Raw genomic sequence first — 51,275 nt, 5'->3', positions numbered from 1 at the left:
GAGTAGGACGTCGCTGGGCCATTAAAAAAAAGCCGTTGCCGGTATATCCGGCAACGGCTTTTTTTGCGTTTTCAAGAGATAAGCCCCTGATTGGCTCTCAGTAGATACACAGCTTAACTTAAAGCTTTCAGCTATAATACACATAATGATAAAAAACGTAAGGATGAAAATTATGACGCATCGAAAACCTTTAGTAGAAGCTTTAACCGCATTTCAGCAGCAACTGCCAATTTCCTTTCATGTGCCCGGCCACAAGAACGGTGAATTATCTGCACTGCCACAAGCAATCCGCACAGCGCTCTCGTATGACTTAACTGAAGTTACCGGTTTAGACGATCTTCATTATCCCGAAGAGGCTATTTATGAAGCGCAGAGCCTGCTGGCAGACACTTATGGAGCGGATGAAAGTTTTTTCCTGATAAACGGATCGACAGTCGGCAATTTAGCAATGATACATGCAGTTTGCAAAGAAGGCGATACAGTAATTGTCCAACGAAATTCACATAAGTCGATTTTTCATGCACTTGAATTAGCAAAAATACGGCCGGTTTATGTAGCGCCTGAATGGGACGAGGAATCGCTGACAGTTGCTGGGGTTGCCTTTTCAGATATTGCAGCAGCAGTGACGTCATATCCGCAGGCAAAGGCGGTGGTTCTGACATATCCTAATTATTATGGTATGGCAACAGCGGGATTAAAAGAAACTATTGCTCTTTGCCATTCCAAAGGCATAGCGGTATTAGTGGACGAAGCTCATGGTGCCCATTTTCAAATTGGTGAACCGTATCCTGCTTCAGCTTTGGCGCTCGGAGCGGATGTAGTGGTACATTCAGCGCATAAGACATTGCCGGCTATGACCATGGGGTCGTTCTTACATGTGAAAGGAAATTTGGTTAATACAGAAAAAATCAAGAAATATTTAAGAATGCTGCAATCGAGCAGCCCGTCTTATCTTATTATGGCCTCGCTGGACGATGCACGGGCATTTGTTCAAAATTATACGCAACCGGACATGCGGCATTTTGAAGGTAAAAGAGAACAGTTTTTGAAGGGGTTAAAGAGCATTCCAAAACTTGAGGTTTTTGAATCGGACGATCCTTTAAAATTGATGCTTAGAACCGAATACAACAGCGGCTTTCAGTTAAAAAAACAATTGGAAAAAGTGGGAATCCATGTAGAATTAGCAGATCCTTATCAGGTTCTGCTAATCTTGCCTTTATTGAAACAGCCGAACAGCTACCCTTTCGCAGAGGTTCGTAGCCGCATTAAAGAAGCGGTGCAAGCATTAAAGCAAGAACCTCGTGAAGCGGTTATGGTGAAAATGCCGATTCAACAGAGGATCAGCGTTCCTGAAATCTCTTTTGCTCAATTGGATATGGAAGCACGGGAATGGATTTCTTATACAAAAGCATTCGGCCGGATTTCGGCTGGCATGGTGATTCCTTATCCTCCTGGCGTACCGTTGATTGTTCCGGGTGAAAAATGGACCATGGATAAACTGGAAGGATTGATGGATTATCTGTCGACGGGAGCTCAGATTCAAGGAGAACATCGATTAGAAGAAAAATTAATCTGCGTCCTGCCTACAATAAAATAGTCATAATTTCTGAAATTTGGGTATGATATAGTATACGAAATTTTACAGGGGCGGGATGTGGAAATTATGTTGGATCAGGAAAAGTATGCAATTGTGGATATTGGCTCAAATACCATGCGGCTCGTCATTTACACACGCGATAAAAGCGGGAAACTGACAGAAAGTGAAAACGTCAAAGCAGTTGCCCGTTTGCGCAATTATTTGTCGGAAAACGGAAAGCTGGAGCCTGAAGGGATCGATGTATTGATACATACTCTTCAAGGCTTTCAGGAAGTTACAAGACATCATAAATTGAAGGAAATTAGATGTGTAGCTACTGCAGCGATTCGGCAAGCCACTAATCAAGAAGAAATTTTAGAACGTGTTGAAAAAGAAACAGATTTCTCAATGCGGATCTTATCGGAATATGAAGAAGCGAATTATGGCTTTTTGGCAGTCGTGAATTCTACACCTTTTGAAAATGGCATCACGGTGGATATTGGTGGAGGAAGCACGGAAATCACTTATTTCCAAAACCGGAAATTAATTTTTTTCTATAGTTTTCCGTTTGGTGCATTGTCTTTAAAACAGCAATTTATCAAAGGCAATCTTCCCACTTCCCAAGAACTAAAGACGCTCCGCAAGTTTTTGAAGGAACAGTTCCAAACCCTTCCATGGCTTGCTAATAAAAAGTTGCCGCTGATTGGAATAGGGGGAAGTGCACGGAATTTAGCCCAGATCCATCAGGAATACATCGGTTACCCGGTTGCGGGCATACACCAATATATGATGACTGCTAAAAACGTTAAAGGGGTGCAAAATCTGCTGTTGAGCATGGATTTTCCTGAAATCCAGCGCTTGGAAGGCCTGACAAGAGACAGGGCAGATATTATCATTCCAGCTATTGAGGTTTTTTCCTATTTGATGGATTATATCGAAACGAATACTTTTGCTTTGAGCAGAAAAGGACTAAGGGACGGCGTCTTTTATGAAGAAATGACGAAAGAATTTGAGCTTTCTATTTTCCCGAATGTTTTGGAAGAAAGTTTTTATGAATTGGCGAGTGACTTTGACATTAATTTGAATCACGCTTCTCATGTCAGCAAGAATGCCATGATGATTTTAAATGAGCTTGAAAAGTGCAAAGTTTTTGCTCTTGATTCGAAAGACGTGAAATACCTCCGTTTGGGCAGTGCTCTCTATAACCTTGGATCCTACATTGATGCGGAAGCAAGCCATCAACATACTTTTTATTTATTGGCCAACCGCACAATTGATGGATTATTGCATAAGGACCGTATGACGGTAGCGTTAATCGCCTCTTTTAAAAACCGGGAAGTTTTCAAACGGAATACTGCGCTTTATGAAGATTGGTTTACGAAAGATGAGCTGGCAAAATACAGTCTGTTTGGAGCCATTGTCAAACTTGCTTACAGTTTGAATGCAACCAAACGGAATATTATTGAAGCAATTCGAATTGAAGAGCCGACAGCAGGACAACTTGTGTTTGAAATAGAGTGCAATAGTGACTGGATGCCGGAACAATACCAAGCGGAAAAACAGAAAAAACATCTTGAAAAGCACTTGAAAAAATCCATTGACCTGCAATTCCATGAAGAATTGGCTCGGCAACCCCAATAATCGGGTAGAAAAGAGACACGAATTTGAAGACAAAGGATGGCGGAGAATGTGATTACGATGAAGAAAAACACCGTTGATCTTGATAATCCTTCTTATTACAACAATAGAGAATTGAGTTGGCTTGCTTTTAACGAAAGGGTGCTGAGAGAAGCATTAGATGAACGCAATCCTTTGCTGGAACGTTTCAAATTTTTATCGATATTCAGTTCGAACCTTGATGAATTTTTTATGGTGCGTGTAGCAGGTCTTCAAGATCAAGTGAAAGTAGGCTTTGCCAGACCGGAAAATAAAGCTGGCATGACTCCAAGACAGCAATTGAAAGAGATCGGGAACAAGACTCATCAATTGGTGGAGCTGCAGTATCAGACTTTGCGCGATGTATTGCTTCCGAAAATGAAGCATGAAGGAGTACGGATTTTCAAAATGGCGGAATTGACGGACCGGGAGCTTAAAGAAATAGAAGCTTATTTTGATGAGCAGATTTTTCCTGTCCTTACACCACTGGCAATTGATGCCTATCGGCCATTTCCCATGCTTTTGAATAGAAGCATCAACTTGGCTATCTTGCTTGAAGACCAGGATGAAGAAGCTAAAAATCAATATAAAACGGCGATTGTTCAAATGCCAGCTGTACTCGATCGTTTTGTTTATTTGGACGCCAAAGCAGGCAAGGAGCGTTTTGTTTTATTAGAAGATGTCATTAGGCATTTTATCAGCAAGCTGTTTCAAGGCTTTGCAGTGGCTTCTGTATCCGTTTTCCGCATCACCCGAAATGCCGACATGACAATTCACGAAGAAGGCGCACGCGACCTATTGAAGGAAATAGAAGAAGAGTTGAGAAAGCGGAAATGGGGGGCAGCGGTCCGTCTTGAAGTGCAAAAAGAAGGCATGGACCAGGGCATGCTGACTTACCTGACAGAGGCGCTGGAAATTACTAAAAAAGACGTTTATGAAATTGAAGGTCCGCTGGATTTAACGCTGTTCTTTAATTTTTATAAAAAAATGGCTAAAACCCATAAGAAGCTTGTGTATGAAAGCCGAATTTCCCAACGGCCTCGCGACTTGGCTTCTGATGAAGATATTTTTGATAAAGTGCTTGAACAAGACGTTTTTTTACATCATCCGTATGAATCATTTGAGCCTGTTGTGAATTTTATGTCGAAAGCGGCTGATGATCCGGATGTCTTGGCGATCAAGCAAACTCTTTATCGGGTAAGCGGTGATTCGCCAATTATCAAAGCATTAAAAAGAGCTGCTGAGAATGGCAAGCAAGTCACAGTTTTGGTGGAACTCAAAGCGCGTTTTGATGAAGAGAACAACGTCCAATGGGCAAAAGAGCTGGAGCAGGCTGGATGCCATGTGATTTATGGCATGAACCATCTGAAAACCCATAGCAAAATCACTTTGATTGTACGCAAAAGGGATGGCCAAATTGCACGTTTTGTCCATCTGGGGACAGGTAATTATAATGACCAAACAGCCAAAATCTACACGGACATGAGCCTCTTTACTTCCGTGCGGGAATTCGGGGTAGATGCGACCAACTTTTTCAATTTTTTGAGCGGCTATACCGAAAAGCCGGAATTCCATCATTTATCCGTAGCACCGTTCAGTATTCGAAAAGACTTTCTTGAATTGATCGAAGCGGAGATTAAATCCCATAAGAAATTTGGCAATGGCCGGATTATCGCTAAAATGAATTCTTTGACGGATAAAGAACTGATCAAAAAATTATACGAAGCGTCGATTGAGGGAGTGCGAATCGACTTGATTGTGCGTGGGATTTGCTGCCTCCGTCCAGGCATAAAAGGTGTCAGTGAAAATATCCGTGTCAGAAGTATTGTGGGCCGGCTTCTAGAACATAGCCGAGTTTATTATTTCTACCATAATGGAGAAGAAAAGACGTTTTTGTCGTCAGCGGATATGATGACAAGGAATATGGAAAACCGCATTGAGATTTTGTTCCCTGTTTACAGCAGCCAAATTAAAGCTCAAATTAAGCATGTGTTGGACATCGCTTTAAAAGATAATACGAAGGCGCGGGAACAAGATGCAACAGGTCAATACCGCTATGTCAAAAAGAAAGACGGGGAATCCGAAATCAATAGCCAACTCATTTTATATGATGAAGCGTATCAAGTGGCAGAAGTTGAGGAATAAGCCCGGATTGCAGCGTTTAGGAGTTGTTTGCGGCCGGGCTGCGCCCCACGTATTGATGTTCTAAGAGGTTCATTTCCTGTATAGTTAAAGGGAATTAGAACATGAGGAAATCAGGTGAGGAAAAGAATGGGTTATTTGATTACGCTGGAAGGCGGAGAAGGATCCGGGAAAACCAGCATATTAAAACGGCTGGCAGCCGCATTGGAACAACAAGGACTTTCAGTGGTCTGTACAAGAGAACCGGGTGGTATTGATATTGCAGAACAAATTCGGAAAGTCATCTTGGATAGGGACAACGTCAAAATGGATGCACGGACAGAAGCTTTGCTATATGCCGCCGCAAGAAGACAGCATTTAGTTGAAAAAGTTATTCCAGCTATAGAAGCTGGGAAAGTGGTTTTATGTGACCGTTACATAGATAGCAGTTTAGCGTATCAAGGTTATGCAAGAGGCCTGGGCATAAAAGAAATTTATGCAATCAACAAGTTTGCCATAGATGAATACATGCCGGACTTAACGCTTTATTTTGATGTAGAACCAGAAGTTGGTCTGGCCCGCATTGGGAAAGATGCTGGCAGGGAAGTGAACCGCCTGGATGTGGAATCGATGAAATTCCATGAAGCGGTGCGTGAAGGCTATCAATTGCTTGTAGGACAGTACCCAGAACGGATTCAAGTCATTGATGCGGGGAAGGGTATCGAGACGGTCTTTCAACATGCTTTCCATACGGTTTCCACTTTTATAAATTCATCCAGAATTTGAGAAACGCTGGGAAGATATGCAGTGTAAGTCTTTCTTCATGGTATACTTATATAGAAGGACTACAGAAAAGGAGTGAGTGCTGATGAAACTCGTTGTTGCAGTCGTGCAGGATCAAGATAGTAATCGCTTATCCAATGCGTTAACAAAAAATGATTTCCGGGCTACCAAACTTGCCAGTACTGGAGGGTTCTTGCGCTCAGGGAACACCACTTTTTTGATTGGTGTCGAGGATGGCCTCATACCGAAACTGATGGATTTAATCCGGGATAATTGCCGTTCACGTGAACAAATGGTTGCCCCTGTTTCACCAATGGGTGGCAATGCAGATTCTTATATTCCATATCCGGTTGAAGTGGAAGTAGGAGGCGCGACAATTTTCGTCTTGCCAATTGAGCAGTTCCATCATTTTTAAACATTTCTGGAGACGCAGAATGCGTTAAGCAATATAGGTTATACGAGATACCCGTGCTCCGACTGGAACACGGGATTTTTTACAAAGGCTGAATGAAGGTGAAAATATGCAAAAGACAATCGAACAGTTTCAGGAAATGCAGCCGGTTGTGATGAAAAGACTGCAGGGGGCTTATGCAAAAGACCGTCTGGCGCATGCTTATTTATTTGAAGGGCCAGCGGGTTCCGGATTAACGGAAGTGACTCATTTTTTTGTAAAGCTTTTGCTTTGTGAAGCCCCTGTAGAGAATGTTCCATGTGAAACATGCCACAGTTGCCACCTTTATAATACAGGCAACCATCCAAGCATTGTCTTTATTGAGCCGGATGGGCAAAACATCAAAATCGATCAGATTCGTGAATTGATTTTTAATATGAATAAAACGGGCTTTAGTACAGGCCGTAAAATATATGTAATTCAAGATGCAGACCGAATGAATAATGCATCAGCTAATGCATTATTAAAATTTTTAGAGGAACCTGAGATGAATGTAACTGCGATCTTGTTGACGGAACGTTTAAATGCCATCATGACGACAATCCGGTCACGTTGCCAGATTGTATCTTTTCAGCCATTGTCGCGACCGAAAATGATGGAGCAGCTGCTTGCCGACGGCATGACTGCCTCACTGGCAGCGACTGTCAGCATGTTGACGCAAAACATCGAAGAAGCGGTCCGTTTAAGTTCGGATGAAGCTTTTATTCAGCAACGCAAAATTGTGTTAAAATTAGTAGAGGCCGTTAACAGCAATATCCATGAGGCTCTTTTATTGCTTCAATCGGAATGGCTTCCGGTATTTAAAGAAAAAGAGGATACCGAAAGAGGGCTCGACATGTTATTATTTGCATATCGGGACATCGCTTCGGTAAAAGCGGGTCTTGAAACTGCGCGAACATATCCAGACATGGAAGAAAAATGGAAGCAGTTGGCACTTCAGCGTTCATTTTCAGTGTTGTCCAAGCAATTGCAGGCGATTTTAGAAGCCAAACAGCAATTGCCGCGCAATATGAACCGAACGCTGCTGATGGAGCAGTTAATGCTGAACCTGCAGGAGGGATAAGCAATTGTATAATGTCATTGGTGTCCGCTTTAAAAAAGCGGGTAAAATATATTATTTCGACCCAGGAGAATTTGCGATTGAAAAAGACGATTATGTCATCGTAGAAACTGCAAGGGGCATAGAATACGGCAAAGTTGTCGTGCCAGTAAAAACGGTTGAGGAAAATGATGTGGTGCTGCCATTGAAACAAGTGGTACGTGTAGCAACTGACCGGGACCGCCAGCAAGTAGAAGAAAACCGTTTGGAAGCAAGCCGTGCTTTTGAAATGGGCACTCAAAAAATCGAAGAGCATCGCTTGGAGATGAAACTGGTAGATGTCGAGTATACATTTGACCGCAATAAAGTCATTTTTTATTTCACGGCGGAAGGGCGCGTCGATTTCCGTAATCTGGTTAAAGATCTGGCTTCCATTTTCCGGACCCGCATAGAGCTTCGGCAAATTGGCGTAAGAGATGAAGCGAAAATGCTGGGCGGTATTGGTCCTTGCGGGCGTATGCTTTGTTGCTCGACATTCCTAGGCGACTTTGAGCCGGTATCGATCAAAATGGCAAAAGATCAAAATTTGTCACTTAATCCATCAAAAATTTCGGGGTTATGCGGACGGTTGATGTGCTGCCTGAAATACGAGAATGACGAGTACGAAACTGCTAAAAAAGAAATGCCGGATGTCGGTGCCCGTGTATCAACACCAGACGGGGAAGGCCGCGTTGTTGGCATGAACATTTTAGAGCGCGTGTTAAAAATTCGCTTAGCTGAGCAAGAACAGACATTAGAATACTCATTAAGTGAGATAATGGGCCAAGGAACGAGAGCGTGAGGTGGTTTTTAAGTGAAAGAGAAGAACTTTTTAGACACGGTCATGGATTTTGAGCAGCAATTGGAATCGATGCAAGAGCAATTTCGTGAATTGAAAGCGGTAGTGGCTCATACGATGGAAGAACATCATGCGCTGCAGCTCGAAAATCATCATTTGCGGGCACGTTTGGATGAACTTCATAAAGCGGTTCCGGAAACAGCAGTTGTGGATCCGGTGAAACTGAAAAAAGCGGCTATGGACATCGGAGAAGGTTACGATAATTTGGCGCGTTTATATCATGAAGGTTACCATGTTTGCCATGTGCATTTTGGCAGTTCGCGAAAAGGCGACGATTGCCTGTTTTGCTTGTCGTTTTTGAACAAGCAAAATTGAAAGAAAAGCGGAAGAGCTAGGCACTGGAGACTGCAGCCAAATCGGCTTAAAGCCTCGGGGCTTAGGCTTGCTGCTGGAAAACAATCAAAAAAGGCTCCGACACTCTTTGTGGCGGCAGCCTTTTATTATGTATAAGGAGGTGGAAAGATGTTATTGGATGACGAAAGGCTGGATTACTTATTGGCAGAAAACTTGCGGATTATCCAAAGTCCATCCGTGTTCTCGTTCTCGCTGGATGCGGTCCTCCTTGCCCGCTTTGCTTACGTGCCGTTAAAACGCGGGAAAATCGTGGATTTATGTACAGGCAATGGAGCCATTCCGTTGTTTTTAAGCGCTAGAACGGAATCTTCCATCATTGGAGTGGAACTTCAGGAGCGGCTTGTCCACATGGCCCGCAGAAGTGTGGAATACAATAGTCTGGAACAGCAAATCAGCATTATCGAAGGCGATGTAAAAGAAATCCCGGCTCAGCTTGGAATTGAAAAGTTTGATGTTGTGACGTGTAATCCTCCTTATTTCCCTGCGCATGAAATGAGTGATAAAAACCTCAGTGAACATATGGCGATTGCACGCCACGAACTCCATTTGACCCTGGACGAATCTGTACAGGCGGCCAGCAAGCTGCTGAAACAAGGCGGGAAAGCCGCGTTTGTGCACCGCTCCGGACGCCTCATCGATATCATCACCGCAATGCGGGCGAATCGGTTGGAGCCGAAAAGGGTTCGTTTGGTTTATCCCAAAGCCGGAAAAGAAGCAAACACATTGTTAATCGAAGGTATAAAAGACGGCAAGCCGGATCTGAAAATCCTGCCGCCGCTGATTGTTTACGGAGAGAATGGGGAATATACAGAAGAAGTGAGAGAATTGCTTTATGGAAGCGAATAAGCATTATTTCTATGTACTTGAATGTGCCGACGGTTCCTACTATGCCGGTTATACAAACGATCTGCAGAAACGGTTGGAAGCCCATAACACAGGAAGAGGCGCGAAATACACACGAGCCAAAGGTCCGGTCGAAATGATCCACCATGAAAGTTTTGATACAAAGCCCGCGGCAATGAAAGCGGAATATGCCTTCAAGCAATTATCGAAGCCGCAAAAAATCCGCTATATTGCTAAAGGAAAGGAAGATGGCAAATGAAGTCCCAGAAAAGTTTCATGGAGAACAAAGCGACGCTGTATTTAGTAGCCACACCGATTGGCAATTTGGAAGACATGACTGTAAGAGCCATTCGCATTTTAAAAGAAGTGGATATCATTGCAGCAGAAGATACCCGGAATACGAAAAATTTATGCAATTATTTCGATATTCAAACCAAGCTGGTCAGCTACCACGAACATAACCAGGACAGCGGGGGCTTTAAAATTTTATCTTACTTGCATGAAGGGAAGTCGGTGGCATTGGTTAGCGATGCCGGTATGCCATGTATTTCAGACCCAGGAGAAGACATTGTGCAACGTGTAGTGGAAGAAGATTTTCCGGTAGTGCCAGTTCCTGGTGCCAATGCGGCACTTAGTGCATTGATTGCTTCCGGCATTACTCCCCAGCCTTTTCTTTTTTACGGATTCCTATCACGCCATAAAAAAGAACGCCAGGCTGAACTGGAAGTGCTGAGCCAAAAAGAGGAAACCTTGATTTTTTACGAAGCACCTCATAGGTTAAAAGAAAGTTTGAAAAGCGTACAAAAAGCTTTTGGAAATGAGCGGAAAATTACGTTGGCCCGCGAAATTACAAAGAAATTCGAAGAGTTTCTACGCGGTACCATTGAAGAGGCGGTAGAGTGGGTAGAAGAGAATACTATTCGAGGAGAATTTTGCATTATAATAGAAGGAAATGCTTCTCCAGATATCGCTGAACAAGAGAAATGGTGGGAGCACTTGTCGATTTCGGCCCATGTAGAAGAACTGATGGAAAAGAAACAAATGACTTCTAAAGAAGCAATCAAAGAAGTGTCGCAGGAGCGTAATTTATCAAAACGGGATGTTTATCAGGCTTATCATGTATAAAAAAACCGGAGCGCACGAAACGCTCCGGTTTTTACCGTATAGACTTATTTTTTCAAGTTGTTTTGGATTTCTTTTACTAGCATTTCCGCGCCTTCTGGGCTTAGAATCAGTTTACCGCCAACCAGTTGCATGTTATCATCAGATACCTCTCCTGTAACAGCACAAGTCATATTAGGTAAATATTTTTTCAAAATAATTTTATCGTCGTCAACATAAATTTCCAAAGCATCTTTTTCTGCGATTCCTAAAGTACGGCGCAATTCAATTGGAATTACAACTCGGCCTAGTTCATCAACTTTACGTACAATACCTGTCGATTTCATAATAATAGTCTCCCTTCAAATTTGTCGGATGTTTTTTCGTCAAAATTCGACATTTACCACTTCCTGTCATAAATCATACCAAGTACTGGCAATTTGGTCAATATAAAACTATCGAAATTATAATAAATTTTTACATTAAATGACGAAAATATGATGTTTAAAGTAATTTCTCTCAATAATCCGCCAGACTAATGGGATATGAAAAAAACAGGTCTTTTTTTTTCAATATTTTCGCTTCTTCGCCAATGTCGAAAAACAGTCTTGGATTGAAAGATTGTACAATATTGGCGACTTCGTTAAAATAAGAACTATACAAAGAAACTGGAGGAATTTTTCGTGACTGCTAACAACAACACCTTTTACCTGACAACACCGATTTATTATCCAAGCGGAAAATTCCATATTGGAACTGCTTATACCACGGTGGCTTCGGATGCAATGGTCCGTTACAAACGTTTGCGCGGCTATGATGTTCGGTTCTTGACTGGCATGGATGAGCATGGCCAAAAAATCGAAGAGAAAGCTCAAGAAGCTGGAAAAGCACCTCAGCAATATGTGGATGAAATGGCTGACGCCGCTAAAAAAGTATGGTCCACTATGGATATTACTTATGATGATTTTATTCGAACTACTGAAGATCGCCATAAAAAAGGCGTCGAGAAGATTTTCAAAACATTTTTAGACAATGGCGATATCTATAAAGGACAATACGAAGGCTGGTATTGCACCCCGTGTGAATCGTTTTATACAGAAGGACAGTTAGTGGATGGCAATTGCCCGGATTGCGGCCGGCCGGTCCATAAAGTTAAAGAAGAGTCATACTTCTTCAATATGAAGAAATATGCAGACCGCCTGCTAGCGTATTACGAAAACCATGTCGAGTTTATTGAACCTGAATCCCGCAAAAATGAAATGATCAACAATTTCATCAAACCGGGCCTTGAAGATTTATCCGTTTCGAGAACTTCGTTTGACTGGGGAATTCCGGTTCCTGGAGACCCGAAACATGTAATCTATGTATGGGTGGATGCCTTATCAAACTATATTACATCGCTTGGCTATGGTTCAGATGATGAATCAGCTTTCAATAAATATTGGCCGGCAGATGTCCATGTAGTTGGCAAGGACATTGTCCGTTTCCATACCATTTATTGGCCGATTTTCTTGATGGCATTGGATTTGCCGTTGCCGAAGAAAGTTTTCGCCCACGGCTTTATCATGATGAAAGACGGCAAAATGTCGAAATCAAAAGGCAATGTGGTCTATCCGGAAATGCTGGTAGAGCGTTATGGACTTGATGCAACACGCTATTTCTTGCTGCGTGAGCTGCCATTCGGTTCAGATGGCGTTTTCTCGCCTGAATCGTTTGTTGAACGCACAAATTTTGATTTGGCCAACGACTTAGGAAACTTATTGAACCGCACAGTATCGATGATCAATAAATACTTTGACGGGGAAGTTCCACAAGTGACAGGGCAAGAAACAGAATTTGATGCAATGCTCGAGCAAGTAGCTAAGCATACGGTGGAAGTTTATGAACAGCATATGGAAAAAATGCAATTCAGCATTGTGCTGAGCGAAGTATGGGCATTGATTTCACGCACCAATAAATACATCGATGAAACACAGCCATGGGTGCTGGCAAAAGATGAAGCATCTGTTGGCAAACTGGCTTCGGTTATGGCTCATTTAGCTGAAAGCTTACGGATGACCGCAGTAATGCTTCAGCCATTCCTGCCGAATGCGCCGAAGCAGATCATTGAACAGCTTGGTTTGTCTGAGGAATTTTTGGCATGGGATACATTGCAGGAATTCGGAGGAATTCCGGAAGGCATTAAAGTGGTATCAAAAGGCACCCCAATTTTCCCTCGTCTTGAAGTAGAGCCGGAAGTTGCTTATATCCGCGATCAAATGCGCGGAACTGCTGCCCCGGCAGAAACAGAAGAAGTGGTGGAAGAAATTATAGAAGAAGTACCGGATGTGCCAGAGATCACAATCGATGAGTTCATGAAAGTGGACTTGCGGGTGGCGACGGTGACCGCAAGCGAAGCGGTTCCAAAAACTTCTAAACTGCTGAAACTGCAGCTGGATTTAGGGTATGAACAGCGCCAAGTGGTTTCTGGCATTGCAGAGCATTACAAACCGGAAGATTTGGTCGGGAAGAAAGTAGTGGTCGTGGCGAACCTGAAACCGGTTAAGCTGCGCGGCGAGCTTTCACAAGGCATGATTTTGGCCGGTGAGAAGAACGGCTATCTGACATTAGCGGCAGTGGATGAGAAATTGCCGAATGGCGCTCAAATTAAATAAATAAGAATAGTTAGGCAAGGTGGCTAAAGATTCATCCTTTTGCATACCGCTTCAGCCGTTTTGGGTAGAGCGAGGACACATGCTCCTGTCTCTGCCTTGCATCTGCACCTGCGCCGCTGCGCTATGCGCTTCTTCGCAAAGGCTTGGCCACACAAGTTTCGGCCATTGCCTTAGGAGTTGTTTCAATGAATATCACAGCTAAAATTAATAGTTCACTTGGAACGGTAATAAAAGTCATCCAAATGGATGGCATAACAAGATGATTTAACCTTCAAAAGACCTGTATTTTATGCAGGTCTTCTTTTATTTTTTTGGATTTTATTGGATAAAAGCATCAGAAAATGACTTGATTTGTTATATAAATAACATGTTTTGTTATACAACTGTAATATGGGTGTGAAGAAAGAAACGAAGGAAACGATTAAAATAAGGTTTAATGTGAGGAGAATGCTTGATGTTCATAGATACCCATGTGCATTTAAATGCAGATCAATATGAAGAAGATTTAAATGAAGTGATCGACAGAGCTTTAGAAAACAATGTTACAAAAATGGTTGTCATTGGGTTCGATCGGAAAACGATAGAACGTGCTATGGAGCTTGCCGAGAAACATGATTTTATATATGCCGTAGTCGGATGGCACCCGGTAGATGCCATCGATTGCACAGAAGAAGATTTGAAATGGATTGAAGAGTTGGCGGCTCATGCAAAAGTAGTAGGAATTGGTGAAACTGGCCTGGACTATTATTGGGACAAATCTCCAAAAGAAGTGCAGCAGGAAGTATTCCGCAAACAAATTCGCCTTGCTAAAAAAGTCAGGTTGCCGATTATCATCCATAATCGGGATGCCACGGCGGATGTATTGCGCATACTGAAAGAAGAAGAAGCACAAGAAGTCGGCGGCGTTATGCATTGTTTCGGGGGCAGTGTAGAAACGGCACACGAAAGCATCGCCATGAACTTCATGATTTCACTTGGCGGACCGGTCACGTTTAAAAATGCTAAGAAGCCGAAAGAAGTCGCAACTGAAATTCCTCTCGAGCATTTAATGATTGAAACCGATGCACCGTATCTTGCACCGCATCCTTACCGCGGAAAACGCAATGAACCATCTTATGTCCCTCTTGTCGCAGCAGAGATTGCCCGCTTAAAAGGCATCTCCATTGAAGAAGTTGCCCGGATTACGACACGGAACGCAGAACAGTTTTTCAAATTAACAGAGCAATCGTCAAAATAAGAAAGACCCGCTTAAGTTGACACACTGAAATCGAGTCTATATAATCACTCAAGTGAATGAGGAGGAGTTATTTTTGACAAAACAAGAAAAAAATAGCAAGTCAGTTAATTTATATAAAGGGAAATCTTTGCTTGTTGCTATTGCCACGGTGTTAATGTTTGCTGCTGTTTTGACGTTCGCTATTTATGAGGGAACAAAAAATACGGTTAAGATGACTGCTAACGGCGAAACGACAGAAGTCAAAACACATGCCGACACAGTAGGGGCGTTTTTAGAAGAACAACAGATTCAAGTGGCTCAAGATGATTACTTAAGCCAGTCTGCAGATACAGTTATTGAAGAAGATACCGCACTGGAATGGGATCAGGCAGAGCAATATAAAGTATCGGTTGATGGCAAAGAAACAGCTGCCTGGACTACAGCCAATACAGTAAAAGACATTTTAGCGAAAGCGAATGTCGAAGTTACGGAACATGATAAAGTTACGCCTGCATTAAATGAAGAAGTAGATGAGGATACAGCGATTTCTGTTGAAAAAGCATACGAGGTAACTCTTGTAGATGGCTTGGAAGAGAAAAAAGTATGGTCCACCTCGACTACGGTCGCTGACTTTTTAAAACAGAACAAAATTACGCTAGGCGAACTTGACCGGGTTGAAAACGGAATGGATGAAAAAGTTGTTCCGAATTCCAAAGTCCAAGTAGTTCGTGTAGAAAAGGTCACCGATGTAGTGGAGGATTCTGTGAAATTTGCAGCAGAAACAAAGAAAGATTCCAAGCTTTTAAAAGGGCAGGAAAAACTTGTCCAAAAAGGCCAAAATGGAGTCGTCTCTAAAACTTATGAAGTTGTGAAAGAAAACGGCAAAGAAGTAAAACGTGATCTTAAGAGCGAAAAAACGGTCAAAGAACCGACGAAACAAGTAACGGCAGTGGGAACTAAAGTGGTTGTTGCCAGCGTTTCACGCGGCACCACTCCCAAAGCTTCCGAGAAACAAGCTTCGGCAGCGACGGTTAAACAAGCTTCCGCTCCTAAAGCGGCACCTGTTCAAAAAGCAGCGCCAGCCAAAAAAGCTGAACCTTCAAGAAAAGCTTCAGCGGCATCAGCCAAGGCTGCCGCACCAACTAGCGGCAAAGAGTTCTATGTATCCGCTACAGCGTATACAGCAAGCTGTGCAGGGTGTTCAGGCATCACAGCTACAGGCATTAACTTAAAAGCCAATCCAGGCCTTAAAGTCATCGCGGTAGACCCGAATGTCATTCCGCTTGGCTCTAAAGTATATGTAGAAGGATATGGTTATGCGGTTGCCGGAGATACGGGCGGAGCAATCAAAGGAAATAAAATCGACTTGTTTATGGCAAACCAATCAGATGCTATCGCATTTGGACGCCAGCAATTGAAAGTTACAGTCCTTAACTAATACAATGAGCACTTACAGCAAGGCTTTCTTGGGAGTTCCCGGGAAAGCCTTTTACTTATGTGCCCGCCTGCGTGTAGAATAAAGAGAAACTTTACTCAAAGGGGATACTTATCTGCTTTAAGTATTGATTGGGCCAATCAGGATTTTTAAAACATATTGCCCGTTTGGAAAAGCGGAAATCGTTAAAGCGGGGAAACAAGAAGTGTGGGAAAGAGGAACAAAAGTGAAAATCAAAGAAATAATCATAGTTGAAGGAAAAGATGATACGGTAGCAGTCAAACGTGCCGTAAATGCAGACACGCTTGAGACGAACGGTTCTGCAATTTCAAAAGAAACGCTGGTGCGCATTGCTCATGCTCAGCAAAAGCGGGGAGTCATCGTTTTTACAGACCCTGATTATCCAGGACAGCGAATCCGTGCTATTATTGAAGAACATGTGCCGGGCGTAAAGCATGCCTTTTTAGCAAAAGAAAAGACCATTGCGAAAAGCGGCAAAGGCCTTGGGATTGAACATGCCAAAGACGAAGACATCCGCGAAGCATTATCAGCTGTGTATACACCTCGCCAAACAGAGGAAGCGGTTGAAATTACCATGGAGGATTTAATGGACGCGGCATTGGTTGCGCATCCTCAAGCAAAAATGCGCCGGATCCGTTTAGGAGCTCTGCTCCAAATAGGCTATACCAATGGAAAACAGCTTCAAAAAAGGCTTCATATGTTTGGGATTTCCAAAACTCAATTTATTGAAGCTGTACAAGCGTTAAACCAGGAGGAACATTCATGACTAAAGATATTGCTACACCCATACGCACTCAGGAAATCATGGCGAAACATGGCCTGGCTGTAAAGAAAAGTCTAGGCCAGAACTTCCTGATTGATCCAAATATTTTGCGGAAAATTGTTGGCAAGGCAAAGCTGACAAAACAGTCTGCCGTAATTGAAATTGGGCCAGGCATTGGAGCTTTGACAGAACATTTAGCACGCGAGGCAGGAAAAGTATTGGCGTTTGAAATTGACCAGCGTCTGTTGCCGGTATTAGAGGACACTTTATCTCCATACGATAACATTTCAATTATTCACTCAGATATCTTGAAAGCCGACGTAGAGACTGCCATTAAAGAAGAGCTGGCTGGCTACGAAGACATCATGGTGGTGGCCAATTTGCCTTATTATGTAACTACACCGATTATCATGAAGCTGCTTCTTGAAAAGCTGCCGATTCGAGGTTTAGTGGTCATGCTGCAAAAGGAAGTGGCGGAACGCATTACGGCAAAGCCTGGCACAAAAGCTTATGGATCATTGTCGATTGCCATCCAGTATTACACCGAAGCAGAAATGGCGCTGACGGTGCCAAAGACTGTCTTTATGCCACAGCCGAATGTTGATTCAGCTGTTATTCGAATGATTAAGCGGCCGGAGCCTCAAGTAAAAGTGTTGGATGAAGATTTCTTTTTCATGGTGACAAGAGGATCGTTTGTCCAGCGCCGGAAAACCATTTTGAATAATTTGCAGACAGCCATGCCGCTCGGCAAAGAAAAGAAAGAGCTGATTTTAAAAGCATTGGAAGAAGCAGAAATTGAACCTTCACGCCGAGGAGAAACGCTTTCCATAAAGGAATTCGGTGTGCTTGCTGACAAACTATACCCTTATTTCGGGTAATATATAACATTTTTATTACAATTTCGGTCTGTTTTTTGAGTGTGACTGATATTTCGAATAAAAAAATATTGACAGTAGCGGTACAACGCTGATAAAATTAGAAATTTACTTGACCGGAGGGTCAAATTCTGGTAGACTTTGTCTATAGTGAGGTGTAGACAAGATGCCCAAAACTTTGGCGGATATTAAAAAGTCGTTAGACCTGCATTTAGGAAAACGATTGATTTTAAAGGCAAATGGAGGACGTAAGAAAACGGTCGAACGCGCCGGAATCTTGCGAGAAACGTATCACTCGGTGTTCGTAATTGAACTTGATCAAGATGAGCATTCATTTGAACGCGTGTCTTACAGCTACGCAGACATTCTAACAGAAGCAGTAGAAATTATTGTACATGAAGGAACAGAAGAAGCACTTGTTGTTAAATAATGAACGGCATTTATATTGTTTTTGAAACTCACAGCCCGTTGGCTTAACGGACTGTGAGTTTTTTTGTTTATTTTCGCCATTTTCCCCGAAGCGCCCTGCGTGTGTTAAAATAGTCTTCATCAGAATATAAAAAGGAGGCAGTGGGATGCTCTACGTAAAGGCGCCTGCCAAAATCAATTTAACGTTAGATGTTTTACATAAGCGCCCGGATAACTATCATGAGATTGAAATGATCATGACGACAGTCGATTTGGCTGATCGAATCGGGTTGAAAGCAACCGAAAGCGGAATTTACATTGAATCTGCTGATCGCTTTGTTCCAAATGATTCCCGCAACTTAGCTTACCAGGCAGCTCAGTTGATGAAAGAAACATACGGCATTAAATCAGGAGTCATTATTTCATTGGACAAACAGATTCCGGTTGCAGCTGGACTGGCAGGAGGGAGCAGCGATGCTGCTGCCACTTTAAAAGGATTGAACCAATTATGGCAATTAAATTTGTCACTCGATGAACTGGCCGAACTAGGTGCGAAAATCGGTTCGGACGTATCTTTTTGTGTCTACGGCGGCACTGCACTGGCAAAAGGACGCGGGGAAATTATACAAGAGTTGCCCGTTCCGCCTAATTGCTGGGTGATTTTAGCCAAGCCGACCATTGGGGTGTCCACAGCGGAAGTTTACGGTGCGTTTGACGTGAAAAATGCACAGCATCCTAATACAGCAGAAATGATTGAAGCGCTCGCTACAGGTGATTACAATGCCATGTGCGCTAATTTAGGCAATGCATTAGAAAGTGTTACATTAAATCTCTATCCGGAAGTGGCTCAGATCAAAGATCAGATGAAGAAATTTGGAGCTGATGCGGTGTTGATGAGCGGAAGTGGCCCGACGGTCTTTGGGCTGGTCCAGCAGGAAGCTCGGATTCCACGCATCTACAATGGGTTAAGAGGGTTCTGCACAGAAGTTTATGCAGTGCGTTTGATCGGGGAACGAGAGCCACTTGCTTAAATACGTACATTTATGGTAAATTTTCTATAAATCATTCGTGTTTAGGAGAGGGTAAGATGAAGTGGAAGCGCAGTGAACGGTTAGTTGATATGACGCATTATCTTTTGGACCATCCACATAAATTAATTCCCCTTACATATTTTTCGGATCTCTATGAGTCGGCCAAGTCTTCAATCAGTGAAGATTTGGGAATCGTTAAAGAGACGTTTGAAGAAAAAGGGATTGGGTTATTAATGACCGTACCGGGTGCGGCCGGCGGCGTGAAGTATGTACCGAAACTTCACAAAGAAGAAATTAAAGGGATTATGGCTGAACTGATAGAAGTGTTAAGCCAATCGGATCGGCTTTTGCCTGGCGGATACTTGTACATGACAGACGTCCTTGGCAATCCAAGCATTATGAACCGGATCGGCAAGGTTTTTGCTACCGCTTTTGCTGATGAAAAAATTGATGTGATTATGACGGTCGCCACTAAAGGGATTCCGATCGCCCATGCCATTGCCCGCCATCTGAATGTCCCGGTCGTTATTGTCCGAAGAGACAGCAAGGTGACGGAAGGCTCGACTGTCAGCATTAATTACGTTTCAGGTTCTTCCCGGCGCATTCAAACGATGGTGCTGTCTAAGCGCAGCATGAAGAGCGGTCAGCGTGTCTTGATCACCGATGACTTTATGAAAGTCGGCGGAACGATGAATGGCATGAAAAATTTACTCGAAGAATTCGAATGCACACTGGCAGGAGTAGCCGTATTGGTAGAAGCGGAGCATTCCGACGAGCGCCTTGTTGAAAAATACTTGTCACTCGTTAAATTGCATGAAGTCAGTGAAAAAGAACGGACGATTGCGTTGGAAGAAGGAAACTACTTTACTAATGGAGGGTTTTAAAATGAAATTTGTAGCGACAGACAAAGCAGCAGCGGCCATCGGGCCTTATTCACAAGGTGTTATCTCTGGAGACCTATTTTATAGTTCAGGGCAGATTCCATTGACGCCGTCAGGAGAAATGGTTGAAGGCTCAATCGTTGATCAGGCCCATCAGGTATTCGCTAATCTTAAGGCCATTCTGGCAGAAGCAGGTTCATCTTTAGATAATGTCATTAAAACAACTGTGTTCATCAAGGACATGAACGATTTTGCAGCACTTAATGAAGTGTATGCATCTTATTTCGGCGATCATAAGCCGGCACGTTCGACCGTAGAAGTAGCCCGTTTGCCGAAAGACGCAAAAGTGGAAATCGAAGTAATTGCAAAAATCACAGCGTAAACCAAACCATCCTACGGGGTGGTTTTTTTATTGCAATCCAAGTAAGACAACTGATTTTCAACTGTTGAAATTCCGCAAAACAGCTCCGCTTTCCTGCGGGCTTGTCCCGAGTGGATTTCGGCACTTCGTCGCTACGCTGCCCCGCGGGAGTCTCCGCTGTTTGGCTCCAAATCTATGTAAAGTAGTAGACAGAGAATTGGATAGGTAAACAGCTCTCTTATAGAAAGCTTCTCCAGCGCCGGCGCATCCAGAGGCTAAGAGGGAGCCATGCCCAAAGCGGTATTAAAAGTCGATTCCTTTAATTCTTTTTATATAAAAATCATTAAGTAAATTTTCTAATAAATTATGTAATTTATGAAGGAGATTAGTCCCTGGCGGCGAATTACATATATTAGCAACATAAAAAGCATCTAAGAGGAAAGGTGGTGACACAATGGAAGTAACCGACGTAAGGCTTCGGCGTGTACAAACAGATGGCCGGATGCGGGCAATCGCTTCCATCACACTGGACAACGAGTTTGTTGTGCATGATATCCGGGTGATTGATGGCAATGAAGGATTATTCGTCGCTATGCCAAGCAAGCGTACCCCTGATGGAGAATTTAGGGACATTGCCCATCCAATCAACTCGAATACCCGTAATAAGCTTCAAGAAGCTATTTTAACTGCATATCACCAAAGCGAAAATGACCCGGTCTTTGAAGAAGCTGGAGTTTAAACGCGCCACCTCACGAGCCTTCTATTACAGATAGGGCTCTTTTTTTTGTTGCCTGTTGATAATGTCATGGTATTGTCATGCTCTGAAACCTTGAATAATCAAGGTTTTTCGGATATAGTCAATAAGGAAAAGCTAAAATATCCATTGCCATAATGAAATAGATAACAGATGACTTGATTGGAGGACCTGATTACATGACGAATACATATGCAGTAGTATTAGCCGCTGGACAAGGAACGCGAATGAAGTCAAAACTTTATAAAGTGCTTCACCCTGTTTGCGGCATGCCAATGGTTGAACACGTTACAAACAACGTGTCACAGCTGGGCGTTGAAAAAATTGTGACAATTGTCGGCCATGGCGCTGAAAAAGTCCAAGAACAGCTCGGATCAAAAAGCGAGTATGCACTTCAGGAAGAGCAATTAGGGACAGCGCATGCGGTTCAGCAAGCCGCTTCATTGATCGAAGGGTTGCCTGGAACGACATTAGTGGTTTGCGGGGATACCCCTCTGATCCGCCCGGAAACGATGGAGGCATTGCTTAGCCACCATGCAGAAACAAACGCAAAAGCGACTATTTTGACAGCTATTGCGGATAACCCTGCCGGATATGGACGAATTCTGCGCGATGAGGCTGGAAGCGTCTCAAAAATCGTCGAGCAGAAAGATGCTTCCGTTGAAGAGCAAAAAGTGAAAGAAATCAACACAGGCACTTACTGCTTTGATAATCAGGCGTTGTTCGAAGCGTTAAAACTGGTTTCAAACAACAATGCCCAAGGCGAGTATTATTTGCCGGATGTCATTGAAATTCTGCAAAAGCAGGGAGAAGTTGTGGCTGCTTATGCTACGGACAGTTTTGATGAAACGCTTGGTGTTAATGACCGTGTAGCTTTGAGTGAGGCGGAGCGCATCATGCGTGCCCGCATCGCAGAAAAACATATGCGTGCCGGCGTTACTATTATCGATCCAGCTACAGCTTATATCAGCGCCGAAGCGGAAATTGGTGCGGATACAGTTCTTCAGCCGAATGTAATTATTGAAGGAAACACTAAAATCGGGGCTGACTGCCTTATTTCTTCAAATAGCCATATTGAAAACAGTATAATCGGCGACCGGACGGTTATCCGTTCATCGCATGTCTACGACAGTACGGTGGGCAACGACACAGCAGTTGGACCTTTTGCGCATCTCCGGCCGGAGTCGCAATTAGGAGACGAAGTGAAAATCGGCAACTTTGTCGAAGTGAAAAAATCCGAGCTTGGGAATGGCAGCAAGGTTTCGCATTTAAGCTATATCGGAGATGCGAATGTTGGCACAAACGTCAATATTGGCTGTGGCACCATAACTGTCAATTACGATGGCAAGAACAAGTTTCTCACAACGATTGAAGATGACTCGTTCATCGGGTGTAATTCAAACCTGATTGCCCCTGTTACTATCGGTAAAGGCTCTTACGTAGCCGCAGGATCAACTATTTCTAAAAATGTGCCGAGCGATGCTTTAGCGATTGCACGCGCACGTCAAGAAAACAAAGAAGGCTATGTAAAAAAATTAAATTCAAGAAAATAATAGGAGGCTACACACGAAATGAGTTATCAAATTGATGCAGCAACCACTAAGATGAAAATTTTCGCATTAAATTCAAATCCGGAATTAGCGGAGGAAATTGCCAAGCACGTCGGTTTGCCGCTTGGAAAAAGTTCAGTTACCCACTTCAGTGATGGTGAAATCCAGATTAATATTGAAGAAAGTATCCGTGGCTGTGACGTTTTCATCGTGCAATCAACCTCCGAGCCGGTCAATGAGAATTTAATGGAACTGCTGATCATGATTGATGCAGTAAAACGTGCCTCTGCCCGTACTGTGAATGTTGTAATGCCTTATTATGGCTATGCTCGCCAAGACCGCAAAGCGCGTTCACGTGAACCGATCACAGCTAAATTGGTAGCAAACCTTCTGGAAACAGCAGGAGCCACACGCGTCATCGCACTTGACCTGCATGCGCCTCAAATTCAAGGCTTTTTTGATATCTTGATCGACCACTTGCTGGCAGTGCCTCTTTTGTCGGATTATTTCTTGAATGACAGCGGCATCGATTTGGATAACGTCATTATCGTTTCGCCGGATCACGGTGGTGTAACACGGGCGCGTAAAATGGCAGACCGCTTGAAAGCCCCGATTGCTATTATCGATAAACGCCGTCCGCGCCCGAACGTAGCAGAAGTCATGAATATTGTCGGGAATGTAGAAGGGAAAACGGCTATCATTATTGATGACATTATCGATACTGCCGGAACCATTACAATTGCTGCCAGCGCATTGGTCAAGAGCGGCGCAAAAGAAGTGTACGCTTGCTGTACACATCCAGTTCTTTCAGGCCCTGCAGTCGGACGGATCAACGAGTCTGTCATTAAAGAATTGATTGTGACAAATTCAATCGCTTTGCCTGAAGAAAAGAAAACTCCGAAGATCAAACAGCTTTCTGTTGCCAAATTGATGGCAGAAACAATTGTCCGTGTTCACGAACAAAAATCAGTCAGCACGTTGTTTGATTGATCTGAATAAATACTCATAAGTCCTTTATGTTTGGTTTTTCTGGAGTAGGGTAAATATCCTCTATGGACAACTAAAACTGGAGGATGAGAATATATGACGTCGAAAATATCAGTGCAAAAAAGAGACAGTGCTACACCTCACTCTACATTAACGGAATTACGCAGGCAGGGAATCGTGCCTGGAGTCGTTTACGGCTACCAGACAGAAACCATTCCTGTATCAGTTTCGGAAATCGATTTGATTAAAACATTGCGTGAATCTGGACGCAACGGGGTTATTAACCTGGAAGTAGAAGGGAAAACACTGAATGTCGTATTAAGTGATTTCCAACGGGATGCGTTAAAAGGAAGTTTTAAGCATGTAGACTTCTTGGCAGTTAATATGTCAGATGAGCTTGAAGTGTCCGCTGCTGTGCATTTAATCGGTGAATCACCTGGTGAAAAAGAAGGCGGAGTGGTTAACCAGCCGAATCGTGAAGTTTCGATTAGAGTTAAACCTGCCGATATTCCAGATGCGCTTGAAGTGGATGTATCCAACCTGGCCATCGGTGACCACTTGACAGTCGGAGACATTCGCGGAACTGTTTCTTATGAAATTTTAGATGAAGACGATTTTATCCTTGTATCCGTAACCGCTCCTCGTACACAAGATGAATTGGATGAGCTTGAAGCCCCAACCGGTGAAGGCGCTCAACCCGAAGTAATCGGCGGCGAGCCAGCGAATGACCAGAATAAGGATTAAGTTAGCAAAATAAAGGGGCTGTCTCAGGACAGTCCCTATTTTTCTGTTTTCATGTACCGATATGGTAAAATAATAAGCAGTGAAAAAGTAAAGGAAGATTCTTATGAAACTGATTATCGGCTTGGGGAATCCTGGCAAAACATATGAGCAGACACGGCATAATATCGGGTTTAAAGTGATTGATTACCTGGCTTCCAAATGGAATGCACCTTTGACGCAGAACAAGTTTAAAGGCATGTATTCCATCATTCACCGGCCTGAAGGAAAAGTGATGCTGTTAAAACCGCTCACTTATATGAATTTATCCGGAGAAAGTGTCGGGGCGCTGATGGACTATTACGATATAGATATCCATGACATTGTCGTCATCTACGATGACTTGGATTTGCCGACTGGCCAGTTGCGGCTCCGCCAAAAAGGCAGTGCGGGCGGCCATAATGGCATCAAGTCATTGATCCAGCATTTGGGGACTCAGCAATTTAACCGGATCCGCATCGGCATCAGCCGTCCTCCAGCAGGCATGAAAGTACCGGATTATGTCTTGTCACGCTTTTCGGAAAGTGAAATTCCGGAAGTTGCAGAAGCAGTCAAACAAAGTGCTGAAGCATGTGAGTTATGGCTGTCAAAACCGTATTTGGAAGTAATGAATAATTTTAATGGATCATAAATTCGCTTTGGCGCTGATGGCGTTCAGGGCTTTTTTCTGTTTCCCGGATGATATATAGCATTACCTTATTCAATTTGAAAGGAGGAATCTTGATGAAACAGATTTTGCAGGCGTTTTCAGAGGATTCCCATATACAGAAATTCATAGCGGATTTGAAAAAAGGCCGTGATCATCATTTGATTTCCGGACTTACGGGCAGTGCCCGGCCGGTTTTTTATCAAACGGTCTGGTCCGATTTGCAATCACCTTTATTGGTTGTAACGCCCAATCTATTGAATGCGCAGCGTGTCTACGATGATTTGGTTAAATTAATGGGGGAAGAGCTCGTTCATCTTTATCCGGCGGATGAGCTGATAGCGGCAGATGTTTCGTTTTCAGGACCTGAACTACGAGCTCACCGCATCGATACACTTAATCATATGCACAGCGTCGGAACAGGAATTTACATCACTCCAGTCGCAGGCATGCGCAAATTGATGCCTTCTCATGAACAATGGGAGCTTTCTACTTTGCAGGTGGCAGAAGGCGAAGAAATCGATACGGATCAATGGCTGTCAAAACTTGTGGCGATGGGTTATTCCCGCACATCGATGGTAACAACGCCGGGCGAGTTTGCCTTACGTGGTGGTATTCTTGATATTTACCCTTTGAACTTCGAGCATCCAGCCCGTATTGAGCTGTTTGATACCGAAGTTGATTCAATCCGTCTGTTTTCGGCAGAAGACCAGCGCTCTCTCGAAAAACTGAAGTCGTTATGCATTTTGCCGGCAAGTGAATTAGTGCTGTCCAGAGGGCAAAAGCTGGATTTAGCTGATCGGTTGGAAGAGCAGCTAGCGGCTTCTTTGAAGAAAATCAAAGCGGAAGATACAAAAGAAGCTTTGCTGCTGCATATTCAGCACGACATTGATATGCTGCGGCAAGGCAATATGCCGGATCAAGTGGCTAAGTATGCAGCATTAGTCGAATCCCAATCCGCTTTTTTAGGCGATTACTTTCCGGCCGACGGCATCGTGTTGTTCGATGAACTTGGCCGGATTCAGGAAATGACTGAAACATTGGAACGCGAAGAAGGCGACTTTATCATCTCGCTTCTGGAAGAAGGAAAGTTTCTTCAAGGAGTCCGGTTGTCGTATGCCTTTCGTGAAGTGCTTACTAAAATCAAGCAAAAGATGGCATTTTTGTCGCTGTTTGTCCGGACCTTTCCAACGGTCCAAATCAAGAATTCAATCACTTTTTCTTGCAGGCCCATGCAATCTTTCCATGGCCAGATGAATTTATTGAAAGCGGAAGTGGAACGCTGGGAACAAGCGAAATTCCAGGTATTTATCGTAGCGGAAGGTGACGAGCGCTTACGAAAAGTTCGATCCGTGCTGGAAGACTATGAGATGGAAGCGGAAATCGTCAATTCATCCACTCAGCTCCAAGGCGGCAAAATGTATTTGATCGACGGTGATTTGTCCGCCGGTTTTGAAATGCCGCTGCAGCGGTTGGCCATCATTACCGATGGGGAATTATTTAAAAAACAAGCGAAGAAAAAGACCCGTCCGCAAAAATTGACGAATGCAGAACGCATTAAAAGTTACTCGGAAATCAAACCGGGCGATTATGTGGTCCATATCCATCACGGGATTGGACGGTATATCGGAATCGAGACACTGGAAATTGGTGGAGTCCATAAAGATTATTTGCATATTGTCTATAAGGCGGATGATAAATTATTTGTACCAGTCGACCAGATTGACCTGATCCAGAAATATGTAGCTTCCGAAGAAAAAGAGCCGAAATTGCATAAAATGGGCGGGGCAGAATGGAAAAAGACACGCAAGAAAGTGTCAGCCGCCGTTCAGGATATAGCAGATGATCTTATTAAATTGTACGCTGAACGCGAAGCATTAAAAGGTTATGCGTTTTCTGAAGAACAGGATATGCAGCGGCAGTTTGAAGCTGAATTCCCCTATGAAGAAACGGTCGATCAGCTGCGCTCGATCAATGAAGTCAAGCGGGATATGGAAAAAGAACGGCCAATGGATCGCCTGATTTGCGGAGATGTAGGTTACGGCAAGACCGAAGTGGCAATCCGTGCTGCCTTTAAGGCGGTGCTCGACGGAAAACAAGTGGCATTTTTGGTGCCGACCACCATCCTTGCCCAACAGCATTATGAAACAATGAGTGAACGCTTCAAGGATTACCCGATAGAAGTAGGCCTCATGAGCCGTTTCCGTTCAAAAAAGCAACAGACTGAAACCGTCAAAGGCTTGAAGAACGGTTCGGTTGATGTGGTGATCGGGACACACCGGATTTTATCAAAAGACATGGCCTATAAAGATTTAGGCTTGCTGATCATAGATGAAGAACAGCGTTTTGGCGTTACCCATAAAGAGAAGATCAAACAAATGAAAACGAACGTCGATGTGCTGACGCTGACGGCTACACCAATTCCGCGGACGCTCCATATGTCGATGATCGGAGTCCGCGATTTGTCCGTTATCGAAACGCCGCCGGCAAACCGCTTCCCGGTTCAAAGCTATGTCATGGAATACAACGGAGCACTTGTCCGTGAGGCCATTGAGCGGGAGATGGCACGCGGCGGCCAAGTATTTTTCTTGTACAACCGAGTGGATGATATGACCCGCAAAGTGGAAGAAATCCAGGCATTAGTGCCGGAAGCCCGGGTCGGCTATGCACATGGCCAGATGTCGGAATCGGAACTGGAATCGGTGATACTTGGTTTCCTAGACGGCGATTACGACGTCTTAGTAACGACTACCATCATTGAAACCGGTATTGATATTCCGAATGTTAATACGCTTATCATTCACAACGCAGACCGGATGGGCTTGTCACAGCTTTATCAATTGCGTGGCCGCGTCGGCCGCTCAAGCCGTGTGGCATATGCTTATTTCATGTATCAGCGGGATAAGGTGCTGACAGATGTGGCAGAGAAACGTTTGATGGCCATCAAGGAATTTACTGAACTTGGTTCGGGCTTTAAAATCGCTATGCGTGATTTATCAATCCGTGGGGCGGGCAATCTGCTCGGTTCGCAGCAGCATGGCTTTATCGATTCGGTCGGTTTTGATTTGTATTCTCAAATGCTTGAACAGGCCATTGAAGAACGCCGCACGGGCATCAAGAAAGAAGAAATTCCGGAAGTGGAGATTTCGCTTGATATCGATGCCTATATCCCGGACAGTTATATTGGCGACGGTTACCAGAAAATCCAGATGTACAAACGCGTCAAAGGCATTGAAGAAGTTGAGGAAGTTGCCGAACTGCAAGACGAACTGATCGACCGCTTTGGCGATATGCCGATTGAAACAGACCGCCTGCTGCGCATTGCCCGCATGAAAATCTGGGCGCGCCAGACCGGCGTCGAAACGATCAAACAAAACGGCAAGCTGATTTCGATCCGTTTGTCAGAAGACGGCACAGCTGCCGTTAACGGCGGCAAGCTGGTGGAAGAATCAGCAGCTTACGGGCGTGCAGTCGGATTCAGCATGTCGGGCCAGCAATTGGTCATGACCATTGACGAAAACAAATCCGGCAAGCAGCATCCGTTTGATGTGCTGGAAGGCATGATGAAACTGATTCCGGAATCACTCCGCGAAGAAAAAACGGTCAGTTAATTTTGAAGAGGGAATGAGTGAAGCCCGTTGAACAATGAAGGAACGATGAAGACATTCATGAAAGGCGCAGTCCTTTTAACAATGGCGGGCTTGATTGTTAAATTGCTCAGTGCCGTCTATCGGGTGCCTTATCAAAATTTGGTGGGGGACCAGGGATTCTATATTTATCAGCAAGTTTATCCGTTTATCGGCATTTTCAGTACGTGGACATCGTATGGCTTTGCCGTTGCGGTTTCTAAACTGATGGCCGATTCTGAGGAAAAGGACCACGGCTCCATTTTGCGGATTGCTTTTGGTTTTATTGCCGTGGTTTCCACATTGTTCTTCCTGGTTCTATTTTTGGGCGCGGATTTGCTAGCCGGATGGATGGGAGACGGCCAGTTGAGCAGATTATTGCAAGTCGGAGCTTTTGCAGTGCTCTTGATGCCGCCGCTTGCGGTGTTAAAAGGGTTTTTCCAATCGAATAACGAAATGGCGCCGGTCGCTTATTCCCAAATAACCGAGCAGGGAATCCGGGTAACGGTCATTTTGCTCGGTACTTGGATTGTGATCTCAAGCGGTTTTTCCCTGTATGCAGCAGGACAGATGGCAATGTTTGGCGCTGTTGCCGGTGAAATAGCGGGGGTTATTCTGCTAATTGCCTTTTTCCGCAGACGCCTATTCAAATTCAATTCGCCTTCTAAGCTAAGAGCGTGGCCGGTCATTAAAAACATGACGGCCATTTCACTCAGCATCAGCATGAGTTCCTTGATCTTGCTGTTTTTTCAGCTGGCTGATTCCTTTACCATTTTCCGGCTATTGACGGAAAGCGGAATAGACCGGACTTTGGCGATGGAGCAAAAAGGCGTTTATGACCGTGGCCAGCCGCTTGTCCAATTCGGCATCCTGATTGCCACATCGCTCGCTTTGACGATTGTTCCACTTGTTGCCCATATGTCGAAAAAAGAAAGCGGCCGTTCAGCACAAATGTATGCCGGACTCGCTTTCCGGATTTCGTTTCTGTTTGCTTTTGCAGCGGCTGCCGGTCTGACATTCGTTATGCCCTATGTGAACGAAATGCTGTTTCAGACGCGGGATGAATCGTTGACGCTGATTGTTTTCAGTTGGCAGATTGTCTGGATGTCGCTGCTTTTGATTATGACTGCGATGCTGCATGGTTTAGGGAAAGTCAAAGTGCCAGCGTTGCTTTTAACCGGTGGTTTGCTCATCAAAATACTTGGAAACTGGTTGCTGGTACCGATTTGGGATGTGACGGGAGCAGCAGTGGCAGGAAACTTGGGATTGGCCTTTATTGTCATCGGACTGCTTCAGTACTTTAAAAATGTATGGCCGATCCGTTTTGCTCCGATCCGTTACTATGGCTGGATCGCCGTTTCCACTGCTGCAATGGGCATTGTCGTTGTCGGCTGGGCTCTTTTTTCAGATATCGTGCTGTTTGATGGCGTCACCAGCCGAGTTTCCGCTTTGCTGATTTCATTGACTGCCGTGCCACTCGGGGCTGCCGTCTTTCTATTGTTAATTGCAAAGAGCCGGATTATCACGGAGAAAGAGTGGTATATTATCCCGTTCGGAAGAAAATTGGCCAGCCTCCAATTAAGAATCAGACAACAGAAAAGAGGGTAAAGATGAATACCATACATGTAATCGGGCTGGGCGCAGGAGATCTAGATCAATTGCCGCTCGGCGTTTATAAAAAACTGAAACAAGCCGCTAATTTGTATGTGCGTACCAAAGATCATCCAGTGCTAAAAGAACTGGCAGCAGAAGGCGTGGAATTTACGTCTTTTGATGCGGTTTACGAAAAACACGATACGTTTGCACCGGTATATGCGGAAATTGCCGATACCTTGGTAGCACTGGCAAAAGAACAATCTGTCATTTACGCTGTGCCGGGACATCCGCTTGTTGCAGAGCAGACGGTACAAAATTTGATCCAGGCTGAGAATGCCGGAATGTGCCAGTTGTCGATTGAAGGCGGACATAGTTTTCTGGATGCTTTGTTCGGTGCGCTGCGCATCGATCCGATCGAAGGCTTTCAGCTTCTTGACGGAACGGAAATGAAAAGCGACCACGTCAACATGACCCAGCATATTTTGATCGCCCAAGTATATGATTCATTCAGCGCTTCCGAAGTAAAGCTGACGCTGATGGAAAAATACCCGGAAGATTATCCGGTGACGATTGTCACTGCAGCCGGTTCTGCGAACGAAGTCGTACGCACCGTTCCGCTTTATGAGCTCGACCGTGCAGCGGAAGTGAATAACTTAACGACGGTTTATGTGCCGCCGGCAAAAGACCAAATGACCCGCTTGAAGGAATGGCAGACGTTCCGCAGCATCGTGGCACAGCTGAGAAGCCCTGAAGGCTGTCCATGGGACCGTGAGCAGACACATGAGTCGCTGCGCCCTTATTTACTGGAAGAAGCTCATGAGCTTCTTCAGGCGATTGAAGAGCAGGATGACGCAGCCATTGCCGAAGAGCTTGGTGATGTGTTGCTGCAAGTGTTCCTCCATGCCCAGATTGGCCAGGACAATGGTTATTTCCAGCTCGAGGATGTCCTGTCTGCCGTGAGTTCAAAAATGATCCGCCGCCATCCGCATGTATTCGGAGATGTGGAAGTGGATAATGCCGATGAAGTGGTGGCAAACTGGCAAGCCATCAAAGCGCAGGAAAAACCAGCAGCTGGGTCAATCTTAGATGAGCAGGAACGCTTCAGTTCTTCGTTGATTACATCTTATAATTACCAGAAAAAAGCTGCGAAGGTCGGTTTTAGCTGGTCGGATGCAGACGGGGCATGGGAGAAATTCCAAGAGGAGTTGCAGGAGTTTCAAGCGGAATTGGCGAAAGGTTCTACAGACCGCCAGCTGGATGAACTCGGCGATTTGCTGTTCACTTTAGTGAATATTGCCCGGTTCTATGAATTGTCGCCGGAACAAGCAATGGTGCATGCCAACCGCAAATTCCAGCAGCGCTTCCGACACGTTGAAAAACGCGTGAAGGAAGGAACCGGCAATTTCAGTGATTATTCGCTTGAACAGCTCGACCAATTTTGGAATGAAGCCAAAGAAATGGCAAGAAAGGAAGACTGACTTATGCGACTTGATAAATTTTTGAAAGTATCACGATTGATCAAACGCCGTACGCTGGCAAAAGAAGTAGCTGACCAAGGCCGCATTACCGTGAATGGCGGCAAAGCAAAAGCCAGTTCCGTCTTAAAAGAAAACGATGAACTGCAGATTCGTTTTGGCCAAAAAGTGGTAACGGTACGGGTAGAACAATTAAAAGAAAATGCAAAAAAAGAAGAAACCGCCAATATGTATACCATCTTGAAAGAAGAGAAGCTGGATAAAGTGGAACCTGAATTCATCGATGACGAAGCGTGAGCGTTGAGAAAAACAAAAAGCTGTTCCGGAGTCTATGTTCCGGAACAGCTTTTTCTGTATGGATTTAATTAGCCATAAGTGCAACAAGCAAGGCTTTCTGTGCATGCAAGCGGTTTTCAGCTTCCTGGAAGACTACGGAATGAGGGCCTTCTAATATGCTGGTTGTCACTTCTTCTTCTCGATGTGCCGGCAAGCAATGCATAAAGATGTAATTTTCGTTCGCATGCGCTGCAAGTGCATCGTTCACTTGGAAGCCTTTAAAATGTTCCATGCGTTCAAGTGCTTCAGCTTCCTGCCCCATGCTGGCCCATACATCCGTGTAGATGATGTCACAGTCTTTTACAGCTTCAACAGGATCTGTCGTTACGTGAATGTTGGCGCCGGTATGGTAGGCAATTTCCTGGGCCAGTGCCACCATTTCAGCTTTCGGTGCATATTTGACAGGAGCAGCAATGGAGATATCCATACCCACTTTGGCAGCTCCGATCATCAGCGAGTTAGCCATATTATTGGCATCACCGATATAGGCCATTTTTTTGCCGGCAACTGTTCCGAAATGTTCCTGGACTGTAAGTAAATCGGCAAGCACTTGGCAAGGATGGAAATCATCGGTCAGGCCATTAATGACAGGAATGCTGCTATTGTCCGCCAGTTCTGTGACAGTCGCTTGATGGAATGTGCGGATCATGATGCCGTCGAGATAACCGGATAAAACCTTTGCTGTATCGGCGATGCTTTCCCCCCGGCCCATTTGAATATCACGTGTGCTCAGATGCATCGCGTGCCCGCCGAGCTGAAGCATGCCCGCTTCAAAAGAAACGCGTGTGCGGGTCGAAGATTTTTCAAAAATCATGCCAAGCACTTTACCTTCCAATAAAGGAAGGTATTTATTTTCCGGTTTTTTCAACTCTGCCGCCAAAGACAGCAGATCCAGAATTTCCGAGGGACTGTAATCTTTTAAAGATAAAAGATGTTTTTGAACAAGCTGCGGCGCTGATGGTAAAGCTATTGTCATTTAACAAGCACTCCTTTCGTTGATCCATGAATGGCCTTGACATGTTCTTGAAAAGCGGCAATGGTTTCGTGGCGAGTCCATACATGAAGCCGGTGGATAGCCGCTTGTGCTGCTTGAATAGCATCCGGGTCCGGTGTCAGATCGATATAAGCTTTTTTATGATCAGTTTTTAACCATTGTTCAAAAGGCAGGGAGGCTTCCGTGCAGAACGTGAAACCATGCTGTTTCCAAAATGCCTGGTCAATCAGCGGCAGCGAAAGCTCTGTTGTAAAGATGGTGCCTCCGCCGTGCAAAGCGGCCAGTTGTTGGGATGCGCCGTCCAAAGCTTTCTGCATGGCGATGGCGGAATCCGGGCTTTGGCCAATCACTTCTCCAGTCGACATCATTTCAGGGGACAGGACAGGTGATAAGCCAGGCAATTTGATATGAGAGAACACAGGCGCTTTGACTGTATAATCCGGCTGGCCATTATACTGCTCTTTGATTCCCAGCTCATTGAATGGTACGCCGAGCATCAATGCGGTAGCCAGCTGGACAAGCGGGACGTCTGTTGCTTTCGAACTGATCGGCACGGTGCGGGATGCCCGTGGATTAATCTCCATTACAAACAATTGATCTTGCTCATAAACGAATTGGATATTAAATAAACCGGTGTAATCCATATTGCGGGCGATATGCTTGGCGGTGTCAGTCAGTTTCTCCAGTGCATCAGCCGTCAAAGAGACCGGAGGCGTAATGGAAATGCTGTCGCCTGAATGGACGCCCGTACCTTCGATATGTTCAAAAATAGCAGACACCCAGACATTTTCACCGTCCGTTAAAATATCTGCTTCCACTTCTTTGCCGGTAACGAAATGATCTACCAGCACGGGGAAAGCCATTTTGGTATGATCCAGCCAGTGCTGCAAATCCTGTTCATTATGCAGCACCGTCATCCCTTTGCCGCCAATTACATAAGAAGGGCGAATGAGTATAGGATAGCCCAGCAGCTCTGCATAATGCGGAACTTCTTCCAATTTTGCTGCTGTATAACTTGGAATAGTCGGAAGCCCGACCGACTCCAAAAACGAATAAAAGCGGTCTCGGTCTTCCATTTGATCCAGCAATTCCACCGTTGAGCCAAGAATGGTAATGCCTGCATCTTCCAGCTGGGCCGCCACATTCAACGAAGTCTGGCCGCCGAATTGAACGATCACTTGTGTAATGCCTTCATAATCCAGCACATTCAAAATATCTTCCGCTGTCAACGGTTCGAAATACAGGGCATCCGCAATTTCATAATCGGTACTGACGGTTTCAGGATTATTATTGATCATCACCGCTTCATAGCCGAACTTTTGCAATGCCAGCACGCTATGGACGCAGCAATAATCAAATTCAATCCCTTGGCCGATACGGATAGGGCCGGAGCCGATTACTGCCACTTTTTTAGAATTGAGCGCGCGTCCATCAGAAGATCCCTTCCAAGTGGAATATAAATAATTCGTTTGTGAACGGAATTCTGCTGCACAGGTATCAATCACGCGATAAGCGGGAAGCAAGCCCCAGCTTTTCCGCTGTCCCCATACTTCAGAAACTGGAATCGACCAAAGATCAGCCAGTTGCTGATCACTAAAGCCAAGCGTTTTGGCGATTAGCAAGCGTTCATGGGTCAGGTCGTTCCATGACAATAAACGCAGTTTATGCCATTCATCCACAATACGTTTCAGCACGAACAGGAAATAGGGAGCAATGGCGGTCATACTGTGCAGCTCTTCAATGCTTTTGCTGCGGATCAATAATTCGAATAACACAAACAGCCGGCGGTCGTCTGCTTCAATGGCCAGTTTTTCCAATTGGGCTTGCGGCATGTCGGAAAGAACAGGCAAGCGGAATCCGTCAAACGGGATATCCAAGGAACGGATGGCTTTTTGAAAAGCCGCTTCCATGCTGCGTTCAATCGCCATCACTTCTCCGGTCGCTTTCATTTGCGTTCCAAGCTTGCGGTTCGCTTGGTGGAACTGGTCAAACGGCCAGCGCGGGATTTTGACCACAACATAATCCAAAGCAGGTTCGAAACTTGCGAAGGTGGTGCCAGTCACGGGATTTTTCAATTCATCGAGCGTATAGCCGATGGCCAGCTTTGCCGCGATTTTAGCAATCGGATATCCGGTTGCTTTAGAAGCGAGCGCTGAAGAACGGCTGACCCGCGGGTTTACTTCAATCAAATAATAAGCTGACGTTTCCGGATGAAGAGCAAATTGTACATTACACGCTCCAACAATCCCTAACGCATCGATAATGTTAATTGATGCGGTGCGCAGCATATGGTATTCTCTGTCGTTCATCGTTTGGCTTGGAGCCACTACGATGGAGTCGCCTGTATGGACACCAACCGGGTCCATATTCTCCATATTGCAGACAGTGATGCACGTGCCGTTCGCATCCCGCATCACTTCATATTCAATTTCCTTATAACCGGCAATGCTTTTTTCGACCAGGCATTGGTTAATCGGGCTAGCGCTGAGCCCTTGCGTGACAAGCGACAAATAGGTTGCTTCGTCTTGGGCAATGCCGCCTCCGAAACCTCCCAATGTATAAGCGGGGCGGACAATCAATGGATACCCTGCGTGTGCGGCAAATGCCAACGCACTGTCAGTCGAATAGATAATATCGCTGTCCGGAACAGGCTCGCCAAGTTCATTCATCAATGCCCGGAATTGTTCGCGGTCTTCTGCTTGTTTGATCGATTTAATATTGGTGCCAAGAAGCGATACCTTGTATTCCGCTAAAATTCCTGAATCAGAAAGGGCCATTGCCAAATTTAAGCCGGTTTGGCCGCCGACTGTGGCCAGCAAACCGTCTGGGCGCTCTTTTTCAATAATGGCCGCAACGCTTTCCACAGTGAGCGGTTCAAAATAAACTTTGTCTGAAACGGTTTTATCCGTCATGATCGTAGCGGGATTGTTATTGACCAAAACAACGTGGATGCCTTCTTCTTTTAAAGCAAGGCAAGCTTGTGTGCCGGAATAATCAAATTCAGCTGCTTGGCCGATAACAATGGCGCCTGAGCCAATGACCAGCACTTTTTTTATGTCCTGCTTTTTAGGCATGAATTTTCACCTTCTTTTTCTGTTGGGTTGTTAAGAGAAACTGATTGAACAATTCTAAGTGCTCGGCAGGCCCTGGAGCTGCCTCTGGATGAAACTGGACTGTCATGATGGGAAGTGAGGGATGCACGAGCCCTTCAATGCTGCCATCATTGACATTTTTATAAAGAATGGAGAGCGGCGTTTCTTCAATGCTCGTATCTTCTACCACATAACTGTGGTTCTGCGAACTCATGGTGACCTTTTTTGTTTTCAAATTGACGACTGGATGATTGGCGCCTCGGTGTCCGTAAGCAAGTTTTGTCGTCTTCGCCCCAAAAGCGGAAGCCAGTACTTGGTGGCCAAGGCAAATGCCGAATGTCGGGTACCGTTCTGCCCAATCGCGGTATGTAGGAAACTGAAGTGAAAGTGCTGCAGGATCACCAGGTCCGTTCGAGAACAGCAAGCCATCTAGTTGAAGAGCATCCAATTTTTCGGTCGATGCCGTATGCGGAATAATGCTCACTTTGCAATTCCGTTTCAGCAGCTCGGCCAAAATAGAAGATTTATAGTGAAAATCAATCAAGCCGATATGGATGTCACCCTCGCCTAATACCGATATTTCTTTCTCCGGTATTTCAGTAGAGAAGAAATTGGTTTTCACCGGGTTCCAGAAAGCAGGGGAAGAAAGACTGGGGCCGATAAAAGACTGCATCGTCCCGAATTCGCGAACTGTCTGGATGACGGACCGTGTATCGACACCACTTAAAATAGGGATTCCGTTATCTTTCGCAAAATCCGCCAAGGTCATCGCATCTTTTTCGACAGGCCCATCGTATAATTCCGCCACTACAATGCCGGCCGCTTGGATTTTTTCTGACTGAATATGATCTGAATGAATGCCATATTGGCCAATCAATGGGTACGAGAATACAATAATCTGCCCTTTGTAAGAAGGATCTGTCAGTACTTCTTCATAGCCAGTCATTCCGGTGAAAAATACAATTTCGCCTTGAACGCCAGTTATGCCACCGTGCCATTTCCCTTTAAATGATTCTCCACTCGAAAGTGACAACAATCCTGCCATAATTTCACACTCCATTCATTTATGCGTTCTTAATGTATATTTATTAATGAGTCAAAATAAAAAGTTTGAATAAAACTAATGAAATGTAGATTTTTTAAATAGTAACTCATATTATAAACTGCATAAAAATTAAGTCAATAGTATTTTTATTAATTTTGGTAACTGCAGCTAAACAGTTTTAAACGGCAAGAAGCCAAAAGAATGTAAATTGCGGCGATTCTTATTGGATTTAGGGTTTTCTTACCAGCAAGTTTTCATGTATAATGACAACAAAGTATGCCAAAGGGGGGAAACAGGTCATGAATTCGAAGAGAGAAAAACAGGTGGACAATAGCGAAGTCACTTCAATTCGCAATGACTATGTCCGCTCGGTGGAACTGCAAGAAAAGCGCCACCAGGCACACAAGGTTCGTTTGTTCAGAAGGCTGGCTGTCTTTGGACTTCTTGTGGTCATGGCGAGCATCTGGATTGGCACCACCATTTATGCACAAACACAAAGCATTTCAGAAAAAGAACAAAGGCGCGAAGAAGCATTGGCTGAACTTCAGACAGTGGAAAAAGAACAAGCGCAGCTGCAAGAGCAAATTCTGTTGTTGAATGACGATGAATATATTGGGAAACTGGCACGCAAAGAATACTTCTTGTCTGAAGAAGGCGAGATTATTTTCACAGTTCCGGAAGATAATGAAAAAAATGAAGAAAACAGTGAGGAAAAAGAGTAGTCAGTTGACACTCTTTTTTTGATGGTTATAATAAAAAGTGGGAAGAGTCCCGCTATTATAAGCACATGGCCCAAATTGGAGTCATCTTAATTTTTAAGGAGGAGCATTTTTTTTATGTCGATTGAAGTAGGCAGCAAGTTAGAAGGTAAAGTTACAGGTATTACAAATTTCGGAGCGTTTGTTCAGCTTCCAACTGGTGCAACTGGCCTCGTGCATATTAGTGAAGTCGCCGACAACTATGTCAAAGACATTAACGATCATCTTAAAGTAGGCGAAATGGTTGAAGTGAAAGTGATGAATGTAGAAGCTGACGGTAAAATCGGCCTTTCCATCCGTAAAGCGAAACCTCAGCCGGAAGGCGCACCCCAGCGTCCAGATCGTCCGCAGCGTCCACGCCCAAGCAATAACCGTTCATTTGAACGCGCGCCTAAAGAAAATTTTGAAACGAAAATGGCGAAATTCCTGAAGGAAAGTGAAGAAAACATTACTTCATTGAAACGTGCAACAGAATCGAAGCGCGGTGGCCGCGGCGCAAGAAGAGGATAACTTGCTAGCTGTTTTAATAGCATAGGAAAATGCTTCAGCACAGCTTAACAATTTAAATTAGAACGCTTCTCACTTGGGAAGCGTTTTTTTTATAAAAATGTTAAGGAAGTGATGACCATTAAAAAAGAACAGGTATTAAGAGCGTATAAGGACTATGAAATTTATTTAGCTTCTTTGAACACGGCAGTAAAAAGCGATGCAGAAGCGCATACTCCGATATCAGAAGGGAAATGGTCGATTGCCCAAATCATCATGCATCTCGGGGAATGGGATCGTTTCATTCGTGAAAAGCGGTTGCCGCAAATGGCGGAAGGTGCTAAGGTCGATTCTTTTTCTGATGTGGACGCATTCAATGCGGCAGCAGTGGAACCGGTAGCTCAAATGACATTTCCTGAAGTATTGGCGCATGCACAAAGAGAACGGGCTCTTTTAAGACAGGCAATTGAAGAAATGGATGAAGTGCAGTGGAATGCCACTTTCTCAGTCGGTGGCCAGGAGAAAAAGGCGGCTTCTTATTTTGAAGGAATGCTAGAACACGATGCTCATCACCGCAGGCAAATCGATGGATTTTTGCATAAAAAAAGCAGCATCCTTAAATAAGGATGCTGCTTTTAATCACTATTGAGAATGGCGGCAGAGGGGATCGAACCCCCGACCTTACGGGTATGAACCGTACGCTCTAGCCAGCTGAGCTACGCCGCCCTGTTCAAACGAACATTTTAAATCATACTATTGAACCGATAAAGTGTCAATTATAATTTGAAAATAATTTTCAATAAAGCATATAATAAGTGCAAGAAGAGCTGAACGAGGTGTGCAAATGAAGACGTTTTACAAGAAAATGATGGAGCATATCAAAAAGCATCGTTTGCTTGTAGCAGGGGACCGGGTGCTTATTGGATGTTCTGGAGGAGTCGATTCGCTGGTTTTGCTGCATTTCCTCAAAACCAATGAAACTCATTTAGGCATTTCAGTGCATGGGGTCCATGTCAACCACATGCTGCGTGGGGAAGAATCACGCCAAGACCGTTTATTTACAGAAGAAATTTGCCGGCAATGGCAAATTCCATGCTATAGCCAGGATATACCCATCCCGGAAATCTTAAAAGCAAAGGGCGGCAATAAGCAACAAGTATGCCGGGAACAGCGATATGCTTTTTTTGAGGAAATGCTGTTGCGGACTGAAGCTGGCAAATTTGCTACGGCCCATCATGCAGATGACCAACTGGAGACCATTTTAATGTCCGGTATAAGAGGGACACTGCAGTTCGGAAGTTTCGGTATCCCGGTACGCCGTCCGTTCGGAAATGGTGAATTGATTCGTCCGTTGCTTGCGGTTACACGCGAAGAAATTGAGCAATACGCCAAGGAAAACCGGATTGTGCATAGAGAAGATTCCAGTAATGCAGAAAAAGTTTATACAAGAAACCGGATTCGCCACACCATCGTGCCATTATTGAAAATGGAAAATAACACGATTTCAGAGCAGTTTACCGAATTAGCTGAAACAATGCAGCAAGATCAGCAATTTTTATTGGAATTGGCCGAAGAAAAATTGAAACAGGTCGCCCATTTTGAGGAAAACGGCATCCGTTTATCAGCTAAAAGTTTCAGCCGAGAAGCACTTGCTTTACAAAAAAGAATGGTTCTAATACTATTAAACTATCTATATAATAAAGGGCAAGTGGAAATCACAAGGCAGTTGGTCGAACAAGTGCAAGAAGTGATGCAATGTTCAGCCGGTACTGTTTTTTTACATTTGCCGCAAAATTGTATGATGGTTCGCCAATACGATTCTGTTCTTTTTAGCAGGAACCCGATTGGTGAAGCCGCTGTAAAAAAAGTTTCGATCGTTTCAGATGAATGGTCAATGGAAATGAACGGTTTTCGATACAAAGCAGTCCCTTTATCTCAAGCCAAACTCGAAGAAAGCGGTACATTTTGGTATTTTTCTGCACCTGAAAAGATAAAGATGCTGGTAAGAAACCGCAAGCCGGGTGATCGCATCCAGCTTGCGGGTATGGAACGTTCAAAAAAAGTGGCGCGTTTGATGATTGATGAAAAAGTACCTGTCCCTTTAAGGAGGGATTGGCCGGTCATTGCAACAGAGAACGATGAAGTTTTGTTTCTTCCTGGTTTGCGTCCGTCAAATTTCTTCAGCCGTGTGAAGCGCGATGAAGATAATTGGGTATTGATAGAACAGAAAGTTTAGATCGCAAAAAGAGGATTATAGGAGGTCCACCATGCTACAGAAAGACATTGAAGAAATATTAATCTCAGAAGAACGCCTGCAAGAGAAAGCGCGGGAACTAGGAGCAATACTGACCCGTGATTATCAGGACAAATACCCGTTGGCAATTGGGGTATTAAAAGGCGCTATGCCATTTATGGGAGATTTGATGAAGCGCATGGATAGCTATGTTGAAATGGACTTTATGGATGTTTCAAGCTATGGCAATGCGACAGTTTCTTCAGGAGAAGTAAAAATTATCAAAGACTTGAATGCAAGCGTGGAAGGCCGCGATCTTCTTATTATCGAAGATATTATTGACAGTGGATTGACACTTAGTTATTTAGTGGATCTGTTTAAATACCGTAAAGCAAATTCAATTAAAATCGTTACACTTTTAGACAAGCCCTCTGGCCGGAAAGTGGATTTGAAAGCGGATTATATTGGATTTGAAGTTCCGGATGCATTTGTTGTCGGATATGGCTTGGATTATGCAGAAAAATACCGTAACTTGCCTTATATTGGAATTTTGAAACCGTCGGTGTATAGCGAGGATCAAGAATAGTCAACAGAAGTTCACAAACCGTTAATTCAGTAGGGAAGCTGAGACCTTTTCGTTGTATGCTGAAATGTTCCTATGTTAGTATTTAGTATAGTTTTGGGAAACTTTGTGAGGAGGCTTGGAATGAATCGAATATTTCGATACACCATATTTTATTTACTGATTTTCCTTGTGATTATCGGGATTTTGGGAACGTTCAATAACAGCGCCCAACCGACTGAAAATATAGGATATGACGAATTTTTGGGGGCATTGGAAGATGGGACCGTTACTGATGTAACCATCCAGCCAGATGCCAATGTTTATGAAGTGACAGGCAAGCTCTCAGGCTATGATGAAGGCGAGTCATTTGTTACAAATATTCCAATGGAAAATGAAGCGTTGATTACACGGATTGATGAAGTTGCGACAAACCAAGATGTCAACGTGGATTACTTGAAAGCTCCGCAAACAAGCGGCTGGGTTTCTTTCTTCACGGGGATCATTCCATTCATCATTATCTTCATTCTCTTCTTCTTCTTACTTAACCAATCACAAGGCGGCGGTGGCGGCCGGGTGATGAACTTCGGGAAAAGTAAAGCGAAGCTGTATGACGATCAAAAACACAAAGTCCGCTTCAACGACGTTGCTGGAGCAGACGAAGAGAAACAAGAACTTGTGGAAGTTGTTGATTTCTTAAAAGACCCGCGCAGATTTGCAGATATCGGTGCACGCATTCCAAAAGGTATTTTGCTTGTTGGGCCTCCGGGTACTGGTAAAACTTTGCTGGCGCGCGCAGTTGCCGGTGAAGCAGGCGTTCCGTTCTTCTCGATCAGTGGTTCGGACTTCGTTGAGATGTTTGTCGGAGTCGGGGCTTCCCGAGTTCGTGACCTTTTCGAAAATGCTAAGAAAAATTCTCCTTGTATCATTTTCATCGATGAAATTGATGCAGTTGGACGTCAGCGTGGAGCTGGACTTGGCGGCGGTCACGATGAGCGTGAACAGACATTGAACCAATTGCTAGTTGAAATGGATGGTTTCGGTGCTAACGAAGGCGTCATCATCATCGCAGCAACAAACCGTCCGGATATTCTGGATCCTGCCCTTCTACGTCCTGGCCGTTTTGACCGTCAGATTACAGTTGGCCGCCCGGATGTCAAAGGACGCGAAGAAGTATTAAAAGTGCATGCGCGCAACAAACCGCTTGATCCAACAGTGGACATGAAAGCAATTGCTCAGCGCACACCTGGATTCTCAGGTGCAGATTTGGAAAACTTATTAAACGAAGCAGCACTGGTTGCAGCTCGTCGCAGTAAACTCAAAATCGACATGGCCGATATCGATGAAGCAACAGACCGGGTAATTGCAGGTCCTGCGAAAAAGAATCGTGTCATCTCGAAAAAAGAACGCAATATCGTGGCATTCCACGAAGCGGGTCATACCGTTGTCGGTTTGATGCTGGATGATGCGGAAACTGTGCATAAAGTAACAATTGTTCCGCGTGGACAAGCTGGCGGTTATGCGGTAATGCTTCCGAAAGAAGACCGTTACTTTATGACGAAGCCAGAATTGCTGGATAAAATCTCAGGCTTGCTTGGCGGACGCGTATCGGAAGATATCATTTTCGGCGAAGTATCAACTGGTGCCCATAATGACTTCCAGCGTGCAACAGCAATTGCCCGCAGCATGGTTACAGAATACGGCATGAGTGATAAGATTGGACCGATTCAGTTTGGTCAGGCACAAGGCGGAAACGTCTTCCTGGGCCGCGACTTCAATTCGGAACAAAACTACTCAGATGCTATTGCGTTTGAAATCGACCAAGAAATTCAACGCATTATCAAAGAGCAGTATATCCGTACAAAAGAAATTTTGACTAAAAACAAAGATCTTCTTAATTTGATCGCAACTACATTGCTTGAAGTTGAAACATTGGATGCTGGCCAAATTCTTCACTTGAAAGAGCATGGTACACTTCCTGAGCGTTCATATGAGGCATTAAATGGCGATTTCGAAAAAGAAGGCGTTGATTTGAAGAAAGACGTCACACCAGATGTGACAGGTGCACCAAACGATCCTTCAGCAGGTGATTTGCCGAAAGAAGGCACCACTTCTGGACGTGCTTCAGGCCCGATCCAAGAGGAACATAAATAAATAATTTAAAAGCTTGGTTGTCCGTTTCCTTTGGGGAATGGGCAACTTTTTTTATTATCCCGCCTATTTTGCCTGACTCTCGAAGTGCATAAGCTAAAAGTGGGCATTCCGTTTTTCTTATTTCTTTGGATATATGGTATGATATTTTGGAAAAACCTGAATAAGTGAGGGGCCTATCATGATTTTAGTAATGGACGTTGGAAACACCAATATTGTTTTGGGTGTTTACGGCCAAGATCAACTTTTATATCATTGGCGGCTGGAAACAGATCGTCATAAAACCGAAGATGAATTTGGTATGCAGGTCAAAGCACTTTTAAATGATGCCGAATTAACCTTCGCTTCGATTGACGGCATTATCATGTCATCTGTTGTTCCGCCCATCATGTTTGCGTTAGAACGGATGTGCCAAAAATACTTACAAGTAAAACCATTGATTGTAGGGCCAGGGATTAAAACTGGGTTGAACATTAAATATGAAAATCCTCGCGAAGTAGGAGCAGACCGTATTGTCAATGCAGTTGCTGCCATCCATGAATACGGAGCACCACTGATTATCGTGGACTTTGGAACAGCTACTACCTATTGTTATATTGATGAACATCGGCAATACATGGGAGGGGCCATTGCTCCTGGAATCAATATTTCAACAGAAGCCCTATATACAAAGGCTTCCAAACTGCCGCGAATTGAAATTGCCCGTCCTGCCAACGTTGTTGGAAAAAATACCGTATCTGCTATGCAGTCAGGGATTGTCTATGGCTATGTAGGGCAGGCTGAAGGCATTGTGTCGCGCATGAAAGCACAAAGCAGGCAAAAACCGACTGTCATTGCAACAGGTGGAATGGCTTCGCTGATTGCGAATGAATCATCGGTGATCGATAAAGTAGATCCATTTTTAACGTTAAAAGGGCTTTATTTAATTTATAAACGCAACCAAGCGTAAAGAAAGGAAAGATGGAAGTGGGAGATTATTTAGTGCGAGGACTAGGCTTTAACGGCAGCGTCCGCGCTTTTGCGGTAGATACGACTCAGACTGTATCGGAAGCACAGACGCGCCATATGACATGGCCGACTGCTTCGGCAGCATTGGGGAGAACTATGACCGGCGGCGTTATGATGGGCGCCATGTTAAAAGGAGACAATAAAGTGACCATCAAAGTAGATGGTGGCGGACCTATAGGCGCTATATTGGTGGACAGCAATGCCAGAGGCGGAGTACGGGGATACGTCACGAATCCGCAGGTCCATTTTGATTTAAATGAAAAAGGCAAGTTGGATGTACGCCGTGCAGTGGGAACTGAAGGGATGTTCTCGGTCGTTAAAGATTTAGGGCTCCGCGATAATTTTACTGGCCAAACGCCTATAGTCTCAGGAGAAATTGCTGAAGATTTTACGTATTATCTGGCTATTTCTGAACAAGTGCCTTCTTCGGTAGGGCTCGGTGTATTAGTAGACACGGACAATTCCATTCTGGCCGCTGGCGGTTTTATTGTTCAATTAATGCCCGATACGGATGACGAAACCATTTCGAAAATTGAAGAACGCCTTTCCAATATCGAACCGGTTTCAAAAATGATTCAGCGCGGCTTGTCACCTGAAGAAATTTTGGAGGAAGTGCTTGGGAAAGGAAATGTTAAGATTTTGGATACAATGCCGGTGAAGTTTGAATGCAATTGCTCGAAAGAACGGTTTGCCAATGGAATTCTTGGATTAGGCCAACAGGAAATTCAAGAAATGATCAAAGAGGATGGAATGGCGGAAGCGCAATGCCATTTCTGTTTGGAAACCTATCGTTATTCTAAAGAGGAGTTAAAATCGTTCATCGATGAGCTCCAACAATAATCGCCGGCGTCCCACTCCACCACCGGCACATGTGGGGCGGCCTAAAAGAAAACTCAAGTCAGGTCCACTGTTATTCCTAATCTTCCTTTTACTGATTGGAAATGTTCTTTGGTTCATTGCATGGCTGATTCCAAATAGCCCAGGCGGCAGCGAAGAAGTCGCTTCCGTCAGTGGCAAGGCCATCACTCGGGGAGAGTGGATGGCAGCTATGGAAGAACAACATGGCCGCGATATGCTGCTTGAATTGGTTAACCAAGAAGTAATGGAAACTGCGGCAAAAGAATACAATATAAAAGTAAGTGAAGAAGAAATAGATCTGGAGCTGGCTATGCTTCGCTCGGCGCAGGACGGTACCGAAACGGCTTTGTATGCAGATGATTCTGAGCGGATGAAGGATAAGGTAAAAGCTCAGCTGATTTTGGAAAAAGTTCTTACTAAAGACATTGTCATTGAAGAAAGCAAAATCGAAGAATTTTATAAACAAAACCAGTCGCTTTATGACATCAAAGATGCTTATCAAACACGCATGATTATAGTGGATTCAGACAAAGAGGCGCAAGAAGCGATCGCAGAGTTAGAAAACGGTTCTTCATTTGAAGCGCTCGCACGCGAACGCTCTCTTGATACAGCTTCCGGCAGTTTAGGCGGCGATATCGGTTATGTTTCTGCTGGTCAATCCTCTATAGATCCAGCCATCACTGAAGCAGTAGCTTCTGTTGGCGTAAACGATTGGTCTGGTCCTCTTACATTGAAGGACGGACGTAAAGCCATCATTTCAGTTACGGAAAAAGCGGAAGGGCAAAAATTTTCTTTCAAAGAAGTAAAGAATCATATCAGCCGAGAACTCGCACTTGAGCAATTGCCGCAGTCTGTAACCCCAGAAGCCTTCTGGAAAGAATTCGATGCAAAATGGTTTTATGGTGAATAAAAGCAAAAGACATTTCCTTTGGAAATGTCTTTTTTAAATAATTCGTACAATTTGACAAGGTTTAAAGAACATTGATACCATGAGGAGAGCATAATACAGATAAAATTACTAGGGATTAGGAGTGTTGAGAAATGGCGCGTATTGGAAATTCCGTAATTGATTTGATAGGACAAACACCTATCGTAAAGTTAAACCGTATGACGGGGGCCGAAGACGCTGAAGTTTATTTGAAATTGGAATACTTTAATCCTGGAAGCAGTGTAAAGGACCGTATTGCCTTAGCGATGGTAGAAGCTGCTGAAAAAGCGGGAGATTTAAAAGAAGGCGACACGATTATCGAACCTACTAGCGGAAATACGGGAATCGGGCTTGCCATGATTGCTGCTGCAAAAGGTTATAAATCAGTCCTGGTCATGCCGGAGACGATGAGCACGGAACGCCGCAACTTGCTTCGCGCTTACGGAGCCGAGCTGGTGCTGACTCCAGGACCGGACGGAATGAACGGACCAAACGGTGCCATTAAAACCGCTGAGAAACTGGCTGCTGAAAATGGTTGGTTCATGCCTCAGCAGTTTAAAAATGAAGCAAACCCAGAAGTGCATCGTTTGACTACAGGTCCTGAAATCGTAGAAGCGATGGGAGACCAGCTGGATGCTTTTATTTCTGGAATTGGTACAGGAGGCACGATTACAGGAGCCGGACAAGTGTTGAAAGAAAAATATCCGGATATCCATATTGTCGCTGTTGAACCAACGGATTCTCCGGTGCTTTCTGGAGGGAAGCCTGGCCCTCATAAAATTCAAGGGATTGGTGCTGGCTTTGTTCCTGAAATCTTGAATACAGAAATTTACAATGAAATCATTCAAGTAACAAATGAGCAATCTTTCGAAACGGCCCGCCAAGCAGCGCGTGAAGAAGGTATTTTAGGCGGCATTTCATCAGGAGCAGCTATCTATGCTGCATTACAAGTAGCAAAACGTCTTGGGAAAGGCAAAAAAGTATTGGCGATCATTCCTTCGAACGGAGAACGCTACCTAAGCACGCCGCTCTATCAGTTTGAAGAAAACAACTAAATGGTATTTTTAAAGAGCATGCTTAAGGCATGCTCTTTTATTGTGGCGATAATCCATCAATACGCGTTAAGATAAAGGCAGTCTAGTTATAGATCTGTACTATTTCCCGGGAAATAGTTTTGAAGCAGGCAGAATTAAAGAATGGATGGTGTACATAATGAAAATCGATCTTAATGGAAAAACATGGATAATGGGCATTTTGAATGTCACGCCAGATTCTTTCTCGGATGGAGGAAGCTATACAACTGTCGAGCGGGCAGTAGCTCATGCCAAGCAAATGGTTGCGGATGGTGCGGATATCATCGATGTAGGCGGTGAATCGACCCGGCCGGGTTATACATTAATTTCTGACCAAGAAGAAATTTCTCGGATTGTTCCCGTGATAAAGGCATTAGTGAAAGAAGTAGATGCTTTAATTTCAATTGATACGTACAAAGCAGCTGTTGCTGAAGCGGCAGTGGAAGCTGGTGCCCATATCATCAATGATATTTGGGGGGCGAAATACGAGCCTGAAATTGCTGAAGTTGCAGCGAAATGGAATGTTCCTATTATCTTAATGCATAACCGTAACGATACGTCATACACGGATTTTTGGGAAGATGTTAAGCGGGATATGAATGACAGTATTCAAATTGCTTTAAAGGCAGGCGTCAGCCATGAACAAATTTGGTTAGACCCAGGTATTGGCTTCGGAAAAACGTCCTCGCATAATATTGAAATGATGCAGCACTTAGGTCAATTTGTGGCGCTAGGTTATCCGGTTCTCCTCGGCACTTCGCGGAAGTCGCTAATCGGCAAAGTACTCGACGTTCCTGTTAATGAACGGCTAGAAGGGTCTCTTGCCACTGTATGTTATGGAGTAGATAAAGGCTGCCACATTGTTCGTGTGCATGATGTAAAAGAAACAAGTCGTGCAATCCGCATGATGGATGTTTTAACAGGCAAGCAAGTATATAAAGGGGTGGAGTAATGGATTTTATTCATGTAAATGATATGGAGTTCTATGGTTACCACGGGGTATTTCCTGAAGAGACAAAACTTGGCCAGCGTTTCCGTATGACTGTTTCATTAGCGGTCGATTTGAAAATGGCCGGTGAAACCGATGACTTAAAGCACACTGTCCATTACGGAGAAGTATACGAAGCGTGTAGGGCAATTGTTGAAGGAGAGCCGAAAAAACTAGTGGAAGCAGTCGCTGAAGAAGTGGCGGCTCGCCTCTTAACTCAGTTTTCGCTTGTGAAAGGTGTTCGTGTGCAACTGATTAAACCTGATCCGCCAATTCCAGGTCATTACAAGTCGGTTGCCATCGAACTGACGCGAGGAGAATTTGCATGAACGAAAGTTATTTGTCTTTAGGATCCAATATGGGAGATCGCTTGAATATGCTGAAGCAAGCCGTCCGTTTATTGTCTGAACATCCATCCGTTGAGGTGGCGGCAATTTCTTCTCTATATGAAACGGAACCTGTAGGCTTTACCGAGCAAGATCCATTCTTAAACATGGTTATCCATGTCCGTACGTCGTTATCTGCATTTGAATTATTGGATGTATGCCAGGAAATCGAACAGCAACTGCATCGTGAACGACTTGTACGATGGGGCCCCCGAACAATAGACCTTGACATTTTGCTATATAATCAAGACAATATGAAAACAGAGAGGCTAATCATTCCGCATCCACGGATGCATGAGCGTGCTTTTGTTCTGATTCCTTTATTAGAAGTGAATCCGTCTCTGGAAGATTTTTATCATCCGGATCAACAAGGCGTCCAGCTTTGGAAATCCTACGACGGAGTCGACGCATTTTTGCGGCAGAATTGACTGAGCGTGAAGCTGTGAGCAGTGCAGTTTAATTAGATGGACGAGCTGTCACAAATTTGTGGCAGCTTTTTTATGTAGAGCCGACAGAAATTGTGTACAATAGAGAAATACATGAACGAGAATGGTTTTTATAGATAAAGGAGTGTAGGACATGTCAGAAGAGTTAAATGATCAAATATTGGTGAGACGTCAAAAGATGCAAGCTTTCCGTGATCAAGGAATAGATCCATTTGGCGCTCGTTTCGAACGAACTCATTCTTCAGAAGATATCATCAACCAATATGGAGACTTGTCGAAAGAAGAGCTTGAAGAAAATCCTCATGAAGTTGTAATTGCTGGCCGTATTATGACGAAACGTGGAAAAGGGAAAGCTGGATTTGCACATGTGCAAGATTTAAAAGGGCAAATTCAAATTTATGTTCGCAAAGATGCAATTGGCGATGAAGCTTACGACTTATATAACACAGTAGATTTAGGAGATATTGTTGGAGTTAGAGGGACTGTCTTCAAAACAAATGTAGGTGAATTATCGGTTAAAGCGAAAGAAGTTGCCTTTTTAACAAAAGCTCTTCGTCCGCTGCCTGAAAAATTCCATGGATTAAAGGATATCGAACAACGCTACCGTCAGCGCTATTTGGATTTAATTACAAGCGAATCCAGCAAAGAAACGTTCATTCTTCGAAGCCGTATTATCCAATCAATGCGCCGCTACTTGGATAACCAAGGATTCTTAGAGGTTGAAACACCGATGTTGCATTCAATTGCAGGAGGAGCGGCAGCACGTCCTTTTGTTACCCATCATAATGCTCTTGATATGGAGCTTTATATCCGTATCGCAATTGAACTCCATTTGAAGAGATTAATTGTCGGGGGATTAGAGAAAGTATATGAGATCGGCCGCGTTTTCCGTAACGAAGGAATTTCAACTCGGCACAATCCGGAATTCACCATGCTTGAATTATACGAAGCCTATGCCGATTATAATGACATTATGGCTTTAACAGAAAATCTCATCGCACACGTTGCCCAGGAAGTCTTCGGCACAACTACTGTTCAATATGGAGAAGACGAAATCAATTTAGCTCCAGGTTGGAGACGCCTACATATGGCAGATGCAGTAAAAGAATACACAGGCGTAGATTTCTGGCAGCAGCTTACAAAAGAAGAAGCGCAGGCACTGGCCAAAGAACATAACGTTGAAATAAAACCTACTATGGAAACAGGGCATATTCTAAATGAATTTTTTGAACAAAAAGTAGAAGAGGAACTTGTGCAGCCTACTTTTGTTTATGGTCACCCTGTGGAAATTTCTCCTTTAGCGAAGAAAAATCCTGAGGACGAGCGTTTTACGGATCGCTTTGAGTTATTTATCGTACGTCGTGAACATGCGAATGCTTTCACGGAGTTGAATGATCCAATTGATCAGCGACAACGTTTTGAGGCCCAGCTTATCGAGAAGGCTGAAGGTAATGATGAAGCACATGAAATGGATGATGACTTCATCGAAGCCTTAGAATATGGGATGCCTCCTACGGGTGGTCTGGGAATTGGCATTGATCGGTTGATAATGTTATTGACTAATTCGGCTTCCATTAGAGATGTTCTTTTATTCCCTCAAATGCGTCCGCGTGATTGATGGCAATATAGTTATGTAGAAGGATTTATCGACTCGAAACTAATTTAGTTTTGAGTCGATTTAATTTTTATTAATAAAGTGTTGCACATCTTATGAAGTGGTGATACACTAATTGATGTCGTGTTTTTCGAAAGTGAAACGCACAAAAGAAAGTTTGAATTTGTTATTGACTTCTAAGTTGGAAGCTGGTAATATTGAAAAGTCGCCAATGAGTGCGGCGTTACAAAATGAAAAACATGAACCTTGAAAACTGAACAGCAAAACGTCAACGAAAAGCGACGGCCGCGCAAAACGGCCGAAGCAACGTACTGATCAGGGTTACCAGATCAAAGCGACTCGCGCATCTTTCAAAGATGGCGAGACGCCAGCAGAACATTGAGCAATCAATTTCTTCTATAATGGAGAGTTTGATCCTGGCTCAGGACGAACGCT

47 protein-coding genes and 1 tRNA gene are annotated in these 51,275 nt (G+C 44.2%); 43 read left to right on the top strand and 5 right to left on the bottom strand.

What is annotated here, in order from left to right; translation table 11 throughout:
* Positions 1 to 172 precede the first annotated feature (172 nt).
* From AC3AQ9_RS19685 to rsmI, 11 genes are all read left to right on the top strand, one after another.
* Positions 173 to 1,597, top strand: a complete 1,425-nt coding sequence (locus AC3AQ9_RS19685) for an aminotransferase class I/II-fold pyridoxal phosphate-dependent enzyme (protein ID WP_488309169.1) — start codon at positions 173 to 175, stop codon at positions 1,595 to 1,597.
* 66 nt (positions 1,598 to 1,663) lie between these two features.
* Entirely contained in the window at positions 1,664 to 3,217 is a 1,554-nt protein-coding gene (gene ppx, locus AC3AQ9_RS19680; RefSeq protein WP_488309173.1) for an exopolyphosphatase, read from the top strand.
* 57 nt (positions 3,218 to 3,274) lie between these two features.
* Positions 3,275 to 5,377, top strand: coding sequence for an RNA degradosome polyphosphate kinase (locus AC3AQ9_RS19675; RefSeq protein WP_488309172.1), 2,103 nt, complete (start codon positions 3,275 to 3,277; stop codon positions 5,375 to 5,377).
* Between the two features lie 126 nt (positions 5,378 to 5,503).
* Positions 5,504 to 6,139 carry a dTMP kinase gene (gene tmk, locus AC3AQ9_RS19670; RefSeq protein ID WP_488309171.1) on the top strand — a complete coding sequence of 212 codons (636 nt, stop codon included), beginning with the start codon at positions 5,504 to 5,506 and terminating at the stop codon, positions 6,137 to 6,139.
* Between the two features lie 82 nt (positions 6,140 to 6,221).
* The gene (gene darA / locus AC3AQ9_RS19665; RefSeq protein ID WP_488309168.1) at positions 6,222 to 6,551 is read left to right on the top strand and encodes a cyclic di-AMP receptor DarA; all 330 of its coding nucleotides are present in this window, start codon (positions 6,222 to 6,224) and stop codon (positions 6,549 to 6,551) included.
* A gap of 106 nt (positions 6,552 to 6,657) precedes the next feature.
* A complete protein-coding gene (holB, locus tag AC3AQ9_RS19660) occupies positions 6,658 to 7,650 on the top strand; it encodes a DNA polymerase III subunit delta' (RefSeq protein ID WP_488309167.1) in 993 nt (330 codons plus the stop codon).
* Between the two features lie 4 nt (positions 7,651 to 7,654).
* The gene (locus AC3AQ9_RS19655) at positions 7,655 to 8,467 is read left to right on the top strand and encodes a PSP1 domain-containing protein (RefSeq protein WP_488309166.1); all 813 of its coding nucleotides are present in this window, start codon (positions 7,655 to 7,657) and stop codon (positions 8,465 to 8,467) included.
* Positions 8,468 to 8,479: 12 nt separating this feature from the next.
* Positions 8,480 to 8,839, top strand: a complete 360-nt coding sequence (yabA, locus tag AC3AQ9_RS19650; protein WP_300990883.1) for a DNA replication initiation control protein YabA — start codon at positions 8,480 to 8,482, stop codon at positions 8,837 to 8,839.
* 147 nt (positions 8,840 to 8,986) lie between these two features.
* Positions 8,987 to 9,724, top strand: a complete 738-nt coding sequence (locus AC3AQ9_RS19645; RefSeq protein WP_488309165.1) for a tRNA1(Val) (adenine(37)-N6)-methyltransferase — start codon at positions 8,987 to 8,989, stop codon at positions 9,722 to 9,724.
* Complete coding sequence (locus tag AC3AQ9_RS19640; RefSeq protein ID WP_488309164.1) at positions 9,711 to 9,980, top strand: GIY-YIG nuclease family protein; 270 nt, start codon at positions 9,711 to 9,713, stop codon at positions 9,978 to 9,980. The genes AC3AQ9_RS19645 and AC3AQ9_RS19640 overlap by 14 nt, the downstream gene beginning before the upstream one ends.
* Positions 9,977 to 10,846, top strand: a complete 870-nt coding sequence (gene rsmI, locus AC3AQ9_RS19635; protein WP_488309163.1) for a 16S rRNA (cytidine(1402)-2'-O)-methyltransferase — start codon at positions 9,977 to 9,979, stop codon at positions 10,844 to 10,846. Before AC3AQ9_RS19640 ends, rsmI begins: the two co-directional genes overlap by 4 nt.
* A gap of 44 nt (positions 10,847 to 10,890) precedes the next feature.
* On the opposite strand, the gene abrB is transcribed toward rsmI, so the two are convergent.
* A complete protein-coding gene (gene abrB / locus AC3AQ9_RS19630) occupies positions 10,891 to 11,169 on the bottom strand; it encodes a transition state genes transcriptional regulator AbrB (RefSeq protein WP_036802110.1) in 279 nt (92 codons plus the stop codon).
* 336 nt (positions 11,170 to 11,505) lie between these two features.
* Between abrB and metG the strand changes: the two genes are divergently transcribed.
* The 18 genes from metG to AC3AQ9_RS19540 all read left to right on the top strand — a co-directional run bounded on the left by metG (position 11,506) and on the right by AC3AQ9_RS19540 (position 32,178).
* Complete coding sequence (gene metG, locus AC3AQ9_RS19625; protein WP_488309162.1) at positions 11,506 to 13,476, top strand: methionine--tRNA ligase; 1,971 nt, start codon at positions 11,506 to 11,508, stop codon at positions 13,474 to 13,476.
* Positions 13,477 to 13,930: 454 nt separating this feature from the next.
* A complete protein-coding gene (locus AC3AQ9_RS19620; RefSeq protein WP_488309161.1) occupies positions 13,931 to 14,713 on the top strand; it encodes a TatD family hydrolase in 783 nt (260 codons plus the stop codon).
* A gap of 73 nt (positions 14,714 to 14,786) precedes the next feature.
* Entirely contained in the window at positions 14,787 to 16,130 is a 1,344-nt protein-coding gene (locus AC3AQ9_RS19615) for a ubiquitin-like domain-containing protein (protein ID WP_488309160.1), read from the top strand.
* A 223-nt stretch (positions 16,131 to 16,353) separates the two neighbouring features.
* Complete coding sequence (rnmV, locus tag AC3AQ9_RS19610) at positions 16,354 to 16,914, top strand: ribonuclease M5 (protein WP_488309159.1); 561 nt, start codon at positions 16,354 to 16,356, stop codon at positions 16,912 to 16,914.
* A complete protein-coding gene (rsmA, locus tag AC3AQ9_RS19605; protein ID WP_488309158.1) occupies positions 16,911 to 17,789 on the top strand; it encodes a 16S rRNA (adenine(1518)-N(6)/adenine(1519)-N(6))-dimethyltransferase RsmA in 879 nt (292 codons plus the stop codon). Before rnmV ends, rsmA begins: the two co-directional genes overlap by 4 nt.
* A gap of 163 nt (positions 17,790 to 17,952) precedes the next feature.
* The gene (gene veg, locus AC3AQ9_RS19600) at positions 17,953 to 18,216 is read left to right on the top strand and encodes a biofilm formation stimulator Veg (RefSeq protein ID WP_488309157.1); all 264 of its coding nucleotides are present in this window, start codon (positions 17,953 to 17,955) and stop codon (positions 18,214 to 18,216) included.
* 145 nt (positions 18,217 to 18,361) lie between these two features.
* A complete protein-coding gene (ispE, locus tag AC3AQ9_RS19595) occupies positions 18,362 to 19,225 on the top strand; it encodes a 4-(cytidine 5'-diphospho)-2-C-methyl-D-erythritol kinase (protein ID WP_488309156.1) in 864 nt (287 codons plus the stop codon).
* A gap of 56 nt (positions 19,226 to 19,281) precedes the next feature.
* Positions 19,282 to 20,109 carry a pur operon repressor gene (purR, locus tag AC3AQ9_RS19590; RefSeq protein WP_488309155.1) on the top strand — a complete coding sequence of 276 codons (828 nt, stop codon included), beginning with the start codon at positions 19,282 to 19,284 and terminating at the stop codon, positions 20,107 to 20,109.
* A 1-nt stretch (position 20,110) separates the two neighbouring features.
* Positions 20,111 to 20,488, top strand: coding sequence for a RidA family protein (locus AC3AQ9_RS19585; protein ID WP_488309154.1), 378 nt, complete (start codon positions 20,111 to 20,113; stop codon positions 20,486 to 20,488).
* A gap of 433 nt (positions 20,489 to 20,921) precedes the next feature.
* Positions 20,922 to 21,206 carry a septation regulator SpoVG gene (gene spoVG, locus AC3AQ9_RS19580; RefSeq protein WP_488309153.1) on the top strand — a complete coding sequence of 95 codons (285 nt, stop codon included), beginning with the start codon at positions 20,922 to 20,924 and terminating at the stop codon, positions 21,204 to 21,206.
* A gap of 194 nt (positions 21,207 to 21,400) precedes the next feature.
* The gene (glmU, locus tag AC3AQ9_RS19575) at positions 21,401 to 22,774 is read left to right on the top strand and encodes a bifunctional UDP-N-acetylglucosamine diphosphorylase/glucosamine-1-phosphate N-acetyltransferase GlmU (RefSeq protein WP_488309152.1); all 1,374 of its coding nucleotides are present in this window, start codon (positions 21,401 to 21,403) and stop codon (positions 22,772 to 22,774) included.
* A 51-nt stretch (positions 22,775 to 22,825) separates the two neighbouring features.
* Positions 22,826 to 23,761: a ribose-phosphate diphosphokinase gene (locus AC3AQ9_RS19570; RefSeq protein WP_488309170.1), complete on the top strand. Its 936-nt coding sequence runs from the start codon at positions 22,826 to 22,828 to the stop codon at positions 23,759 to 23,761.
* Between the two features lie 93 nt (positions 23,762 to 23,854).
* Positions 23,855 to 24,502 (top strand): 50S ribosomal protein L25/general stress protein Ctc, encoded by a 648-nt coding sequence (locus AC3AQ9_RS19565; protein WP_488309151.1) that lies wholly within the window; start codon positions 23,855 to 23,857, stop codon positions 24,500 to 24,502.
* A gap of 103 nt (positions 24,503 to 24,605) precedes the next feature.
* Positions 24,606 to 25,169 (top strand): aminoacyl-tRNA hydrolase, encoded by a 564-nt coding sequence (gene pth / locus AC3AQ9_RS19560; protein ID WP_300990899.1) that lies wholly within the window; start codon positions 24,606 to 24,608, stop codon positions 25,167 to 25,169.
* Between the two features lie 92 nt (positions 25,170 to 25,261).
* Positions 25,262 to 28,795, top strand: a complete 3,534-nt coding sequence (mfd, locus tag AC3AQ9_RS19555) for a transcription-repair coupling factor (RefSeq protein ID WP_488309150.1) — start codon at positions 25,262 to 25,264, stop codon at positions 28,793 to 28,795.
* Between the two features lie 27 nt (positions 28,796 to 28,822).
* Positions 28,823 to 30,418: a putative polysaccharide biosynthesis protein gene (locus AC3AQ9_RS19550; protein ID WP_488309149.1), complete on the top strand. Its 1,596-nt coding sequence runs from the start codon at positions 28,823 to 28,825 to the stop codon at positions 30,416 to 30,418.
* A 2-nt stretch (positions 30,419 to 30,420) separates the two neighbouring features.
* The gene (yabN, locus tag AC3AQ9_RS19545) at positions 30,421 to 31,884 is read left to right on the top strand and encodes a bifunctional methyltransferase/pyrophosphohydrolase YabN (protein ID WP_488309148.1); all 1,464 of its coding nucleotides are present in this window, start codon (positions 30,421 to 30,423) and stop codon (positions 31,882 to 31,884) included.
* Between the two features lie 3 nt (positions 31,885 to 31,887).
* The gene (locus tag AC3AQ9_RS19540; RefSeq protein ID WP_488309147.1) at positions 31,888 to 32,178 is read left to right on the top strand and encodes an RNA-binding S4 domain-containing protein; all 291 of its coding nucleotides are present in this window, start codon (positions 31,888 to 31,890) and stop codon (positions 32,176 to 32,178) included.
* Positions 32,179 to 32,242: 64 nt separating this feature from the next.
* On the opposite strand, the gene argF is transcribed toward AC3AQ9_RS19540, so the two are convergent.
* The 3 genes from argF to AC3AQ9_RS19525 are packed head-to-tail and all read right to left on the bottom strand — an operon-like array spanning position 32,243 to position 37,348.
* Complete coding sequence (gene argF / locus AC3AQ9_RS19535) at positions 32,243 to 33,193, bottom strand: ornithine carbamoyltransferase (RefSeq protein ID WP_488309146.1); 951 nt, start codon at positions 33,191 to 33,193, stop codon at positions 32,243 to 32,245.
* Positions 33,190 to 36,285 (bottom strand): carbamoyl-phosphate synthase (glutamine-hydrolyzing) large subunit, encoded by a 3,096-nt coding sequence (gene carB / locus AC3AQ9_RS19530; RefSeq protein WP_488309145.1) that lies wholly within the window; start codon positions 36,283 to 36,285, stop codon positions 33,190 to 33,192. Before carB ends, argF begins: the two co-directional genes overlap by 4 nt.
* Positions 36,278 to 37,348, bottom strand: coding sequence for a carbamoyl phosphate synthase small subunit (locus tag AC3AQ9_RS19525; protein ID WP_488309144.1), 1,071 nt, complete (start codon positions 37,346 to 37,348; stop codon positions 36,278 to 36,280). Before AC3AQ9_RS19525 ends, carB begins: the two co-directional genes overlap by 8 nt.
* Before the next feature lie 299 nt (positions 37,349 to 37,647).
* Between AC3AQ9_RS19525 and AC3AQ9_RS19520 the strand changes: the two genes are divergently transcribed.
* The 3 genes from AC3AQ9_RS19520 to AC3AQ9_RS19510 all read left to right on the top strand — a co-directional run bounded on the left by AC3AQ9_RS19520 (position 37,648) and on the right by AC3AQ9_RS19510 (position 39,216).
* Positions 37,648 to 38,070, top strand: coding sequence for an FtsB family cell division protein (locus AC3AQ9_RS19520; protein ID WP_488309143.1), 423 nt, complete (start codon positions 37,648 to 37,650; stop codon positions 38,068 to 38,070).
* A 114-nt stretch (positions 38,071 to 38,184) separates the two neighbouring features.
* Positions 38,185 to 38,616 (top strand): S1 domain-containing RNA-binding protein, encoded by a 432-nt coding sequence (locus AC3AQ9_RS19515; protein ID WP_488309142.1) that lies wholly within the window; start codon positions 38,185 to 38,187, stop codon positions 38,614 to 38,616.
* Between the two features lie 111 nt (positions 38,617 to 38,727).
* Positions 38,728 to 39,216 (top strand): DinB family protein, encoded by a 489-nt coding sequence (locus tag AC3AQ9_RS19510; protein WP_488309141.1) that lies wholly within the window; start codon positions 38,728 to 38,730, stop codon positions 39,214 to 39,216.
* A 28-nt stretch (positions 39,217 to 39,244) separates the two neighbouring features.
* On the opposite strand, the gene AC3AQ9_RS19505 is transcribed toward AC3AQ9_RS19510, so the two are convergent.
* Positions 39,245 to 39,318 (bottom strand) — tRNA-Met (locus AC3AQ9_RS19505).
* Between the two features lie 118 nt (positions 39,319 to 39,436).
* Here AC3AQ9_RS19505 and tilS point away from each other — a divergent pair.
* From tilS to lysS, 11 genes are all read left to right on the top strand, one after another.
* Positions 39,437 to 40,828, top strand: a complete 1,392-nt coding sequence (gene tilS / locus AC3AQ9_RS19500; RefSeq protein ID WP_488309140.1) for a tRNA lysidine(34) synthetase TilS — start codon at positions 39,437 to 39,439, stop codon at positions 40,826 to 40,828.
* Between the two features lie 31 nt (positions 40,829 to 40,859).
* Positions 40,860 to 41,411 carry a hypoxanthine phosphoribosyltransferase gene (gene hpt, locus AC3AQ9_RS19495; protein WP_300990910.1) on the top strand — a complete coding sequence of 184 codons (552 nt, stop codon included), beginning with the start codon at positions 40,860 to 40,862 and terminating at the stop codon, positions 41,409 to 41,411.
* Between the two features lie 120 nt (positions 41,412 to 41,531).
* A complete protein-coding gene (gene ftsH / locus AC3AQ9_RS19490; RefSeq protein WP_488309139.1) occupies positions 41,532 to 43,541 on the top strand; it encodes an ATP-dependent zinc metalloprotease FtsH in 2,010 nt (669 codons plus the stop codon).
* 178 nt (positions 43,542 to 43,719) lie between these two features.
* Positions 43,720 to 44,487: a type III pantothenate kinase gene (locus tag AC3AQ9_RS19485; RefSeq protein WP_488309138.1), complete on the top strand. Its 768-nt coding sequence runs from the start codon at positions 43,720 to 43,722 to the stop codon at positions 44,485 to 44,487.
* Between the two features lie 17 nt (positions 44,488 to 44,504).
* Positions 44,505 to 45,386, top strand: a complete 882-nt coding sequence (hslO, locus tag AC3AQ9_RS19480) for an Hsp33 family molecular chaperone HslO (RefSeq protein WP_488309137.1) — start codon at positions 44,505 to 44,507, stop codon at positions 45,384 to 45,386.
* A 199-nt stretch (positions 45,387 to 45,585) separates the two neighbouring features.
* Entirely contained in the window at positions 45,586 to 46,314 is a 729-nt protein-coding gene (locus tag AC3AQ9_RS19475) for a peptidyl-prolyl cis-trans isomerase (RefSeq protein WP_488309136.1), read from the top strand.
* Between the two features lie 131 nt (positions 46,315 to 46,445).
* A complete protein-coding gene (gene cysK / locus AC3AQ9_RS19470) occupies positions 46,446 to 47,387 on the top strand; it encodes a cysteine synthase A (RefSeq protein ID WP_488309135.1) in 942 nt (313 codons plus the stop codon).
* A gap of 157 nt (positions 47,388 to 47,544) precedes the next feature.
* Positions 47,545 to 48,357 (top strand): dihydropteroate synthase, encoded by an 813-nt coding sequence (folP, locus tag AC3AQ9_RS19465; protein ID WP_488309134.1) that lies wholly within the window; start codon positions 47,545 to 47,547, stop codon positions 48,355 to 48,357.
* Complete coding sequence (gene folB, locus AC3AQ9_RS19460) at positions 48,357 to 48,722, top strand: dihydroneopterin aldolase (RefSeq protein ID WP_488309133.1); 366 nt, start codon at positions 48,357 to 48,359, stop codon at positions 48,720 to 48,722. The genes folP and folB overlap by 1 nt, the downstream gene beginning before the upstream one ends.
* Positions 48,719 to 49,207 carry a 2-amino-4-hydroxy-6-hydroxymethyldihydropteridine diphosphokinase gene (gene folK, locus AC3AQ9_RS19455; protein ID WP_488309132.1) on the top strand — a complete coding sequence of 163 codons (489 nt, stop codon included), beginning with the start codon at positions 48,719 to 48,721 and terminating at the stop codon, positions 49,205 to 49,207. The genes folB and folK overlap by 4 nt, the downstream gene beginning before the upstream one ends.
* Before the next feature lie 151 nt (positions 49,208 to 49,358).
* A complete protein-coding gene (gene lysS / locus AC3AQ9_RS19450; RefSeq protein ID WP_488309131.1) occupies positions 49,359 to 50,843 on the top strand; it encodes a lysine--tRNA ligase in 1,485 nt (494 codons plus the stop codon).
* Positions 50,844 to 51,275: the final 432 nt, after the last annotated feature.

This window comes from Planococcus sp. VCh962 (genome assembly GCF_057748275.1).
This window is presented reverse-complemented; position numbering and strand designations above follow the sequence as displayed.

Coding starts and splice junctions, on each gene's coding strand:
- AC3AQ9_RS19515 (WP_488309142.1), top strand. CDS start 38,185: ATGTCGATTGAAGTAGGCAGCAAGTTAGAAGGTAAAGTTACAGGTATT.
- AC3AQ9_RS19620 (WP_488309161.1), top strand. CDS start 13,931: ATGTTCATAGATACCCATGTGCATTTAAATGCAGATCAATATGAAGAA.
- carB (WP_488309145.1), bottom strand. CDS start 36,285: ATGCCTAAAAAGCAGGACATAAAAAAAGTGCTGGTCATTGGCTCAGGC.
- darA (WP_488309168.1), top strand. CDS start 6,222: ATGAAACTCGTTGTTGCAGTCGTGCAGGATCAAGATAGTAATCGCTTA.
- spoVG (WP_488309153.1), top strand. CDS start 20,922: ATGGAAGTAACCGACGTAAGGCTTCGGCGTGTACAAACAGATGGCCGG.
- AC3AQ9_RS19675 (WP_488309172.1), top strand. CDS start 3,275: ATGAAGAAAAACACCGTTGATCTTGATAATCCTTCTTATTACAACAAT.
- rsmA (WP_488309158.1), top strand. CDS start 16,911: ATGACTAAAGATATTGCTACACCCATACGCACTCAGGAAATCATGGCG.
- purR (WP_488309155.1), top strand. CDS start 19,282: ATGAAGTGGAAGCGCAGTGAACGGTTAGTTGATATGACGCATTATCTT.
- ftsH (WP_488309139.1), top strand. CDS start 41,532: ATGAATCGAATATTTCGATACACCATATTTTATTTACTGATTTTCCTT.
- abrB (WP_036802110.1), bottom strand. CDS start 11,169: ATGAAATCGACAGGTATTGTACGTAAAGTTGATGAACTAGGCCGAGTT.
- hpt (WP_300990910.1), top strand. CDS start 40,860: ATGCTACAGAAAGACATTGAAGAAATATTAATCTCAGAAGAACGCCTG.
- AC3AQ9_RS19645 (WP_488309165.1), top strand. CDS start 8,987: ATGTTATTGGATGACGAAAGGCTGGATTACTTATTGGCAGAAAACTTG.
- AC3AQ9_RS19485 (WP_488309138.1), top strand. CDS start 43,720: ATGATTTTAGTAATGGACGTTGGAAACACCAATATTGTTTTGGGTGTT.
- ppx (WP_488309173.1), top strand. CDS start 1,664: ATGTTGGATCAGGAAAAGTATGCAATTGTGGATATTGGCTCAAATACC.
- AC3AQ9_RS19640 (WP_488309164.1), top strand. CDS start 9,711: ATGGAAGCGAATAAGCATTATTTCTATGTACTTGAATGTGCCGACGGT.
- glmU (WP_488309152.1), top strand. CDS start 21,401: ATGACGAATACATATGCAGTAGTATTAGCCGCTGGACAAGGAACGCGA.
- AC3AQ9_RS19585 (WP_488309154.1), top strand. CDS start 20,111: ATGAAATTTGTAGCGACAGACAAAGCAGCAGCGGCCATCGGGCCTTAT.
- AC3AQ9_RS19685 (WP_488309169.1), top strand. CDS start 173: ATGACGCATCGAAAACCTTTAGTAGAAGCTTTAACCGCATTTCAGCAG.
- mfd (WP_488309150.1), top strand. CDS start 25,262: ATGAAACAGATTTTGCAGGCGTTTTCAGAGGATTCCCATATACAGAAA.
- holB (WP_488309167.1), top strand. CDS start 6,658: ATGCAAAAGACAATCGAACAGTTTCAGGAAATGCAGCCGGTTGTGATG.
- rsmI (WP_488309163.1), top strand. CDS start 9,977: ATGAAGTCCCAGAAAAGTTTCATGGAGAACAAAGCGACGCTGTATTTA.
- AC3AQ9_RS19565 (WP_488309151.1), top strand. CDS start 23,855: ATGACGTCGAAAATATCAGTGCAAAAAAGAGACAGTGCTACACCTCAC.
- pth (WP_300990899.1), top strand. CDS start 24,606: ATGAAACTGATTATCGGCTTGGGGAATCCTGGCAAAACATATGAGCAG.
- folB (WP_488309133.1), top strand. CDS start 48,357: ATGGATTTTATTCATGTAAATGATATGGAGTTCTATGGTTACCACGGG.
- argF (WP_488309146.1), bottom strand. CDS start 33,193: ATGACAATAGCTTTACCATCAGCGCCGCAGCTTGTTCAAAAACATCTT.
- AC3AQ9_RS19525 (WP_488309144.1), bottom strand. CDS start 37,348: ATGGCAGGATTGTTGTCACTTTCGAGTGGAGAATCATTTAAAGGGAAA.
- AC3AQ9_RS19570 (WP_488309170.1), top strand. CDS start 22,826: ATGAAAATTTTCGCATTAAATTCAAATCCGGAATTAGCGGAGGAAATT.
- yabN (WP_488309148.1), top strand. CDS start 30,421: ATGAATACCATACATGTAATCGGGCTGGGCGCAGGAGATCTAGATCAA.
- AC3AQ9_RS19520 (WP_488309143.1), top strand. CDS start 37,648: ATGAATTCGAAGAGAGAAAAACAGGTGGACAATAGCGAAGTCACTTCA.
- folP (WP_488309134.1), top strand. CDS start 47,545: ATGAAAATCGATCTTAATGGAAAAACATGGATAATGGGCATTTTGAAT.
- ispE (WP_488309156.1), top strand. CDS start 18,362: ATGCTCTACGTAAAGGCGCCTGCCAAAATCAATTTAACGTTAGATGTT.
- folK (WP_488309132.1), top strand. CDS start 48,719: ATGAACGAAAGTTATTTGTCTTTAGGATCCAATATGGGAGATCGCTTG.
- cysK (WP_488309135.1), top strand. CDS start 46,446: ATGGCGCGTATTGGAAATTCCGTAATTGATTTGATAGGACAAACACCT.
- AC3AQ9_RS19510 (WP_488309141.1), top strand. CDS start 38,728: ATGACCATTAAAAAAGAACAGGTATTAAGAGCGTATAAGGACTATGAA.
- AC3AQ9_RS19475 (WP_488309136.1), top strand. CDS start 45,586: ATGGCAGCTATGGAAGAACAACATGGCCGCGATATGCTGCTTGAATTG.
- lysS (WP_488309131.1), top strand. CDS start 49,359: ATGTCAGAAGAGTTAAATGATCAAATATTGGTGAGACGTCAAAAGATG.
- tilS (WP_488309140.1), top strand. CDS start 39,437: ATGAAGACGTTTTACAAGAAAATGATGGAGCATATCAAAAAGCATCGT.
- tmk (WP_488309171.1), top strand. CDS start 5,504: ATGGGTTATTTGATTACGCTGGAAGGCGGAGAAGGATCCGGGAAAACC.
- AC3AQ9_RS19540 (WP_488309147.1), top strand. CDS start 31,888: ATGCGACTTGATAAATTTTTGAAAGTATCACGATTGATCAAACGCCGT.
- veg (WP_488309157.1), top strand. CDS start 17,953: ATGCCCAAAACTTTGGCGGATATTAAAAAGTCGTTAGACCTGCATTTA.